The following is a 55,874-nucleotide window of genomic DNA, read 5'->3' on the forward strand; positions in this document are numbered from 1 at the left end:
ACCCCCAGCACCCCCCTCGAACGCCGCCCGATCCGCGAGCTTCCCGACGAACTGATCAGCCAGATCGCCGCCGGTGAAGTGGTCGAACGGCCCGCCTCGGTGGTGCGCGAACTGCTGGACAACGCGCTCGACGCGGGCGCGAGCCACATCACCGTTCGGCTGGCATCGGGCGGCGTGCGGCTGATCTCCGTCGAGGACGACGGCCTGGGCATTCCACGCGAAGAACTCACCGTGGCCTTGCGCCGCCATGCGACCAGCAAGATCGCGAGCCTGAACGACCTGGAAACGGTCGGCACCATGGGCTTTCGCGGCGAGGCGCTCGCGGCCATCAATGCGATTGCCGAGCTGAGCATTCTTTCGCGCTTCACCGGCGCCGACACCGCGTTTTCGCTCGACGGGCGCACGGGTGAGCTGCGGCCGGTGGCGCGTGCTGCCGGCACCACGGTCGAGGTGCGCGAGCTGTTCTTTGCCACACCCGCGCGCCGCAAGTTCCTGAAGACCGACGCCACCGAGCTGGCCCACTGCATCGAGGCCGTGCGCCGGCATGCGCTGGCGCGGCCCGACGTGGGCTTTTCGGTCTGGCACGACGGCAAGCTGGTCGAGCAGTGGCGCGCCGCCACCACGCGCGAGCAGCGCCTGGCAGACGCGCTGAGCGACGACTTCGTCACGCAGAGCGTGGCGGTCGATCGCACCGGCGGCCCGGTGCGCGTGGTCGGGCGCGCCGGCATTCCCGACGCGGCACGCTCGCGCGGCGACCAGCAGTTCTTCTATGTCAACGGGCGCTTCGTGCGCGACAAGGTGCTGTCGCACGCCGTGCGCAGCGCCTACGAAGACGTGCTGCACGGCCAGCGCCAGCCCATCTACGCGCTGTACCTGGAAATCGATCCGGCGCGGGTCGACGTGAACGTGCATCCGACCAAGATCGAAGTGCGCTTTCGCGACGGGCGCGAGGTGCACCAGGCGGTGCGCCACGCGATCGAGGACGCACTGGCGGCGCCGCGTGCCGGCGACGCGCTCGCGCCCCCGGCCGCGCAGCAGCCGTTTTTCAAGGAGAACCCGCTCCCCACGAGCGCCAGTTGGTCGCAACCCGCTATGAATTTCGTAGCACAGGAGCGCGGCGCGGGCGATTTCGAGGCGATGTGGCCCCAGCGCACGGGGCAGTCCGTGCCCGCGCAGGAATCCGGCGCACTGCCATGGTCCGCGCCCAGTGCATCGCGAATGGCGTTGCGCGCCCCCCTCGGGTTGCCATCGAGCCCCGGCGCCGGCCCCGCATCCATCACCACCAACGAGGAGGCCTGGCCGCTGGGCCGTGCGCTCGCGCAGCTGCAGGGCATCTACATCCTGGCCGAAAACAGCCAGGGCCTCGTGATCGTCGACATGCACGCGGCGCACGAGCGCATCGTCTACGAGCGGCTGAAGACGCAGCTCGACGGGGCCGCCATCGGCAGCCAGCCGCTGCTGATACCGGCCACTTTCGCGGCCACGCCGCAGGAAGTGGCCACCGCCGAGGCCTGCGCCGACGTATTGCCGACGCTGGGCCTGGACATCACGCCCTTCTCCGCGCGCACGCTCGCGGTGCGCGCCGTGCCCTCGACGCTGGCCGACGGCGATCCGGTGGAGCTGGCGCGCAGCGTGCTGGCCGAACTTGCCCAGCACGACGCCAGCACCGTGGTGCAGCGCGCGCAGAACGAATTGCTCTCCACCATGGCGTGCCACGGGGCCGTGCGGGCCAACCGCAAGCTCACCATCGACGAGATGAACGCACTGTTACGCCAAATGGAAGCAACAGAACGTTCGGACCAGTGCAACCACGGCCGGCCGACCTGGCGCCAGTTGTCAGTTCGGGAGCTCGACGCGCTGTTCCTGCGCGGCCGCTAGGGTTTTCGGCGCTTTTTTCAGGGTTTTCGAGGGTTTTGGACGGTCATCCGTACAGCGGGCACGCACGTTGCATAGGTTCACAAAGCGCCAATGAGCGTTGTTTGAGGGGGTTACCAATGTGCAATGTCGGCGCACGGCGGTAGGAGCAGATGAACTTTTACGCCGACTTCGCTGTCCCTCAACCCCATGATGAAACGCTGGCCCCTCCTCGCGTCTGTCTTCTCGCTGTGTGCCCTGCTCGCCGCCGGTTGCTCGACGCTCGACGCGCAGCAGCGTGAGTGGATCTTCCAGCCCAGCGACCGCAGCTGGGGCAACACCGCCACCATGACCCAGGGCATGGAGGACGTGTGGATCGACTTCCAGTCTTCCCTCACCGGCGAGCCGGCCCGCCTGCACGGCCTGTGGCTGGGCGGCGCGCCGGAGACCACCGACACCCCCGTGCTGCTGTACCTGCACGGCGCGCGCTACAACGTGGCCGGCTCCGCACCGCGCATCCAGCGCATGCACGAGCTGGGCTTCTCGGTGCTGGCCATCGACTACCGCGGTTTCGGGAAGAGCTCCAAGGGCCTGCCCTCCGAGGAATCGGCCCGCGAGGACGCCCGCGCCGCCTGGACCTGGCTGGCCGCGCGCCACCCCAAGCAGCACCGCTACATCTTCGGCCACTCGCTGGGCGGCGCCATCGGCATCGACCTGGCCGCGCACGTCAACGACGAGAGCGGCACCATCGTGGAGAGCACCTTCACCTCTATCGCCGACGTGGTCAGCAGCTTCAAGTGGGGCTGGCTGCCCTTCGGCCCCTTCATCACGCAGCGCTTCGACGCGATCGACAAGGTCAAGGACATCGGCGCGCCGCTGCTCGTGGTGCACGGCACGGCCGACAGCCTGATCAACCCGACGCTGGGACGCAAGCTCTACGACGCGGCCACGGTGCCCAAGCAGTTCGTGCTGGTGGAGGGCGGTTCGCACCACAACACCAACTCGATCGGCGAGACGCAATACCGCGCCGCGCTCACGCAGCTGTTCCGCATGAAGCCGGAGAACATGGTCGCCAGCAACGGCGGCGTGCCGCGCCCGATGCCCAAGCTTGCACCGCCGGCCGCCGGCGGGCTCACACCGCAGGACGTGAGCGGCAAGGTGCGGCCGCCGGTGCCCGCGGCCATCTGACGCACGAGAGACCGGCCGCCACCCGGCCGCCCTTGAAGCCCCGGTGCCCGGCCGGGCACGCGCCATTTGCTACCCTCGGCGCACCATGTCCCCCAGCTTCGTTCCGGCCGCCGAGGCCGCTCCCCCGGCAGCGCCAGGCGCTGCCCCTCCACAAGCCCCCCCGCGCTATGTCGCGCTCGCAGGCCCCACGGCCTGCGGCAAGACCGCCGCCGCACTCGCGCTGGCCCGCCTGCAGCCGGTCGAAATCATCTCGGTCGATTCGGCCCTGGTCTACCGTGGCATGGACATCGGCACCGCCAAGCCCACCGCCGCAGAGCAGGCCGCCGTGCCGCACCACCTGATCGACATCCTCGATGCGCGCGAGAGCTACAGCGCCGCCGCCTTCGTGGCCGACGCCACGCGGCTCATCGAGAAGATCCGCGCGCGCGGCGCGCTGCCGCTGCTGGTGGGCGGCACCATGCTCTACTTCAAGGCGCTGTTCGATGGCATCGACGCCATGCCGGCGGCCGACGCCGCGGTGCGAGCCCAGATCGACGCCGAGGCCGCCGCGCTCGGCTGGCCCGCCATGCACGCGCGGCTCGCGGTGGTCGACCCGGTGACGGCCGCGCGGCTGGCGCCGCAGGACAGCCAGCGCATCCAGCGTGCGCTCGAGGTGTGGGCCAGCAGCGGGCAGCCGCTGTCGAGCTTTCATGCGAGCGACAACAAGACGGCCCGGCCCGTGGAGGGCGGCGTGCTGTTCTCGCTGGAGCCGGCCGATCGCGCCTGGCTGCACGCACGCATCGCCGAGCGCTTCGACGCGATGCTGGCGGGCGGCTTTCTCGACGAAGTGCGTGCGCTGCGCGCGCGCGGTGACCTGACGACCGACCTGCCCTCGATGCGCTGCGTCGGCTACCGCCAGGCCTGGGAAACGCTGGCCGCCTGCGGCGATGCGGCGCCCGACGCCAAGGCCATGTTCGACCTGCGCGAGCGCGGCATCGCCGCCACGCGCCAGCTCGCCAAGCGGCAGGTCACCTGGCTGCGCAGCATGCCGCAGCGCACCGTGATTGCCTGCGACGCCCCCGACGCGGTGCAGACCGCCGTTCAACTGATCGCCAAGACCACCCAAGCCGGATGACGCTGCGCATTACCAACCTCGGCAAGCACTACGGTGAATCGCCTGTCTTCGAGAACGTGACGCTGGCCGTCGAGCCCGGCGAGTTCGTCGCCATCGTGGGGGAGTCGGGTGTCGGCAAGTCGACGCTGCTCAACTGCATGGCCGGGCTGGACAGCTGGGACCAGGGCACGGTGACGCACGACGGCACCGACATCGGCGCGCTCGACGGCGAACGCTGCGCGCTCTGGCGGCGCAGCCATGTGGGCTTCGTGTTCCAGGCTTTCCACGTGCTGCCGCACCTGGACGTGGCGCAGAACGTGTCGCTGCCGCTGATGCTGCTGGGCGAGAAAAACAAGGACGACCAACGCGTTGCACGAATGCTCGACGCCGTGGGCCTGCCCGGCATGGGCGCGCGGCTGCCGCAGACGCTGTCGGGCGGCCAGCTGCAGCGCGTGGCCATTGCGCGCGCGCTGGTGCACCGCCCCGCCCTGCTGCTGGCCGACGAGCCCACGGGCAACCTCGACCCCTCGACCGCCGCCAAGGTGATGGACCTGCTGATCGGCCAGACCCGCGAGCATGGTGCGTCGCTGGTGCTGGTGACCCACTCCGAGAGCGCGGCCGCCCGCGCGGACCGGCTGCTGCACCTGACGGCGACCGGCATCCGCGCCTGATTCGGGCGGTTACTGCGGCGGCGCAACCAGCGCGGCAAACCGCGACATGTCGACGTTGCCGCCGCTGATCACGATGCCCACGCGCTGGCCCGCAATCGCCTGGCCAGCCGCGAGGGCGCCCGCGAAGGCGAGGCAGCCGGTGGGCTCCACCACCATCTTCATGCGCTCGGCGAAGAAGCGCATGGCGTCGACCAACTGCTCGTCGGTCACGGTGAAGATGTCGTCCACGTCGCGGCGGATGATGCCGAAGGTGTACTCGCCCAGGTGCTGCGTCTGCGCACCGTCGGCGATGGTCTGCGGCGTAGGGATGTGCACGATCTTCCCGGTGCGAAACGACTGCTGGCCGTCGTTGCCCGCCTCGGGCTCGACGCCGTAGACCTTGCATGCGGGCGCAAGCGCACGCGCCGAGAGCGCCGAGCCCGACAGCAACCCGCCGCCGCCGAGGCACACGAACAGGTGGTCCAGCGGGCCGGTCTCTTCGATCAACTCCTTCACCGCCGTGCCCTGGCCCGTGAGCACATCGGGGTGGTCGTACGGCGGAATCATCGTCATGCCGCGCTCCTGCGCGAGCCGCTTCGTCAGCGCCTCGCGGTCTTCGGTGAAGCGGTCGTACATCACCACTTCGGCGCCGTAGCCCTTGGTGGCGGCCACCTTGGCGGCGGGCGCGTCCCTGGGCATGACGATCACGGCCGGCATCGACAGCAGGCGGGCCGACAGCGCGATGGCCTGCGCATGGTTGCCCGACGAGAAGGCGATCACGCCGCCCTTGCGCTGCGCGGCATCGAACTTCGACAGCGCATTGAAGGCGCCGCGGAACTTGAAAGCGCCCATGCGCTGGAAGTTCTCGCACTTGAAGAAGAACTGCGCGCCCCAGCGCTCGTTGGCGGTGGTCGATTGCAGCACCGGCGTGCGGTGGGCATGGCCTTCGAGCCGTGCGGCGGCGGCGATGACGTCGTCGTAGGTAGGTAGTTGCATGGGTCCGAGCTTAGCGGCGGCTTGCAATCTTTTGCAGCCCCGATGGGTAAAAACCCGGTAGGCGCGGCGGCCCCGAACTTCGTACTCTGTATACAGAGTTCAGAAAAAAGAGGTTCGCCATGCCCGCCCAGCTCGTCAGCATCGAGGTCGCCCCCGACCTCGTCGACCAGGTGTACCGCGCCCTGCTCGGTGCCATCAGCAGCGGCGCGCTCGCACCCGGCGAGCGCCTCACGCAGGAGGACATCGCGCAACGCCTGTCGGTCTCGCGCCAGCCGGTGCTGCAGGCGTTGCGGCTGCTGAAGAAAGACGGCTTCGTGCTGGACGCGCCCGGCCGCGGCGTGCTGGTGGCGCCGCTGGAGGCCGAGGCGATGCGCCGGGTCTACCAGGTGCGCGGTGCGCTCGATGTGCTGGCCGCGCGGCTCGCGGCGCAGCAGCGTTTTCGCATCGACCCGAAGCTCATCGAGCGTGGCCGGCGCGCGGCGCGCGGGCGCAACGTCGAAGCCATGATCGACGCCGACGTGGCCTTCCACCAGGCCATCTACGAAGCCTCGGGCAACCCGCTGATCGGCCAGAGCGCCAGCCCGCACTGGCGCCACCTGCGCCGCGCGATGGGCGCGGTGCTGCAGGCCGAGCCGCAGCGCGAGACGCTCTGGGACGAGCACGAGGCCATCGCCGCCGCCATCGCCGCGGGCAACGCGGACCGCGCGGCGCGCCTGAGCGAGGAACACGTCGCGCAGGCCAGCGAGGCACTGGCCCGGCGCCTCGCCGAGCAGCAGGCCCGCAACGCACCCACGCACACCCCCACCCACAAGGAGACAAGGCATGAAGCTGACCCCCGAGCAACGCGCGCAGTTCGAGCGCGACGGCTACCTGTTCTTCCCCGGCCATTTCTCGCCTGAAGAGACGAAGACCCTGACCGATGCGGTGCCCGATCTGTACAGCAAGCGCGAGGCCTTCAACGTGCGCGAGAAAGGCTCCGACGCGGTGCGCACGAACTTCGCGGCGCACCTCATCAGCGAGCCCTTCGCGCGCCTGGCGCGCCACCCGCGCATGGTCGGCCCGGTGATGGACCTCTTCGAGGAAGAGGTCTACATGCACCAATTCAAGATCAACGGCAAGATGGCCTTCGAAGGCCAGGTGTGGCAGTGGCACCAGGACTACGGCACCTGGCTCAACGATGACCTGATGCCTACGGAGCGCGCGATGAACGTGGCCATCTTCCTGGACGACGTGAACGAGCACAACGGCCCGCTGATGTTCATTCCGGGCAGCCACCGCAAGGGCGTGGTCGACGCGAAGCACGACCTCACCACCACCAGCTATCCGCTGTGGACGGTCGACAACGCGCTGATCGCCCAACTCGTCGAGCGGGCCGGCGGCAAGGACGGCGGCATCGTCTCGCCCAAGGGCCCGGCGGGTTCGATGATCCTGTTCCACAGCTGCCTGGTGCATGCCTCGGGCAGCAACCTGTCGCCGTTCAACCGCGTGGCGGTGTACCTGAGCCTGTGCGCCGTCAGCAACCACATCCGGCGCCACAAGCGGCCCGAGTACATCGCGCACCGCGACTTCACGCCCATCGAGATGCTGCCCGACGACTGCCTGCGCGAGCCCTACCCCGTCGACGTGCCGTGGAAGCACGGCCTGCCAGAGAGCGCGCTGCGCACCTCGCTCGATGTGATCGAACCCGTGGAGGCCTGAACGCCATGAGCCTGCACACCCGCCTGCTGCAGCGCGCCGCCGAAGGCCGCCCCATTCGCATCGGCCTGATCGGCGCCGGCAAGTTCGGCGCCATGTACCTCGCGCAGATTCCGCGCACGCCCGGCGTGCAGCTGGTGGCCATTGCCGACCTGTCGCCCGGCGCGGCGCGCGTCAATCTCGAGCGCGTGGGCTGGCAGGCCGAGCGCTGCGCCGCCGGCTCGGTGCAGGAGGCGCTGAAGCACGGCACCACCTGGATCACCGACGACTGGCGGGCAGTGACGCGCGCGCCGTCCATCGACATCGTGGTCGAGTGCACAGGCAACCCCATCGCCGCGGTCGAGCACTGCCTGGACGGCTTCGCGCACGGCAAGCACGTGGTCAACGTGACGGTGGAGGCGGACGCCTTCTGCGGCCCGATGCTCGCGCACCGTGCGCGGCAGGCCGGCGTGATCTATTCGCTGGCCTTCGGCGACCAGCCCGCGCTGATCTGCGACCTGGTCGACTGGGCGCGCACCTGCGGCTTTCCGGTGGTGGCGGCCGGGCGCGGGCACAAGTGGCTGCCGCACTTCACCGAGTCGACGCCCGAGACCGTGTGGGGCAACTACGGCCTCACGCCCGAGCAGGCGCTGCGCGGCGGGCTCAACCCGAAGATGTTCAACAGCTTCCTGGACGGCTCCAAGCCGTCCATCGAAAGCTCGGCCGTGGCCAACGCCACCGGACTCACCGTGCCGTCGGACGGCCTGCTCTACCCGCCCGCGAGCGTGGAAGACATTCCCTTCGTCACGCGACCGAAGAGCGAGGGCGGCGTGCTGGAGCGCAAGGGCATGGTCGAGGTGGTGTCCTCGCTGGAAGCCGACGGCCGCAAGATCCCCTACGACATCCGCATGGGCGTGTGGGTCACGGTGGAGGCCGAGACCGACTACATCAAGAACTGCTTCGAGGAATACAACGCCCACACCGACCCGAGCGGGCGCTACTTCACGCTCTACAAGCGCTGGCACCTCATTGGCCTGGAGGTCGGCATGTCGGTGGCCAGCGTGGCGCTGCGCGGCGAGCCCACCGGCGTGGCCACCTGCTGGAACGCCGACGTGGTGGCCACCGCCAAGCGCGACCTGGCCGCGGGCGAGATGCTCGACGGCGAAGGCGGCTACACGGTGTGGGGCAAGCTGCTGCCCGCCGAGCGCTCGTTGCGCCTGGGCGGCCTGCCGCTCGGGCTGGCGCACGACATCAAGCTGCTGCGGCCGGTGAAGAAGGGCCAGAGCCTGAGCTGGGCCGACGTGGCGGTCGACACCTCGACCGGCGCCTACCGGCTGCGCCAGGAGATGGAGGCCATGTTCACACCCGCGGTGCAGGCCAGGGCCGCCTGACAACGGGCTCGGTAAAGACGAAATCATCCATTGCGCCCTGGCGCCATAACGTAAAAAATATTCGGCTTCGCAGCTTCTTCAACGACAAGAGACCATGCTCCCCCAGGCGCCGGCCGCCGATCGTGCGGCACGCGAATCCTACGGACGCTTGCTCGCGATCCTGTCCACGCGCACGCACGACATCACTGCGTCGGAAGGTGCGCTGGGCTACGCCTTCGCGCGCGCACTCGAACGCTGGCCGGCCGACGGCATTCCGCCGCAGCCCGACGCCTGGATGCTGAGCGCGGCGCGGCACCGCAAGCTCGACGCCTGGCGCCACACCCGCGTGCAGGACAAGGCCACGCAAACGCTGATGCTGCTGGCCGGCGAATTCGACGAAGGCCGCACCGAAGGCTCAGCCCCGCCCGAGGAACGGCTGCGCGTGCTCTTCGTGTGCGCACACCCGGCCATCGAAGCGTCGGCACGCGCACCGCTGATGTTGCAGACCATGCTGGGCCTCGACGCGGCGTCCATGGCGCCCGCCTTCCTGACATCGCCCTCCGCGCTGGCCCAGCGGCTGGTGCGCGCCAAGGCGTGCATCCGCGCGGCCGGGGCTCCCTTCGAGTACCCGCAGGCGCGCGACCTGCCCCATCGGCTGCGGGAGGTGCTCGACGGCATTCACGCGGCCTACGGCAGCGGCTGGGACGACGTGGAAGGCGCCGACGCCCTGCCCCGAGGGCTGACGGCCGAAGCCATCGACCTGTGCCGCATCCTGTGCCGCCTGATGCCGGACGAACCCGAGCCGCTGGGGCTGCTGGCGCTGATGCTGTTCGGCGAAGCGCGCCTGGCGGCGCAGCGCAGCGACACCGGCGCCTATGTGCCGCTCGACCAGCAGGACATCACGCGCTGGAACCACGCGCTGCTGGCCGAGGCCGAGCACCACCTGCGCCAAGCCGCCACCCTCGGGTCGCTGGGCACGTACCAGCTGAAGGCCAGCATCCAGTCGGCGCACTGCGAGCGTCGCGCAGGCGCGCCCGTGCCTGCCGAAACCCTGGTGTCGCTGTACGAACGCCTGCTGGCCCTGCGCCCGAGCGTCGGCGCGCAAGTGAGCCTGGCCTGCGCGCTCGCCAAGGCCCGGGGGCCCGACATCGGCCTGCAGGCGCTCGACGGCATCGCGGCGGACGCAGTGGCGAACCACCAACCGTTCTGGGCCGCGCGCGCGAAACTGCTGGCAACCGGCGGCGCGCGCGCCGCAGCGCGAAAGGCCTACGACCGGGCCATCGGCCTGACCACCAGCGCAGTGGTGCGGGCCTACCTCAACGCCATGTCGCAGCGGCTGTGAACCCGCCGCGGGCGCCTATCTGGCGTTAAAAGTGCGCGGAAACAGCGCCGCCTGCGAGCGGTCGCGCAGCCGGTAGCTCATGGCCGGGCGGCCCAGGCTGCCGGTGACCATGCCGGCCTCTTCCATGAACTCGCCGTCGAGCATGCGCTTGCGAAAGGCGCTCTTGTCGATGTCGCGGCCCAGCACCACCTCGTAGGTGTGCTGCAGCGCCGGCAGCGTGAACGGCTCCTCCAGCAGAAAGGCCGGCAGCGAGGTGTATTCGACCTTGCTGCGCAGCCGGGCGACGGCCGCGTCCAGCAACTCGCCGTGGTCGAACGCCAGCCGCTTGCGCGCGGCCACGTCGACCGCGAACCATGCCACCTCGGCCGCGTTGGCGCCGCTGCGCAACTGCATCGCCTGCGCGGGAATCAGCGCATAGAAGCAATGCGTGGTCGACCAGCCGCGCGGGTCGCGCTGCGCGCCGCCCCAGCTGCCGAGTTGTTCGAGGTAGGGCGTGACCACGCCGGTCTTTTCGCGCAGCTTGCGCTGCGCGCAGTCGAGCAGCGTGGCGTCTTCGTCGATGTTCACGAAGCCGCCGGGCAAGGCCCACTTGCCGGGGAACGGCTCGGCGGTGTCGGCGGGGCGCTTCACCAGCAGCACCTGCAAGGCGTCGTCGAGCACGGTGAACATCACCACGTCGACCGTGACCAGCGGGCGCGGAAAGCTCAGGGGCGGAAAAATCGACGAGGGTGATTTCACGGGAAGGCTTGACTGCGGATTTGTTAGTTGTACTATACAACCCTCGATTAGTTGCACAGGACAACTTACAACGGAAAAAGGAACAAGGCTGTCACACGCTTTCGAGGGAGAGAAAAAATGACGATCCACACAACGACCACGCCGCGCAGCACCCGCGACCTGCCCGCCTACTTCGCGCAGGGCCATCGCCCCGAGTACCTTCTGTTCTGGGGCCACCAGGCGCCGAAGACGGGCGTGAACAAGAGCTGCTTCAGCCAGTGGTTCGAGGCCGAATTCAAGGTCGACGGGGTCAGGTACCGCACGGCCGAGCATTTCATGATGGCCGGCAAGGCGCGCCTGTTCGACGACACGCAAACCTGCGAGCGCATCCTCGCGGCCCGCACGCCCGGCGAAGCGAAGAAGCTCGGCCGCGAGATCCGCGGCTTCGACGAGGCGGCATGGGTCGAGGCGCGCCTGGACATCGTGACGCAGGGCAACTTCGAGAAGTTCGCGCAGAACGCGGCGCTCGGCGCCTTCCTGCTCGGCACGGGCCACCAGGTGCTGGTGGAGGCCAGCCCGGTCGATCCGGTCTGGGGCGTCGGCTTGGCGGCCACCGACCCCGCGGCGCAAGACCCGCGCGCGTGGCGCGGCCTCAACCTGCTGGGCTTCGCGCTGATGGCCGCACGCGACGCGCTGAGGGCCGCGCGATGACACGCATCGAACGCTACCGGGGCTGCCTGCTCGGCCTGGCCTGCGGCGACGCCGTGGGCACCACGGTCGAGTTCCGCTCGCGCGGCAGCTTCGAGCCGGTGACCGACATGGCCGGCGGCGGGCCCTTCGGCCTGGCGCCCGGCGAATGGACCGACGACACCTCGATGGCGCTGTGCCTCGCGGCGAGCCTCATCCACTGCGGGGGCTTCAACGCCGTCGACCAGATGAACCGCTACTGCAACTGGCGCAGCGTGGGCTACATGAGCAGCACGGGGAACTGCTTCGACATCGGCCTCACGGTGTCGGGTGCCCTCACCCGCTACCTCGCGTCGGGCGATCCGTTCGCTGGCGACCCCGATCCGCGCGCGGCGGGCAATGGCGCGCTGATGCGGCTGGCACCCGTGCCGATGTTCTGCGCGGCCAGCGCCGAAGCCACCTGGCAACAGGCCGGCGAGAGCACGCGCACCACGCACGGCGCGCTGGAGGCCATCGAGTGCTCGCGGCTGTTCGCCTTGCAGCTGCGGGCGGCCTTGCAGGGCGAAGGCAAGGCGGCCATTCTTGCCACCGCGCCGCCGGCCCCGCTGAGCGAGAGGGTCGCGGCACTCGCGCGCGGCGACTACGCCTCGAAGCCGCGCGAGCACATCAAGGGTTCGGGCTACTGCGTCGAGTCGCTGGAAGCGGCACTCTGGTGCTTTGCGCACACGCAGTCGTTCGAAGAAGCCGTGCTCGCCGCCGCCAACCTCGGTGACGATGCCGACACCACCGCCGCCATCTGCGGCCAGCTGGCGGGCGCGTTCTACGGCGTGGGCGGCATTCCCGCGCACTGGCTCGACAAGCTCGTCATGCGCGAAGAGATCGCGCAGATGGCCGACCGGTTGCTCGCGCTCGCGAACTGAACGCGCCGGCTACTCCTGCGGCGCCACGGCCGGCTCGCCGACCCGGCGCCCCTCCAGCTGGCTGCCGCCCTGCGCCAGCGTGACGCCGACCACCGCACGGCCGGCATCGCGCCGAAACATCAGTTGCGCGCCGATGCCCGTGACCGCGAAACGGTCGGTGCCGGTCGGCGTGAGCGCGCTGTAGCCGCGCCCCGTCTCGCGCACCAGCAGCTTGCCGTCGCGCACCGTGAAGCTCAGCGCCTGGCTCTTGCTCACGCGGAACTCGCCGCGGTAGTCGTCCAGACGCTTCGCATCGATCGGCACCTCGGCGGTCGACACCGGGTAACGGCTCTTGCCGATGGCCAGCATCACGGCCTGCAGCGGCGCACGTGCGTTGCTGCTGAGCACGATGATGGCCTCGCCGGTGTCGGGCGCCAGCAGCCAGAGCGTGCGGTAGCCCTCGGTAACGCCCGCATGGTAGTAAGTGCGGCGTCCGCCATCGGGGCCGCGCACCATCACCGCATAGCCGATCTCGGCGCCCTCGTAGCGCGCCAGCGGCGTGAGCATGCGCGCGGCGGCCGGGCCCAGCGGGCCGGCGGCGCCGGCCAGCACGGCGCGGCTGAAGGTCATCATGTCGGCGGCCGTGGAGCGCAGGGCGCTGGCCGGCGCGTAGGCCAGCATGTCGAACAGCGGCTGCCGGCGGTCGCCCGCAAACGCCGGAGCCATGCGCGAGGCCTTGTCGCCGAGCGGGATCACGGTGTCGTTCATGCCCAGCGGCTCGGTGATGCGCGCGCGCACCAGCTCGCCCCACGAGGTGCCGTAGCGCTCGGCCAGCAACTGGCCCAGCAGCGCCATGCCGAAGTTGCTGTATGCGGCCTCGCACGGCGGCGCGGCGGCCGTGAGCCTGATGCGCGCGAGCGCGGCCCAGAACATCGGTTTGTCGAAGGTGCGGAACTGTTCGGCCAGCGGCGCGCCGCCGGTCACGCCGTCGGCCATCACGGGCATGCAGCCGGTGTGCGTGACCAGCTGGCGCAGCGTGACCGAGGCCACGCCCGGCGACAGGCCCTCGACCTTGCCGGCCAGCAGCTTGCCCACGGTGTCGTCGAGCTTCAGGTCGCCGCGCTCGACCGCCTGCGCGAGCAGCAGGCCGGTGAAGACCTTGGTGACGGAGCCGATCTCGAACATCGGCTGCTCGGCGCTGCTGGCGGCGATGGCGCGCGGCGGCGACGGCGGCTCGGGGTTGTAGGCGGCGCCGTAGGCCGCCTGTCCGTTGCGCAGCGTGCCCACCACCAGCGTGCCGCGCTCTGCGCCCAGCGCCGCCTTGGCCAGCATCGCGGGGTCGCTCGCCAGCGTCAGGGGCGCCTGAGGTTGCGCGGCGGCATGGCCCACGAGCAGGGGTGCGAGGACGCACAGCGCAAGCCAGGGTCGGCACAGGGGACGGGGAGCACGGGGCAAGAGCCACATCGTCAGGTTCCTCAGGCGTCGTCGAAGAGGCGCCATGGTGCCACGCCTGTGTAACCTTTTGCGCGCCGCCACAATCGATGCATGCGCGCATTGCTCACCACCTTCTCCTGGCAGGAACTCCGCCACCACCCCTGGCGCAACGCGGCGGCCGTGATGGCCGTGATGCTGGGCGTGGCGCTGGCCTTCTCGGTGCAGCTGATCAACGCCTCCGCGCTCGACGAGTTCTCCAGCGCCGTGCGCTCGGTGAACGGACAGCCCGACCTGGAAGTGCGCGCCGTGCAGGGCGGCTTCGACGAGGCCGTGTTCGCCCAGCTGGCCCGGCATCCGCAGGTGACGCTCGCGAGCCCCGTGGTGGAGTTCCAGGGCCTGGCACTGGTGGCCGACAGCCAGGTGCCGATGCGCGTGATCGGCATCGACGCGCTGGTGCTGCCCACCATCGCGCCGGCGCTGATGCCGCAACCCGCGCCCGGCGCCGACCGCTTCGCGCTGTTCGCGCCGGGCCAGGTGTTCCTCAACGCCGCCGCGCGCAGCGCGTTGAAACTGCCCGCGCAAGCACCCGCAAGCACCCCAGAAACAGTGCAGCTGCGAAGCGGCGACGCCTGGCAGAAGCTGGCCGTGGCCGGCCATGTCGCCGCCGGCGGCACGGCGCTCGCGGTGATGGACATCGGCGCCGCGCAAGACCTGTTCGGCCAGGGCGGCCGGCTCAGCCGCATCGACCTGCGGCTGGCGCCCGGCACCGACCGCGCCACCTTCATGGCCGCGCTGCGGAGGTCGCCGGACTGGCCCGCGGGCGTGCAGTTCGCCGAGCCGGGCGATGCGGCGGAACGCGTGAGCAACCTGTCGCGCGCCTACCGCGTCAACCTCACGGTGCTGGCGCTGGTGGCGCTGTTCACCGGCGCGTTCCTGGTGTTCTCGGTGCTGGCGCTCAGCGTGGCCAAGCGCGCGCAGCAGTTCGCGCTGCTGGGCGTGCTGGGCCTCACCCCGCGCGAGCGGCTGCGGCTGGTGCTGGCCGAATCGCTGGTGCTGGGCCTGATCGGCAGCGCGGCCGGCCTGGCGCTGGGCACCGCGCTCGCGGCCTTTGCGCTGAAGGTGCTGGGCGGCGACCTGGGCGGCGGCTATTTCGAGGGCGTGGCGCCCACGCTGCACTGGAGCGCCGCTTCGGCCCTGCTGTACGGCGGCTTGGGCGTGGTGGCCGCGCTGGTCGGCGGCTGGTGGCCCGCGCGCGCGGCGCAGGCGTTGCCCGAGGCCCAGACGCTCAAGGGCCTGGGCGCCGCGCCCGTGCAGAGCAACGGCCACTGGCTGGCGCTGGGGCTGATTGCGCTGGGCGGGGTGCTGGCCAACGTGCCGGCCATTGGCGGCATTCCCGTGGCGGCGTACCTGTCGGTGGCCTGCCTGCTGGTGGGCGGCATCACCGCCCTGCCCTGGCTGATCGCCCTGCTGTACGACCGCATCGCGCCCCTGTTCGCGCAGCGCGTGCTGCCCATGCTGGCCGTGGAGCGCGCGCGGCGCATGCGCGGCACGGCGGCCGTGGCGGTAAGCGGCGTGGTCGCGAGCCTGAGCCTGGCGGTCGCGCTGACGGTAATGGTCGCGAGCTTTCGCGACTCGGTGACGCAGTGGCTGAACGTGGTGCTGCCCGCCGACCTGTACGTGCGCGCCACCTCGGGCGGTCGCGGCAGCAACAGCGGCGGCACCAGCAGCACCGACACCGCCACCTTCGCACCCGCTTTCGTGCAGGCGCTGGCGCAGTTGCCCGGCGTGGCGCGCACCGGCACGCTGCGCACGCAGACGCTGCAGCTCGACGCCACGCGCCCTGCCGTGGCGCTGATCGCGCGCAGCCTGGAAGGCGGCGCCACGCAGTCGTTGCCGCTGGTGGGCTCGGCCGTTGCCGTGCCCGAGGGGCAGATCGGCATCTACGTGAGCGAGCCGATGGTGGAGCTGTACGGCGCCAAGGCCGGCACCACCTTCGCGCCGCTGTCGGACGCCATGGGCATGTCGGCGTCGTCAAAAAAGACGCCGTCGTTCTTCGTGGCCGGTGTGTGGCGCGACTACGCCAGGCAGTTCGGCGCGATCACCATGGATGCGCGGGACTACGAGCGCATCACCGGCGAGCGCAACGTGAGCGACGTGGCGCTGTGGCTGGCGCCCGGCGCGTCCGAAGGCGAGGTGCAGACGGCGGTGCGCGCGCTCGCCGCTCGCCAGGGCGGCGGCTCCGCCGAGTCGGTGGAAATTGCGTCGGTCGGGCAGATCCGCGTGACCTCTCTGCGCATCTTCGACCGCAGCTTTGCCGTGACCTACTGGCTGCAGGCGGTGGCCATCGCCATCGGCCTGTTCGGCATTGCCGCGAGCTTCAGCGCGCAGGTGCTGGCGCGGCGCAAGGAATTCGGGCTGCTCGCGCATCTGGGCTTCACGCGGCGGCAGGTGCTGGCCGTGGTGGCGGGCGAAGGCGCGGCGTGGACGGCCATCGGCGCCGTGGCCGGGCTGGGGCTGGGCCTGGCGGTCTCGGTGGTGCTGGTGAAGGTGGTGAACCCCCAGAGCTTTCACTGGAGCATGGACCTGCTGGTGCCGTGGGAGCGGCTGCTGCTGTTGTGTGCCGCGGTGGTGGCCGCAGGCACGGTGACGGCGTGGATGGCTGGCCGCGCCGCAGCCGGCAAGGACGCAGTCCTGGCAGTCAAGGAAGATTGGTAAGAAAAAGAGCCAAAAAAAGAAGCAAGCCCAAGGCGCTGCAGAAGCGAAGCGCCGCAGCGCCTTGGTGGCCGAGCGAAGCAAAGGCCCGTGCGGTTCCCAAGCCCCTCTGGCTGCGCCGAGGAGCGCAGCGTTTCGCGGATCAGGGCTCGCCCTTGTTTGAGCGAAGCGAGTTTGGGCGAGACCCCGCGAAACGCGAGCACCGCAGGTTGCCCGGAGCGAAGCGCAGGGTCGCAGACAGTGGGGTCGCCTTTTCTTTGCTTACTTTCTTTTGGCGAAGCAAAAGAAAGTAAGTCGCCTGCCGGGGCGAGTCCCGGCCCCGAAACCCAGCTTCCAAAGCCGTCAACGCTCGTCCCGGTCTTGTGGTCGGACAGGCAGCGCAAAGCAACGCCCCATAGGGGTTGCAAGGCATGACTTGTAGACTGGCAAGCTATGCAGCAACCCCTCTCTTCCACCTCCTGCAGCGGCTGGCTCGGCGGCGCCATTCGCCGCATCGAGGCCGACTACCAGCGCAGCGCCGACACGCACCTCATTCCGCTGCCCCTGCCCTCGCTGGCCGCGCACGGCATCGACCTGTACCTGAAGGACGAATCCACGCACCCCACCGGCAGCCTGAAGCACCGGCTCGCGCGCTCGCTCTTCCTGTACGCGCTGTGCAACGGCTGGGTGCGCGAGGGCACGACCATCGTGGAAGCGTCGAGCGGCTCCACGGCGGTGAGCGAGGCCTACTTCGCGCGGCTGCTGGGCCTGCCCTTCATCGCGGTGATGCCGCGCACCACCTCGCCCGAGAAGGTCGCGCAGATCGCCTTCTACGGCGCGAGCTGCCACTTCGTGGACCATGCGGCGCAGGTGTACGAAGAGGCCCGCGCGCTGGCCGAGCGCACCGGCGGCCACTACATGGACCAGTTCACCTACGCAGAGCGCGCGACCGACTGGCGCGGCAACAACAACATCGCCGAGAGCATGTTCCAGCAGATGGCGCGCGAGCGGCATCCGGTGCCGAAGTGGATCGTGGTGGGCGCGGGCACGGGCGGCACCAGCGCGACCATCGGGCGCTATGTGCGCTTTCGCTGCCATGACACGCAGGTGTGCGTCCCCGACCCCGAAGGCTCGGTGTTCTCGGCCTACCACCGCACGGGCGACACCGCGCTCACCGCGGCGGGCTCGCGCATCGAGGGCATCGGCCGGCCGCGCGTGGAGCCGAGCTTCGTTCGCACGCTGGTCGACCGGATGATCGAGGTGCCCAACCTCGACTCGGTGGCGGCGATGCATGCGCTGTCGGCATTGCTGGGCCGCAAGGTCGGCCCGTCGACGGGCACGAACTTCGTCGGCATGCTGGCCGTGGCGCAGGAGATGCGCGCAGCCGGCCAGCAGGGGTCCATTCTTTCGTTGCTGTGCGATGCGGGCGAGCGCTACCTGCCGAGCTATCACGACGCCGCGTGGGTGCGCAACGCGTTCGGCGACATCGCGCCTGTGCAGCGGCGCATCGATGCGCTGGTGGCGGCGTGATGTCTCCGATGTCTCCCGTGCCTTCCATGTCTTTCGTTTCGCGGCGCAGCCTGCTGCTGGCAGCGCTGTCGGCGGGGCCGGTGGCGGCCTGGGCGCTGCCCGAGCGCAGGCTCGAATTTCCGCGCGACTTCGGCAGCCACCCCGACCTGCACACCGAGTGGTGGTACATCACCGGCCATGCGAAGACACCGGCCGGCCGCGAGTTCGGCTTTCAGGTGACCTTCTTCCGCTCGCGCGTGGAAGCGGCGCTGGGCATGCGCTCTGCATTCGCGGCGAAGAACCTGGTGTTCGCGCATGCGGCAGTCACCGACCTGGAGGGCCGCGTGCTGCTGCATGACCAGCGCATCGCGCGCGCGGGCTTCGGCGTGGCCGAGGCCAGCACCAGCGACACCGACGTGCGCATCCGCGACTGGTCGCTGGTGCGCGAGAACGGTCTCTATGTCGCGCGCATTCCGGCCGGCGAGTTCTCGCTCGACCTGCGCTTCACGCCGACGCAGCCGGTGCTGTTGCAGGGCAAGGCCGGCTTGTCGCGCAAGGGGCCGGACGAATCGCAGGCGAGCTATTACTACAGCGAACCGCAGCTCAAGGCGCAGGGCAAGCTGACGCTGAAGGGGCAGACCGTCGACGTCGGCGGCGCGGCCTGGCTCGACCACGAATGGAGCGAGGCGCTGATGCACCCGGACGCGGTGGGCTGGGACTGGATCGGCATGAACCTCGACGACGGCAGCGCCCTTACGGCCTTTCATCTGCGTCGCAGCGACGGCAGTGCGTTGTGGGGAGGCGGATCGTTTCGCGCGCGCGATGGGGTGGCGCGCATCTTCAAGAACGACGAAGTGCGGTTCGAGGCGATCAAGTCGTGGGAAAGCCCGCGCACGCAGGCGAAGTACCCGACGCAGTGGCGTGTGCAGACGCCGGCAGGCAACTTCGAGGTGCGGGCGCTGCTGGACGACCAGGAGCTGGACAGCCGCGGGTCGACCGGGGGCGTGTATTGGGAGGGGGTGAGCGACCTGCTCGATGCGCAGGGGCGCCGCGTGGGGCGCGGGTACCTCGAGATGACGGGGTATGCGGCGCCGCTGCGGCTTTAGTTCGTGTTCGGGGTGAGTGCCCAGGCCGTCGGCGTGAGCGCGCCCTGAATGAACCGCTCAGCCTAATGCGAGCTGCGCCCCGAAGACCCCTTGCGCCGCTCGATGAACGCAATGATCTCCCCCATGATCCCCTTGCGGAACGCCAGCACGCAGATCACGAAGATCAGCCCCGTGACCATGGTCACCGACTCGCCCAGCGTGTTGAACCAGTCGATCGTGGTGATGCGCGCCAGGAAGTTGCCTAGTTCGCCGATCTTGTTCTCCAGCAGCACCACCACCGCCGAACCCACCAGCGGACCGGAGATGGTGCCCAGCCCGCCCACCAACGTCATCAGGATGACCTGGCCCGACGCCGTCCAGTGCACGTCGGACAGCGTGGCAAAGCCCAGCACCAGCGTCTTGAGCGACCCGGCCAGGCCCGACAGCGCCGCCGAAATCACGAAGGCCAGCAGCTTGAAGCGGTTCACGTCGTAGCCCAGCGACAGCGCGCGCGGCTCGTTCTCCTTGATGCCCTTCAACACCTGGCCGAACGGCGAGTGGATGGTCCGCACGATCAGCAGGAACGCCAGCACCACCACGACCAGCGCCACGTAGTACATCGTGAGGTCGTTCGACAGGTCGATCAAGCCGAACAGCTTGCCGCGCGGCACGCCCTGCAGGCCGTCTTCGCCGCCCGTGAACTTGGCCTGCAGTGCGACGAAGAACATCATCTGCGCGAGCGCCAGCGTGATCATCGCGAAGTAGATGCCCTGGCGGCGGATGGCCACCACGCCGAAGATCCAGCCCAGGAAGCCGCCGGCGAGCGTGCCCGCGACCAGGCCCAGTTCGGGCGTAAGGCCCCAGACCTTCATCGCATGGCCCGCGACGTATGCGGAGCCGCCCAAGAAGGCCGCATGGCCGAACGACAGCAGGCCGGTGAAGCCCAGCAGCAGGTTGAAGGCCGCGGCGAAGAGTGCGAAGCACATGAGCTTCATCACGAACACCGGGTAGGCGCCGAAGAACGGCGCCAGGAGCAGCGCGACCAGCAGCAGGCCGTAGACGACGGTGGATATTTTTTTCATGTTCATGGTGCCGCTCGCCTCACTTCTCTTTGCCGAACAGGCCGGCGGGGCGAATCAACAGCACGATGACCATGATCACGAACACGACCGTGGACGAAGCCTCGGGATAGAAAACCTTGGTGAACCCCTCGATCACGCCGAGCCCCAGGCCGGTGAGGATGGCCCCCATGATCGAGCCCATGCCACCGATGACGACCACCGCGAACACCACGATGATGAGGTTCTGCCCCATCAGCGGCGACACCTGGATCACCGGCGCGGCGAGCACGCCCGCGAATGCGGCCAGCCCCGCGCCGAACGCGTAGGTCAGCGTGATCATCAGCGGCACATTGACGCCGAAGGCCTCCACCAGCCGCGGGTTCTCGGTGCCGGCGCGCAGGTAGGCGCCCAGCCGCGTCTTCTCGATGACGTACCAGGTGGCGAAGCACACGACCAGCGAGGCCACGACCACCCAGGCGCGGTAGTTGGGCAGCACCATGAAGCCCAGGTCGGTGGCGCTCGACAGCGCATCGGGCGCTTCGTAGGCCAGGCCCGACACGCCGTAGACCGAGCGGAACACGCCTTCGATCAGCAGCGTGAGGCCCAGCGTGAGCAGCAGGCCGTAGAGGTGGTCGAGCTTGTAGATCCAGCGCAGCAGCAGCCGCTCGATCAGCACGCCGAACACGCCGATGACGAGGGGCGCCGCGATCAGCATCACCCAGTAGTTGATGCCGAAATATTCCATCGCCATCCAGGTCAGGATGGCGCCCATCATGAACAGCGCGCCGTGCGCGAAGTTGATGACGTTGAGCAGGCCGAAGATCACCGCGAGCCCGAGGCTCAGGATGGCGTAGAACGAGCCGTTCACCAGCCCCAGGAGGAGCTGGCTCAGCAGGCCGGGCAGGGAAATGTTCATAAGCGTTTCAACGAACCCGGGCGCCGCGGCGCCCGCGAACAATCACTTCCAGAGGGCGCACCTGCTCTCGGCCTTGGTGGTGAAGACGTCTTCGCCCTTGAGCTTCTGGACCACCTTGTAGTAGTCCCACGGCTGCTTGGACTCGGCGGGCGACTTCACCTGCATGAGGTACATGTCGTGCACGAAGCGGCCGTCGTCGCGCACCACGCCCTTGGCGTAGAAGTCGTCGATCGGCGTCTTCTTGATCTGCGCCATGACGGTGTCGGCGTCGGTGCTCTTGGCAGCCTGCACGGCCTTCAGGTAGGTCATGGTGGCCGAGTAGTCGGCCGCCTGGATGTCGGTGGGCATGCGCTTGGTCTTGTCGAAGAACTTCTTGCCGAAGGCGCGCGTCTTGTCGTCCAGGTTCCAGTCCCAGCTGGTGGTGAGCAGCAGGCCTTCGGTGTTCTTCAGGCCCAGGCTGTGCACGTCGGTCACGAAGACCAGCAGGCCGACCATCTTCATGGTCTTGGAAATGCCGAATTCCTTGGCCGCCTTGATGGCGTTGATGGTGTCGCCGCCCGCATTGGCCAGCGCCAGCACCTGCGCCTTGGAGTTCTGCGCCTGCAGCAGGAACGAGGAGAAGTCGGAGGTGTTCAGCGGATGCTTCACGCTGCCCACCACGGTGCCGCCCTTCTCTTTCACGACCTTGGACGCATCGGCCTCCAGGGCCTGCCCGAAGGCGTAGTCGGCGGTCAGGAAGAACCAGCTCTTGTCGCCGCGCGCAATCACCGCGCTGCCGGTGCCCTTGGCCAGCGCCACGGTGTCGTAGGCGTAGTGCACGGTGTAGGGGCTGCACTGTTCGTTGGTGAGCGCCGAGCTGCCCGCGCCGTTCACGATGAACACGCGCTTCTTCTCCTGCGCCACCTTGGCCATGGCCAGGCCGGTGCCCGAGCTGGTGCCGCCGAACAGCATCGTCAGGCCCTGCGTGTCGATCCATTCACGCGCCTTGGAAGCGGCGATGTCGGCCTTGTTCTGGTGGTCGGCCTGCAGCAGCTCGATGGGCATGCCGTTGACCTTGCCGCCGAAGTCGTCGATGGCCATCTGGATCGCGAGGGCGCCGTTCTTGCCCTCCACGTCCGCGTAGAGGCTCGACATGTCGGTGATGAAACCGATCTTGACCTTCTCCTGCGCTTGTGCAGCGCCTGCGGCCGTCAGGCAGGTGGCGATGAGGCAGGCAGAGGCGATGAGCGTGCGTTTCATGGAATGGTTCTCCTCGTTGACTTCGGTGGGGGTGTCGGTGGCGGCTTCAGCCGCTTATTTCCAGGCCGCGCATTTCGTTTCCGCCTTGGTCGTGAAGACCTGGTCGCCCGGCAGCACCTTGAGCACCTTCAGGTAGTCCCACGGCTTCTTCGACTCGGCGGGCGACTTCGCTTCGACCAGGTACATGTCGTGGATGAAGCTGCCGTCGGCGCGGATCTGGCCCTTGCCGTAGAAGTCGTCGATCTTCATGCTCTTGAGCTGCGCCATCACCTTGTCGGAATCGGTGGTCTTGGCGGCGGCCACGGCCTTCAGGTAGGTGGTGGTGGCCGAGTAGTCGGCGGCCTGCACGTCCGTGGGCATGCGCTTGGTCTTCTCGAAGAAGCGGTTGGCGAACTTGCGCGTGTCGTCGTTCAGGTCCCAGTACCAGCTGGTGGTGTGCAGCAGGCCTTCGGTGTTCTTCAGGCCCAGGCTGTGGATGTCGCTCAGAAACACCAGCAGGCCCGCCGTCTTCATGGTCTTGTTGATGCCGAATTCCTTCGACGCCTTGATGGCGTTGATGGTGTCGCCGCCGGCGTTGGCCAGGCCCAGGATCTGCGCCTTGGAGTTCTGCGCCTGCAGCAGGAACGAGGAGAAGTCCGACGCGTTCAGCGGATGGCGCACCGCGCCCACCACCGTGCCGCCCTTTTCCTTCACGACCTTGGTGGTGTCGGCCTCGAGCGCGTGGCCGAAGGCGTAGTCGGCCGTCAGGAAGAACCAGCTCTTGCCGCCGCGGTCGACCACCGCTGCGCCCGTGCCCTTGGCCAGCGCCACGGTGTCGTAGGCGTAGTGCACGGTGTAGGGGCTGCACTGCTCGTTGGTCAGCACCGAGCTGCCGGCGCCGTTGTTGAAGTACACGCGCTTCTTTTCTTCGGCCACCTTGGCCGTGGCCAGCGCGGTGCCGGAATTGGTGCCGCCGAAGATCATGGTCACGCCGGCCGTGTCGACCCACTCGCGCGCCTTGGAGGCGGCGATGTCGGCCTTGTTCTGGTGGTCGGCCACCAGCAGCTCGATGGGCTGGCCCAGCACCTTGCCGCCGAAGTCGTCGATGGCCATCTGGATGGCAGTGGCACCGCCCTTGCCTTCGAGGTCGGCGTACAGGCTGGACAGGTCGGTGACGAAGCCGATCTTCACTTTTTCCTGCGCCTGGGCGGCACCTGCGCTCATGGCGAGGACGGCGACGGCGGAGGCGATGAGGCCGAGTTTCTTGTTCATGGGGTTGTCTCCTGGAGGAATCTTTGTGGGATGAGGGTGCGGTCTTGTGGACGTTTGTTTTTCTTCTCAGACGCCGAGCAGCTCGGTGAGCACCGGCATCTTGGCTTCGAGTTCTGCAGCGCCGAACTTTTCGACGATGCGGCCGTGCTCCATCACGTAGAAGCGGTCGGCCAGCGGTGCGGCGAAGCGGAAGTTCTGCTCCACCATCACGATGGTGTAGCCCTTGGCGCGCAGCATGGTGATCATGCGGGCCAGCGCCTGCACGATGACCGGTGCCAGGCCTTCTGAAATCTCGTCGAGCAGCAGCAGCTTGGCGCCCGTGCGCAGGATGCGCGCCACGGCCAGCATCTGTTGCTCGCCGCCCGAGAGCCGCGTGCCCTGGCTGTGGCGGCGCTCGGCCAGGTTGGGGAACATGGCGTAGATCTCTTCGACCGACATGCCGGGCCCCGCGCCCTTGAGCCCGGGCGGCAGCAGCAGGTTTTCTTCGCACGAGAGGCTCGCGAAGATGCCGCGCTCCTCGGGGCAGTAGCCGATGCCCAGGTGGGCGATGCGATGCGTCGGCATCGCGATCGTTTCCTTGCCGTGGACCTCGATGCTGCCCTTGCGCGCACCGGTCAGGCCCATGATGGCGCGCAGCGTGGTGGTGCGGCCCGCGCCGTTGCGGCCCAGCAGCGTGACGACTTCGCCGGGCTGCACGACCATGTCGACACCGTGCAGGACGTGCGATTCGCCGTACCAGGCCTGCAGGCCCTTGATTTCCAATGCGGCCGTCATGTCAGTGGGCACCTTGCAACTGGCCGTCCGTCGTGCCCATGTAGGCCTCCATGACCTGCGAGTTCTTCGAGACTTCGGCGTAGGGGCCTTCGGCCAGCACGGCGCCGCGTTGCAGCACGGTGATGGTGTCGGCAATGGTCGAGACCACGCTCATGTTGTGCTCGACCATGAGGATGGTGCGCCCGGCCGACACGCGCTTGATGAGTTCGGCCACGCGGTGCACGTCTTCATGGCCCATGCCCTGGGTCGGTTCGTCGAGCAGCATCAGTTCGGGCTCCATGGCCAGCGTGGTCGCAATCTCGAGCGCGCGCTTGCGGCCGTAGGGCAGGTTCACGGTCTGCTCGGCGGCAAGGTCTTCCAGGCCCACTTCGGCCAGCAGTTCGCGCGCACGCGCATCGAGCGGCTTGAGCGATTTCTCGCTTTTCCAGAAGTGGTACGAGGTGCCCAGCCGGCGCTGCAGGCCGAGGCGCACGTTTTCCAGCAGCGTGAGGTGCGGGAACACGGCCGAGATCTGGAACGAGCGGATGATGCCGCGCCGTGCGATCTGCGCCGGGCGCTCGCCCGTGATGTCCTGGCCGTTGAAGAGGATCGTGCCGGAGGTCGGCTCGAGAAACTTCGTCAGCAGGTTGAAGCAGGTCGTCTTGCCGGCGCCGTTGGGGCCGATGAGCGCGTGGATCGAACCGCGCACCACCGACAGGTCGACCTTGCTGACCGCGGTGAACCCTTTGAATTCCTTGGTGAGCTGGCGTGTTTCGAGGATGACGTCGCTCATCTCGCGAAGTCGCCCGGATGCGAAAAAAGAAAGTCGGTCATGCGGCCCATCTGAATGCGCCACTACCGGGCGCGGACTGATTGTTGGTGGGCGCCCTGCAATTTCATACTGGGGCAAATGCCTATGCTGCAGTGCAACCTGTACGGGGTGGTACGGCGCAAGAATGGGTGACTGTCGTTACGATGACAAAGAAGCCGTTGGTCGCTTCGACAGCGTCCGGATGGCTATCGCCACCACTTCCAGAACCGACCGCCCTGTCTTCGATGCCGAACTTCCGCTCGCCCGATTTCCTGACCGATCACATCCTGCACACGCTCGCGTTCTACGAGCCGCGTTGCCTGGATGCCTCGGGCGGGTTCTTTCATTTCTACAAGGACGACGGCACGGTGTACGACCGGCGCACGCGCCATCTGGTGAGCAGCACGCGCTTCGTCTTCAACCACGCCATGGCCTACCGGCGCTTCGGCAATCCGGCGCACCAGAAGGCGGCGCGCCACGGCCTGGCCTTTCTCCGGCAGGGCCACGCGAAACACGAAGGCGGATACGCCTGGCAGATCGACTGGCAACCGCACGGCGCCACCGTGCAGGACGCCACCAACCACTGCTACGGCCTGGCTTTCGTGCTGCTCGCGCATGCGCATGCGCTGATGGCCGGCGTGGAAGAAGCGCGCACCGGGCTGGCACACACCTGGGACCTGATGGAGCGGCATTTCTGGGAGCCGCAGCACCAGCTCTATGCCGACGAGGCCACCGTCGATTGGCGCGTGGGCGCCTACCGAGGCCAGAACGCCAACATGCATGCCTGCGAGGCGATGCTCGCCGCGTACGAGGCCACGCGCGAAGCGCGCTACCTGGCGCGGGCATCGGTGCTGGCGGAATCCATCACCGGCCGGCAGGCTGCCCTGGCCGATGGCCTGGTCTGGGAGCACTACCGCGAGGACTGGTCGGTCGACTGGGACTACAACCGCGGCGACAAGACCAACATCTTCCGCCCCTGGGGTTTCCAGACCGGCCACCTCACCGAATGGGCCAAGCTGCTGCTGCAGCTTGAACCGCACCTGGCCGCGGCGGGCCGCGAGGCAGAGTGGATCGTGCCGCGCGCCCGTCACTTCTTCGACACCGCCATGTTCCGCGGCTGGGACGCCGACAACGGCGGGCTGGCCTACGGCTTCGGGCCCGACGGCACGGTGTGCGACGGCGACAAATACTTCTGGGTGCAGGCCGAGAGCTTCGCCGCCGCCGCGCTGCTCGCGGTGCGCACCGGCGAGCCGGGCTACTGGGACTGGTACGACAGCATCTGGGCGTACAGCTGGGAGCACTTCGTCGATCACCGGCACGGTGCCTGGTACCGCATCCTCACGCCGCAGAACCGCAAGATCAGCGACGAGAAAAGCCCGGCCGGCAAGACCGACTACCACACCATGGGCGCGTGCCACGACGTGCTGCGCGCGCTCGGCACGTAAAAACCCCCGGGTCTTCTCGAAGAAGCCCGGGGGTCGAGTGGGTTGCCTGTCGGCTGCCGATCAGTGGGCGCCTGCCGCAGCGTCGCCACCGGCACCGCCCTTTTGCGGCTTTGCCAGCCACACCAGCGGAATCAGCAGCAGGAACAGGATCGCCGACGCATAGAAGATGTCGTTCGTGGCCAGCATGTAGGCCTGCTGGTCGACGATGCGGTTGATCTGCCCCAGCACCTGCTCGGTGCTGAAGCCGCTGCTCGCAAGACCCGACATTGCGCTGGTCGCCGCGTTGTTGCCCTGGTTGATCGTCTCCGAGAGCTGCGCGTGGTGCAGCGTCGCGCGGTTGTCCCACAGCGTGGTGGTGAGCGAGGTGCCCATGGCACCGGCCGTGATCCGCAGGAAGTTCGACAACCCCGACGCCGCCGGAATGCGGTCGGGCGTGAGGCCCGACAGCGTGATGGTCACCAGCGGGATGAAGAAGAACGCCATCGCGATGCCCTGGATCACCGTCGGGATGATGATGGTGACGAAGTCGGCCTGCGTGTTGAAGTTCGACCGCATCCACAGCACCAGCGCGAACACCAGGAACGAGAAGGTCGCGTAGCGCCGCGGATCGATCTTCGCCACCGTGAGCCCGACGATCGGCGAGAAGAAGATCGCCAGCAGCCCCACGGGAGCCATGATCATCCCCGCCTGCGTCGCGGTGTAGCCCATCCACTGCTGCAGCCACAGCGGCAGCAGCACCACGTTGCCGAAGAACAGGCCGTACGCCACGGCGGTTGCCACGGCACCCGACCAGAAGTTGCGGCGCTTGAACAGCGACAGGTCGACCACCGGGTGCTTGCCGGTCAGCTCCCAGATCAGGAAGAACGCGAAGCCGACCACGGCCACCACCGCCATCGTGACGATCTGCGGCGAGTGGAACCAGTCGAGCTCCTTGCCCTTGTCGAGCATGAGCTGCATCGAGCCGACCCACAGCACCAGCAGCGCCAGGCCGATGGCATCGATGGGCACCTTGTGCGTGGTGCTCTCGCGCTTGCGATACAGCGCCCAGGTGATGGAAGCCGCGACGATGCCCACCGGGATGTTGATATAGAAGATCCACGGCCACGAGATGTTGTCGGTGATCCAGCCGCCCAGGAGCGGCCCCATCACCGGCGCGACCAGCGTGGTCATCGACCACATGGCCATCGCCAGACCCGCCTTGGCGCGCGGGTAGCTCGACAGCAGCAGCGTCTGCGACAGCGGAATCATCGGGCCGGCGACAAAGCCCTGCAGCGCACGGAAGGCGATCAGCGTGGTCATGTTCGGCGCCAGGCCGCACAGCAGCGAGGCGACCATGAACAGGATCACGCTGGCCATGAACAGGCGGACCTGCCCGAAGCGCTGGGTCATGAAACCCGTGAGCGGCACCGCGATGGCGTTGGCCACCGCGAAGCTGGTGATGACCCAGGTGCCTTGCGTGGTGCTCACGCCCAGGTCACCCGAGATGGCGGGCAACGACACGTTGGCGATCGACGAGTCGAGCACGTTCATGAAGGTTGCCGCGGAAAGCGCGATGGTGCCCCACACGCGGGCCGAGCCCTCGAGTGGCGCGTGCGCTATGTAGGCAGGAGCAGCAGTGGCCATGTGCGGTCGCGCGGGCTCTGTTTACCTGAAGGAAGCGCGGGCGATCAGCCCGGCTGGCCTTGCACGGCCACGGAGGCCGCGCCCGGCGTGGCCGCAGGCGCGGCCGAACCCTTGGAAGGCACGCCGGCGGTGGCCGGTGCGCTGCGCCCGAGGTTGGCCGAGACGATGCGGTCCACTTCGGCGTCGGCGCCGTGGTCGAGCTGGCTGTACACCGCCGTCTGCGTCAGCGCGGTGGCGCGCGGCGCGTCGGCGAGCATCTTGCCGCTCTTGGACGAGATGTCGATCTCCGCGTCCATCGACAGGCCGATGCGCAGCGGGTTGGCCTTGAGCTGCTCGGGGTCGAGCGCAATGCGCACGGGCACGCGCTGCACCACCTTGATCCAGTTGCCGGTGGCGTTCTGCGCGGGCAGCAACGCAAAGGCGCTGCCGGTGCCCACGCCGAGGCCAGCGACCTTGCCGGTGTATTCGACCTTCTTGCCGTACACGTCGGCCGTGAGCTTCACGGGCTGGTCGATGCGGATGTTGCGCAGCTGCACTTCCTTGAAGTTGGCGTCGACCCACAGCTGGTTGAGCGGCACGATCGACATCATCGGCGTGCCAGCCGAGACGCGCTGGCCGAGTTGCACGGTGCGCTTGGCCACATAGCCGTCGACCGGCGCGGGCATGGCGACGCGCTGCGTGGCCAGGTAGGCCTCGCGCACCTTGGAGGCGGCGGCCAGCACGCTCGGGTGCTGGGCCACGCTGGTGCCTTCGGTCAGAGACTGGTTGCTGACCAGCGCTTCCTTCGCGGCGACGACGCCGGCCTGCGCGGCGGCGAGCTGGCTCTTGGCGGTGTCGAGCTGCGTCTCGGCGTGGTTGAGTTCTTCCTTCGACACGGCGCCGTTGCCCGACAGCGCGCGGCGGCGCTGCAGGTCGTCCTGCGCCTTGGCGATGTCGCTCTGCGCCTTGACGATGTCCGACTGGCGCAGCGTGACCTGCGCGGCCAGCGAGCCGTTGTTGGCGTACAGGGTGCGCACCTGGCGCACGGCCTGCGCGAGCGCGGCCTCGGCCTGCTCGAGCGCCACCTTGGCGTCGGCCGGGTCGAGCTGCACCAGCGGCTGGCCGGCCCTGACGAAGTCGGTGTCGTCGGCGCCGATGGCCATCACGGTGCCGCCGATCTGCGGCGTGATCTGGATGACGTTGCCCGACACGTAGGCGTTGTCGGTGTCCTCGTAGTGGCTGGCGACCAGCCATTCGTAGAGGCCCCAGCCGCCACCGGCGACGATCACCACCGCGGCGAGCGCGGTGAGTGCGCGACGGCGCTTGCCGTTGCTCGCCGGCGCCTCGGGCGCCGTGGGATTTGCGGAGGCTGCGGCAGCAGCGGGCGTCGGAGTGTTGTTATCGCTCATGGTGAAGTTCTTTCCGAAGACGAGGGAGTCGAGTCAGTTCAGTGGTTCAGTGCGGCCGTCGCGGTGGCCGGTGGCTGCCAGCCGCCGCCCAGTGCGCGCGCCAGCGCCACCTGCGTGTCGAGCGCGCGCGCGGCGAGATCGACCGCCAGGCGGCGTTGCGCCAGCACGGCGGTTTCTGCCGTCAGCACGTTGAGGTAATTGCCCAGGCCCGCGCGGTAGCGCTGCACGGCGATGTCGTAGGCGCCTTCGGCCGCGGTCTGCGCGGCGCGCTGCTCGGCCTGCTGGCGCGTGATCGACTGCGCGCTGGCCACCTGGTCGGCGGCGTCGCGCACGGCATCGATCACGGCGGCGTTGTAGCTTTCGATGGCCACGTCGAGGTCGGCCGACTTACCGCGCAGGTTGGCGCGCAGCTTGCCGCCTTCGAAGATCGGCAGGCTGATGGCCGGGCCCACGCCCCACTGCTCGCTGCCCGACTTGAGCAGCTTGCCAAAGCCCAGGCTCTGGAAGCCCGCGAAGGCCGTGAGGTTCACGTTGGGATAGAAGAGCGTCTTGGCGTTGGCCACGTCGCTGGTGGCAGCCTCGACGCGCCAGCGCGCGGCGGCGATGTCGGCGCGGCGGCCCAGCAGATCGGCGGGAATGTTGGCCTGCAGGGCCATGGTCTTCACGCTTTCGAGCACGGGCGGCTTGAGCGAGGCCGACACGTTGGGCTGGCCCACGAGCGCGTCGAGCGCATGCTGCTGCAGCGCGATCTGCTCGTTGAGCGCTTCGATCTGCTGGCGTGCCTCGGGCAGGCCGCCTTCGCTCTGGCGCAGTTCGAGGCGGGTGTCGAGTCCGGCGGACACGCGGTCGCGCACCAGCTTGAGCGTTTCGTCGCGCTGGGCCAGCGTGCGCCGGGCCACGGTAAGCTGGTCGTTCAGGCGCGCCCACTGGAAGTAGCTGCGCGCCACGTTGCTCGCGAGCAGCACGCGGGCGGCATCGGCATCGGCGGCCGCGGCGTTGGCCGCGCCGATGGCGGTGTCCAGCGCGCTGCGGTTCTTGCCGAAGAAGTCGAGCTCCCAGCTCGCGCTGAGCTGCAGCAGGCCGATGTTCTGCGTGGAGCCGCCCAGCGGCGCCGGGTAGATGTAGTTGCTGTTGAACTTCTGGCGGTTCAGGTCGAGGTCGCCCTTGACCTGCGGCTTGAGGGCCGCGCCGGCAATGTCGGCCGAGGCCTGCGCGCGCGCGAGCCGGGCCTGCGCGACCTGCAGGTTCGGGTTGCCGGCCACGGCCTGGTCGATCAACGAATTGAGCTGCGTGTCGCCGAACGCGAACCACCACTGGCCGTCGAGCCGGGACGCCGGCACCGCGGCGGTGTCGGGCGCGATGCCCAGCGACGAGGCGTCGCGCAGCTTGGCCTGCGAGCCGATGCCGGCCATGTCGGCACAGCCGGCCAGTGCGACCACCAGCAACGCGGCGGCCACGACAGAAGTGCGACGCGGTGCGCGCACGGCGAGGGAATCAGTCATTTTTATCTCCACGGACCGCGAGGGCCTGTGCGTTGTCGAGGATGCGGCGCAAGTAGCCCTTCAGCTGCTCCCATTCCTCATTGGAAAAACCTGCAAGGTGTTCGTTCTGGACCCGGCTCAGCACGTAAGGCACTTCCTTGGCGGCGGAACGGCCTTCGTCGGTGAGCTCGATGTTGACCACGCGGCGGTCTTCGAGCGAGCGCACGCGCCGGCACAGGCCCTTGGCCTCCAGGCGGTCGAGCAGGCGCGTCATGGCGCCGGTATCGAGCTCGCAGGCGCGGGCCAGTTCGGCCACCGTGGTGGCGGCGCCGACATGCAATTTGTAGAGAGGCACCCACTGCGGATAGGTCGGGCTGCCGGGCTCGCAGATGCGGCTTTCGATCGACTGGCCGACGGCCGTGACGATGCGGCGCATCAGGTAGCCGATGCTCTCCTCGGTCTGGTAGGTCTCCGGCCGATAGAAGGCGGCAGGCGCGCGACGCTCGGCGTCGGTGGAGGCCGACGAAGCTTGGTTGGAATTGGCATCGCTCATGGCCAAAATATTAGCTGCCATGACAGTTATTGTCAAGGCTGCCTTTGTGAGGGCAAGGGATCGTTAGAATCGGCGCATGGCTTCCAATGCACCGTCTTCCCAGGCCAAGGGCTCGCCCCGGTCGCTGTCGGGCCTGAGCCCATTCCTCCGCCCTTATCGCGTCCAGATCGTCCTAGCGGCGATCTTTTTGGTGATGGCAGCAGTCACCACGCTGGCTTTTCCTATCGCCTTACGCAGCCTGATTGACGGAGGCTTGATCAACCCCGACAAGGGCGCGCAGACCATGGCGCTGCGCGAGCACTTCGGCGCCCTCTTCGCGGTGGCCGTGGCGCTGGGGCTTTTCTCTGCGGCGCGCTTCTACACGGTGAGCTGGCTGGGCGAGCGGGTCACCGCCGACATCCGCAACGCGGTCTACGGCCACGTGCTGACGCAGAGCCCGGCGTTCTTCGAAACCACGCAGACCGGCGAAGTGCTGTCGCGCCTGACGGCCGATACCACGCTGGTCCAGACGGTGGTGGGCTCGTCGCTGAGCATGGGCCTGCGCAATGCCGTCATGGGCGTGGGCGCACTGGCCGTGCTGGTGTGGACCAACCCCTACGTGATGGTGCAGGTGCTGGGCATCCTGGTGCTGGTGGTGCTGCCGAGCATGTGGTTCGGCCGCCGCGTGCGCAAGCTGTCGCGCGCCAGCCAGGACCGCGTGGCCGATTCAAGCGCGATTGCCGCCGAAGTGCTCAACGCCATCCCCGTGGTGCAGAGCTACACGGCCGAGGGCCGCGAGGCGGCGCGCTTCAACGGCTCCACCGAAAACGCCTTCAGCACCGCGGTGCGGCGCACCAAGGCGCGCTCGGTGCTGGTCGCGTTCATCATCATCGCGACCTCGGCCGCGCTGCTGTGGGGCCTGTACCAGGGCACGCAGGCCGTGCTGCGGGGCGACATCACGGCCGGCCACCTGGGCCAGACCGTGGTCTACGTGGCCATCCTGGCGAGCGCCACCGCGGTGCTCGGCGAGGTGTACGGCGACCTGCTGCGCGCCGCCGGCGCCACCGAGCGCCTGATGGAACTGCTGCATGCGCCCGCGGCCATCGCTTCACCCTCGAACCCGGCGGTCGCGCCCGTCCCTGTTGCGGGCAGCGCCATCAAATTCGATGCGGTGACCTTTCACTACCCGTCGCGTCCCGGCACGCCGGCGCTGCGCGACTTCAGCCTCGACGTCGCACCCGGCGAAACCGTCGCGCTGGTGGGATCGAGCGGCGCGGGCAAGAGCACGGTGTTCCAGCTGCTGTTGCGCTACTACGACCCGCAGTCCGGCCGCCTGCTGCTCGACGGCACGCCGCTGGCCTCGCTCGCACTGCCCGACCTGCGCACCCGTATCGGCCTGGTGCCGCAGGACGCGGTGATCTTCTCGACCAGCGCCTTCGAGAACATCCGCTACGGCCGCCCGGAGGCCACCGCCGACGAAGTGCATGCCGCCGCGCGCGCCGCCTTCGCGCACGACTTCCTGCAGGCGCTGCCCGAGGGCTACGACACCTTCCTGGGCGAGCGCGGCGTGCGCCTGTCGGGCGGACAGCGCCAGCGCATCGCGATTGCGCGCGCCATCCTCAAGAACCCGCCGCTGCTGCTGCTCGACGAAGCCACGAGCGCGCTCGATGCGGAAAGCGAACGCATGGTGCAGGCGGCACTGGAATCGGCGATGGAAAACCGCACCACGGTCGTGATCGCCCACAGGCTGGCGACGGTGCAGAAGGCCGACCGCATCGTGGTGCTGGACCACGGCGGCATCGTCGAGCAGGGAACGCACGCGACGCTGGTCGCGCAAGGTGGCGTCTATGCGCGCCTGGCGGCACTGCAGTTCACGGCCTGAACGGACTGAAGGCCGCGAGCGCCGGGCCGACTACTGCAGGGTTTCCTTGAGCGACGCCGGTATCGGCAGCGCCATCACCGCAATGCCTTCGTCGAGCAGCGCCTCGGTCTGCTCGGGCGTGGCCTGGCCGCGGATGCCGCGTTCCTGGGCTTCGCCATAGTGCATCTTGCGAGCTTCGTCGGCAAAGCGCTCGCCGACGTCCTCGGTCTTCGCCATGACCTCGCGCACGGCGCGCATCCAGCGGGCTTCGGGTGAAAGCGCCGTGGAAACGCCCGAAGAGGCGGCCGGCGCGGTGGCTTCCTGCGGTGGCTTCGCGTTGCCGAGATTGAGGCGCGGCGCGCTCAGCAGCTTGACGATGGCGGTGTCGCCGCAGACCGGGCATTCGACCAGTCCGCTCGCCAGCTGGGTCTCGAAGGCCACTGTGGACGCGAACCAGCCCTCGAAGCCATGGCCGTGTGCGCAGCGGAGATCGAGAACCTTCATGCGCGGATTATCCCGCGCCGCCTTGTTCGGGCACGGCCTTCCAGTCCAGTGCCCATGCGCCGGACAGGACGTTCTGCAGCCAGAGCGTGCAGGTCAGCGTCTTCGCATCGGTCACGCTGCCGTCGCGGCACCAGCCGGCCAGCTCTTCGGGGGTGGCCGTGAACACGTCCAGAAACTCGCCATGGTCGAGCTGGCGCTCGCCGAGCGTGAGGCCGCGCGCAAAGTAGATGTGGATGATCTCGGTCGAGTACGCCACCGCCAGGTGCATCGCACCCGCGTGCGCCCATTCGCGCGCGGTGTAGCCTGTTTCCTCGAGCAGCTCGCGCCGGCCGCAGACGAAGGGGTCTTCCCCCGCGTCGAGCTTGCCGGCCGGGAACTCGATCATCACGTGGCCGACCGGGTAGCGAAACTGCCGCTCCAGCACCACGCGGCCGTCGTCCAGCAACGGAATCACCACCACGGCACCCGGGTGCACCACGTACTCGCGCGTGGCGCTGTGGCCGTCGGGCAGGCGGATGGTGTCACGCTTGGCCTGCAGGAAGTTGCCCTTGAAGAGCTCCTCGCTGCGGACCAGCTCTTCCTTCAGGTGCGAATCGGTGGTGGGTGAAGTCATGTCGTCAGTGCCTGTGTTTCATCAGGTAGCGCCAGGTGAACCCCGGAAAGGCCAGCACGATGAACAACGCGCCGGTTACCGCATAGAACTCCCAGCCCTGCGGAGCGATCTGCCCTGCCCTGCGCTCGAACAGCAGCCCGATGCCGCCGGCCAGAAAGTACAAGACCACCAGTTCGGCCAGGCGCACTGCGAGCGACTTGGGTCGCGTGGGCAGTGGCACGGCGCCGAACAGGCGGTCGTTGAAGAAAGGCAGGTTGGCGGCCACCAGGGCCACCAGCAGAACAACCCAGACCGACGCGGTTTGCGACACCGGGTGTTGCGCGTCAGTGGGCCAGCGTGGCCACGATCGCGTCGTAGCAAAGCGTCATGAGCCCGCCGGGCACGATGCCCAGGATGAGGATCAGCGCGCCGTTGATCGTGAGCACGACGCGCACGTCGCGCGGCGCCGACACGGTGGTCGCCGTGACCGGCGCATCGAAGTACATGACCTTGACCACGCGCAGGTAATAGAAGGCGCCGATCAGCGACATCATCACCGCGAACACGCCCAGGCCGATGTAGATGGCATGGCCCGACGCAATCAGCGCCTGCAGCACGGCCAGCTTCGCGTAGAAGCCCACCAGCGGCGGCAGGCCGGCCAGCGAGAACATGGCGATCGCCATCACGCCGGCGTACAGCGGGCTGCGCTGGTTCAGGCCTGCGAGGTCGGTGATCTCTTCGCTTTCGAAGCCTTCGCGCGCCAGCAGCAGGATGATGCCGAAGCTCGCCAGCGTGGTCAGCACGTAGGTCACGATGTAGAACATCGAGGCGCTGTAGGCGAACTGGGCGTTGTAGGTACCCTGCTGGTCCGAACCGGCCACCAGGCCGAGGAGCATGAAGCCCATCTGCGAAATGGTGGAGTACGCCAGCATGCGCTTCAGGTTGCTCTGCGCGATGGCGGCCAGGTTGCCGACCAGCAGCGAGGCGATGGCCAGCACCGCCAGCATCTGCTGCCAGTCGATGGCCAGCGGTTGCAACGCATCGACCAGCAGGCGAATGATGATCGCGAAGGCGGCCAGCTCGGGCGCGGCGCCGATCAGCAGCGTGATCGCCGTAGGCGCGCCCTGGTAGACGTCTGGCACCCACATGTGGAACGGCGCAGCGCCCACCTTGAATGCCAGGCCGGCCACGATGAACACCAGGCCGAACACCAGCACCTGGTGGTTCACCTTGCCGCTCGCGATGGCCTTGAACACCTCGTTCACGTCGAGCGAACCGGTGGCGCCGTACATCATCGACAGGCCGTACAGCAGGAAGCCGCTGGCCATGGCGCCGAGCACGAAGTACTTCATGGCCGCCTCGCTGGCCACCGCGTTGTCGCGGCGCAGCGCCACCAGCGCATAGCTCGACAGCGTGAGCAGTTCCAGGCCCAGGTAGATCAGCAGGAAGTTGCTGCCCGAGATCATCACGAACATGCCCAGCAGCGCGAACATGCTCATGGTGAACATCTCGCCGCCGCGCAGCATGTCGCGGTCGGCCGCATAGGGACGGCCGTAGACCAGCGTGACCATCAGGGCGATGGTGGCGAAGCACTTGAGCCAGTTGCCCATCGGGTCGCTCACGACCATGCCACCGAAGCCGTAGGCCGTCTTGCCGTTGAGGGCCGCAAGGCCCGACAGCACGCCGACCACGGCGAGCGTGAGCAGCGTCAGCACATAGGTGCGCGTGCGGCGATGGTCCGTGGTCGACAGGTCGACCAGCGCAATGATGCAGGTCATGACCAGCAACACGATTTCAGGGTAGATCGTGACCCAGCTGATTTTGTCAATCATCTCGTTCTCTTGTCTTCAGCGTGGAATCAGGAAGGCAGCTTCGAAATAGCCACATGGCGCAGGAGCTCGACCACCGAGGCGTCCATGGCGTCGGTGAAAGGCTTCGGATACAGGCCCATCCACAGTACGGCGATGGCCAGCAGCGACAGCATCACGAACTCGCGGGCGTTGATGTCCTTGAGCTCCTTGACGTGGTCGTTGCCGACCGGGCCCAGGTACACGCGCTTGTACATCCACAGCGTGTAGGCCGCGCCAAAGATCAGCGCGGTGGCCGCACCGAGGCCGATCCAGAAGTTGGCCTTCACGGCGCCCAGGATCACCATCCACTCGCCCACGAAACCGGCGGTGCCCGGCAGGCCGCAATTGGCCATGGCGAACAGCAGCGCGAAAGCCGCGAACTTGGGCATGGTGTTGACCACGCCGCCGTAGTCGGCAATCTGGCGCGAGTGCACGCGGTCGTACAGCACGCCGATGCCCAGGAACATCGCGCCCGAGACGAAGCCGTGCGCAATCATCTGCACGATGCCGCCGGACACGCCGAGCTCGTTGAAGATGAAGAAGCCCAGCGTCACGAAGCCCATGTGAGCGACCGACGAATACGCCACCAGCTTCTTCATGTCCTGCTGCACCAGCGCGACCAGGCCCACGTAGATCACCGCGATCAGCGACAGCGCGATCATGAGCCAGGCCCATTCGTGCGACGCATCGGGGGCGATGGGCATCGAGAAGCGCAGGAAGCCGTAGGCGCCCAGCTTCAGCATGATCGCGGCCAGCACGGCCGAACCGCCGGTGGGCGCCTCGACGTGCACGTCGGGCAGCCAGGTGTGCACCGGCCACATCGGCACCTTCACCGCGAAGGCCGCGAAGAAGGCGAAGAACAGGAAGGTCTGCGCGGTCGACCCCAGCGGCAGCTTGTGCCAGGCCAGGATGTCGAAGCTGCCGCCCGACTTGTTGTACAGGAAGATCAGCGCCACCAGCATCAGCAGCGAGCCGAGCAAGGTGTACAGGAAGAACTTGAACGCCGCGTAGATCTTGTTCGGGCCGCCCCAGATACCGATGATCAGGTACATCGGGATCAGCGTGGCTTCGAAGAACACGTAGAACAGGATGCCGTCGAGCGCGGAGAACACGCCGATCATGAAACCCGACAGGATCAGGAACGCGCCCATGTACTGGTTCACGCGCTCGGTGATCACTTCCCAGGCCGAGATCACGACGATGACCGTGATGAACGACGTCAGCAGCACCAGCCAGAGCGACATGCCGTCGATCCCGAGGTGGTAGTTGACGTTGAAGCGCGAGATCCAGCTCGTCTTCTCGACGAACTGCATGGCGGCGGTGCCGTTGCGGAAACCCGTGAACAGCGGCACCGTGACCAGGAAGCTCACGATGGCGCCGACGAGGGCGACCCAGCGGACGCCCTTGGCGTGCTCGTCACGGCCAAACGCCAGCAGCGCGACGCCGAATGCGATCGGCACCCAGATGGCAAGGCTCAACAAACCCATTTTTCTTTTTCTCCAGCGCTAGGCTCAGCGTTTGAACCAGACGAAATACGTCATCAGGATGAAGATGCCCAGCAGCATCGCGAAGGCGTAGTGATAGATGTAGCCCGACTGCATCCAGCGCACCACACCTGAAATACGGCCGACCAGCTTCCACGAACCATTGACCACGGCGCCGTCGATGAGGGCTTGGTCGCCCCCCTTCCACAGGCCGGTGCCGAGCGCACGCGTACCGCGGGCGATGATGTTCTCGTTGATCCAGTCGAGGTAGTACTTGTTTTCCAGCAGGCGGTAGATCGGGCCGCAGGCGCGCTTGATCGCGGCCGGCAGCGCCGGGTTGATCATGTACATGTACCAGGACAGGACCACGCCGGCCAGTGCCAGCCAGAAAGGTGCCGTCGTCAGGCCGTGGATGGCCATGGCCACCGGACCGTGGAAGGCTTCTTCCAGCTCCTTCATGGCGTGGTGCTTGGCACCGTCCACGAAGATCGCGTTCTTGAAGAACTCGCCGAACAGCATCGGCTCGATCGTCATGAAGCCGATCACCACCGAGGGAATGGCCAGCAGCACCAGCGGCAGCCAGACCACCATCGGCGACTCGTGCGGCTTGTGGGCCTCGTGACCGTGGCCATGATCGTCGTGGCCATGGCCGTGGTCGTCATGGTGCGCATCAGGGTTCTGGTCGTAGCGTTCCTTGCCGTGGAAGACCAGGAAGTACATGCGGAACGAATAGAACGCCGTAATGAACACGCCGGCCAGCACCGCGTAGTACGCGAAGTTCGCGCCCCACAGGTGGCTTTCGTGCACCGCTTCGATGATGCTGTCCTTCGAGTAGAAGCCGGCGAAGAACGGCGTGCCGATCAGCGCGAGCGAACCCAGCAGCGATGTGATCCAGGTGATCGGCATGTACTTGCGCACGCCGCCCATCCAGCGGATGTCCTGGTTGTGGTGCATGCCGATGATCACCGAGCCGGCACCGAGGAACAGCAGCGCCTTGAAGAACGCGTGCGTCATCAGGTGGAACACGGCCACCGAGTAGGCCGAGGCACCGAGCGCCACGGTCATGTAGCCGAGCTGCGAGAGCGTCGAGTACGCGACCACGCGCTTGATGTCGTTCTGGATGATGCCCAGGAAGCCCATGAACAGTGCGGTGATGGCGCCGATCACGAGGATGAAGCTCAGGGCCGTGTCGCTCAGCTCGAACAGCGGCGACATGCGCGCCACCATGAAGATGCCGGCGGTCACCATCGTGGCCGCGTGGATCAGCGCGGAGATGGGGGTCGGGCCTTCCATCGAGTCGGGCAGCCACACGTGCAGCGGGAACTGCGCGCTCTTGCCCATCGCACCGATGAACAGGCAGATGCAGATCACGGTGATCAGCATCCATTCGGTGCCCGGGAAGGTGATGCCGGCCAGCGTGTTCGCCTTGGCGAAGGCTTCGGTGTAGTTCAGCGTGCCGGCGTAGGCCGCAATGAGGCCGATGCCCAGGATGAAGCCGAAGTCGCCCACGCGGTTGACCAGGAAGGCCTTCATGTTCGCGAAGATGGCGGTCGGCTTGTTGAACCAGAAACCGATCAGCAGGTACGACACCAGGCCCACCGCTTCCCAGCCGAAGAACAGCTGGAGCATGTTGTTGCTCATGACGAGCATCAGCATCGAGAAGGTGAACAGCGAGATGTACGCGAAGAAACGGTTGTAGCCGTCGTCTTCTTCCATGTAGCCGATGGTGTAGATGTGGACCATCAGCGACACGAAGGTCACGACGCACATCATCATGGCGGTGAGGCCGTCGACCATGAAGCCGACTTCCATCTTCAGGCCGCCCACCACCATCCACTCGTAGAGGGTGGCGTTGAAGCGTGCACCGTCGGCCACCACGCTCTTGAGCGTCATGGCCGAGATGATGAAGGCGACCAGCACGCCCAGGATGGTCAGCGAATGCGTGACCTTGCGGCCGATGTGATTGCCGCCGAACTTCGTGCCGAACAGGCCGGCGACAGCGGCGCCGACCAGGGGTGCCAGCGGCACGGCCAGCAAGGTGGATGCGGAAAGGGTTGCGCTCATGTTGCTTTCAACCCTTGAGCGAGTTGAGTTCGTCCACGTTGATGTTCGACTTGTTGCGGAACAGCAGAACCAGCAGCGCCAGCCCGATGGCCGACTCGGCCGCAGCCACCGTCAGGATGAAGAACACGAAGATCTGGCCGTGCATGTCGCCCAGGAAGTGCGAGAACGCCACGAAGTTCATGTTGACCGCGAGCAGCATCAGTTCGATGGCCATCAGCAGCACGATCAGGTTCTTGCGGTTCAGGAAGATGCCGATCACAGACAGCGCGAAGAGCATCGCGCCGAGCGAAAGAAAGTGTCCTAGCGTGAGCGTCATGCCTTGTTTTCCTTTGCAGCATCCGCAGCTGCAGCTTCAGCCACAGGTTCGGCCGCACGCGTCACCGGCATCTGCACGATGCGCACGCGGTCACGCGCCTTCACGCGCACCTGGTCGGCCGGATTCACGTACTTGCTGTCCTTGCGGGTGCGCAACGTCAACGCGATGGCGGCCACGATGGCCACGAGCAGGATGACCGCGGCAATTTCCAGCGGGTAGAGGTATTCGGTGTACAGCAACTTGCCCAGTTCGAGCGTGTTGGAGGCGTCGGCCGCCATCGGGCCAGAGGCCGCGCGAGGTGCCTCGCCCAGGCGGAAGCCGCCCATCAGCACGGCCGCCATTTCGAGCGCAATGAGCGCACCCACGCCAGCGGCCAGCGGGAAGTGCTTCCAGAAGCCCTCTCGCAGGCCGTCGACGTTGATGTCCAGCATCATCACGACGAACAGGAACAGCACCATCACGGCGCCGACATACACCAGCACCAGCGAGATCGCGAGGAACTCGGCGCGCAGCAGCAACCAGATGGCCGAAGCCTGGAAGAAGGCCAGCACCAAGTACAGCGCGGCGTACACGGGGTTGCGGGCGGTGATGACGCGGAAGGCTGCAAACAGCAGCACCGCGGCAAACAGATAGAACAGACCGGTCTTGACGTCCATGGAATTCGAATGGGTACGGGGTTCGGGCTGGTCGGATCAGCGGTACTTGGCGTCAGCCGCCTTGTTCGCTGCAATTTCTTTTTCGTAGCGGTCGCCCACGGCCAGGAGCATGTCCTTCGTGAAGTACAGGTCGCCGCGCTTCTCGCCGTGGTATTCGAAGATGTGCGTCTCCACGATCGAGTCCACCGGACAGCTTTCTTCGCAGAAGCCGCAGAAGATGCACTTGGTCAGGTCGATGTCGTAGCGCGTCGTGCGGCGCGAGCCGTCGTCGCGCACATCCGATTCGATGGTGATGGCCAGTGCCGGGCAAACGGCTTCGCAGAGCTTGCAGGCGATGCAGCGTTCTTCGCCGTTTTCGTAGCGGCGCAGCGCGTGCAGGCCACGGAAGCGCGGCGACAGCGGCGTCTTCTCTTCGGGGAACTGGACAGTGATCTTGCGGGCGAAGGCGTACTTGCCGGTGACGGCCAAGCCCTTGAACAGCTCGAACAGCATGAAGCTGCTCAGGAAGTCCTTGAGCGAGAACGGCGCGGACGCAAGTTTGGAAGGGCGCGCGGACGCGCCGGCGGTGTGCGCAGCAGACATGGTATTGGCGCTTCCTGTTATTTCCAGATGTTGAACGGCGTCTGCATCCAGCCACCGACCACGACCAGCCACACGAGGGTGACGGGAATGAAGATCTTCCAGCCCAACCGCATGATCTGGTCATAGCGGAAGCGCGGGAATGTCGAGCGGACCCACAGGAACATGGTGACCACGCAGAAGGTCTTGGCACCCAGCCAGATCCAGCCCGGGATGAAGCTCAGGAAGTCGAACGGCGGCAGCCATCCGCCCAGGAAGAGCACCACGGTGAGGATCGAGACGAGCCACATGTTGGCGTACTCGGCCAGGAAGAACATCGCGAAGCTCATGCCCGAATACTCGATCATGTGGCCGGCCACGATTTCGGATTCGCCTTCCACCACGTCGAACGGGTGACGGTTGGTTTCGGCGAGGCCCGAGATGAAGTAGACGACGAAGATCGGCAGCAGCGGCAGCCAGTTCCACGACAGGAAGCCCACGCCCAGGTTGGCGAACATGCCCTTGCCTTGAACATTCACGATCTCGCTCATGTTCAGGCTGCCGGTGACCATCAGCACCACGACGAAGCAGAAGCCCATCGCGATTTCGTAGCTCACCATCTGTGCCGAGGCGCGCAGCGCGCCCAGGAAGGCGTACTTCGAGTTCGAGGCCCAGCCCGCGATGATCACGCCATACACCTCGAGCGAGGTGATGGCCATCACGAACAGCAGGCCGGCATTGATGTTGGCCAGCGCCACATCGGGGCCGAAGGGAATCACCGCCCATGCGGCGAGCGCCGGCATGATGGTCATCACCGGGCCCAGCAGGAACAGGCCCTTGTTGGCGACCGTCGGAAGAATGATTTCCTTGGTCATCAGCTTGAGCGCGTCGGCGATCGGCTGCAGCAGGCCGAGCGGACCGGTGCGGTTCGGGCCGATGCGGATCTGCGTGAAACCGATGGCCTTGCGTTCCCACAGCGTGAGGTAGGCCACGGCCAGCATCAGCGGGATCACGACCACGATGATCTTGATCAGCGTCCAGATCACGGGCCAGACCACCACGGTCCACCAGCCTGCAGCGACCAGGCCCTGGCCGAAGCCATGAATAGCGTCGATCATGCCAATGCCTCCTCGGCACGGGCCGACACGTTCGATCCGGCCGATGCATTGCGTGCGTCGGCGGTCAGTTGCAGCGACGGTGCGCGGCGCACGATCGAGTCGAGCTGGTAGATGCTCGCGACCACGGGCGCAGCAGCTGCGCCGTTGGAAGCGACCGCATCGGCGGATGTGGCGTTGCTCAGGGCATTCGCCGGCAGCACGCCGTTGTCACCGATGGTGGCGAGCACGTCGGCAGTCGATTCGAACGCGAAGCCAGGCAGGCCGAGCAAGTTGGCCAGCACGCGAAGCACCTTCCACGCCGGACGCGTTTCGCCTTGCGGCTTCACGACGGCATGGAAACCTTGCAGGCGGCCTTCGGCGTTGACGAAGGTGCCGGGGGTTTCGCTGAACGGGGCGATCGGGAGCAGCACGTCACTGAATGCGAGGTTGGCCTTGAACGGGCTGAGCGTGACGACCATTTGCGCATTGCCGATGACATCGGCTGCCGCGGCGCCCGCGGCCGAGTCGAACACTGGCTCGGTGTTCAGCAGCATCACGGCCTTCAGGCCGGAGCCCGCGGCGAGCATGCGGCCGGCATCGAGGCCGCCGTTCTTCGGGAACGCGCCGACAAGCTGCGCGCCCACGGTGTTGGCCGCTTCGGTCAGGTAGCCGACGGTGGCGCCGGTTTGCGCGCCGATCCAGTTCGCCAGGGCCAGCAGGCTGCTGGCCTGGGCATGGTGCGCGGCGGCGTTGCCGAGCAGCACGGCCTTGCGTTCGCCGCTCAGCAGCGACGCTGCGATGGCCTTGGCGGCATCGTCGGGTGCGTTGTTCGGCGCCAGCGGCGAGGCTGCGCCATTGGTTTCGCCGATGGCGGCGGCCACGGCGGCCAGCGCTTCGACCCACTGGTCGGCGTCGACGATCGACGACTGCGCCACGTCGATGGCCCAGGCGTCGCGGTCGGCCATCAGGCTGGCCGAGGTGATCACCGACAGCGCGGCGCCCTTGCGCACGGCCTGGCGGATGCGCTGAGCGAACAGCGGGTGTTCCTTGCGCAGGTTGGAGCCTACGACCAGCGCGCGCTGCACTTGCGTGAGCGAGGCGATCGAGGTGCCGAGCCAGCGCACGCCTTCGAAGGCCGCGAATTCGGCGTTGCGCAGGCGGTAGTCGATGTTGTCGCTGCCGAGTTCACGCGTGAGCATGGCGGCGAGATGCAGCTCTTCGAGCGTGCTGTGCGGGCTGACGAGCGTGCCGATGCTTTGCGCGCCGTGGTCGGCCTTGATCTGGCGCAGGCCATTGGCGACGTACTCGAGCGCCGTCTGCCAGTCGACCTGCTGCCATTGGCCACCCTGCTTCAGCATGGGCTGCGTCAGGCGTTCCGGGCCGTTGAGCGCTTCGTACGAGAAGCGGTCGCGGTCGGCGATCCAGCATTCGTTTACGTCTTCGTTCTCGAGCGGCACCACGCGCATCACGCGGTTGTTCTTGACCTGGACGATCAGGTTGGCGCCGGTGGAATCATGCGGGCTCACCGACTTGCGGCGCGACAGTTCCCAGGTGCGGGCGCTGTAGCGGAACGGCTTGCTCGTGAGCGCGCCGACCGGGCAGATGTCGATCATGTTGCCCGAGAGTTCGGAGTCGACCGAGTCGCCCACGAAGGTCTCGATTTCGGAGTGCTCGCCGCGCTGGGTCATGCCGAGCTCCATCACGCCGGCCACTTCCTGGCCAAAGCGGACGCAGCGCGTGCAATGGATGCAGCGGCTCATTTCTTCCATGCTGATCAGCGGGCCCACGTCCTTGTGGAACACGACGCGCTTTTCTTCTTCGTAGCGCGAAGAAGAACCGCCGTAGCCCACGGCCAGGTCCTGCAGCTGGCATTCGCCGCCCTGGTCGCAGATCGGGCAATCCAGCGGGTGGTTGATCAGGAGGAACTCCATGACCGACTGCTGCGCCTTGATGGCCTTTTCGCTCTTGGTGCGAACGATCATGCCCTGCGTGACGGGCGTGGCGCAGGCCGGCATCGGCTTGGGCGCTTTTTCCACGTCCACGAGGCACATGCGGCAATTCGCCGCGATGCTCAGTTTCTTGTGATAGCAGAAGTGCGGGATGTACGTGCCTGCCTTGTCGGCCGCATGCATGATCATGCTGCCTTCGGTCACGTCGACCTTCTTGCCGTCGAGTTCGATTTCAACCATATGTGTGCTTCTCGCGCTCAGGCCTGGACCGGCGCTTTGGGAACGTAGCCCGGGATCAGGGCTTCGAACTCATGACGGAAATGCTTGATCATGGCGCGCACCGGCATGGCCGCCGCGTCGCCGAGCGCGCAGATCGTGCGGCCCTGGATGTTGTCTGCCACCGAATTGAGCAGGTCCATGTCGGTCGCCCTGCCCTGCCCGTTGTGGATGCGGTCCACCACGCGGTAGAGCCAGCCCGTGCCTTCGCGGCACGGCGTGCACTGGCCGCAGGACTCGTGCATGTAGAAATACGACAGGCGCTTGAGCGACTCGACCATCGAGCGGCTGTCGTCCATGACGATCACCGCGCCCGAGCCCAGCATGGAGCCGGCCTTGGCGATGGAGTCGTAGTCCATGGTGCAGGCCATCATGAGGTCGGCCGGCAGCACCGGCGACGACGATCCACCGGGGATCACGGCCTTCAGCGTGCGGCCCTTGCGAACGCCGCCGCACAGCTCGAGCAGCTTGGAGAACGGCGTGCCCATGGGTACTTCGTAGTTGCCGGGCAACTCGACGTCGCCGCTCACCGAGTAGATCTTGGTGCCGCCATTGTTCGGCTTGCCGCACTCGAGGTAGGCCGGACCGCCGTTGCGGATGATCCAGGGCACCGCCGCGAAGGTCTCGGTGTTGTTGATGGTCGTCGGCTTGCCGTACAGGCCGAAGCTGGCGGGGAACGGCGGCTTGAAGCGCGGCTGGCCCTTCTTGCCCTCGAGCGACTCGAGCAGCGCGGTTTCCTCGCCACAGATGTAGGCGCCGAAGCCGTGGGCGGCGTGCAACTGGAAGTTGTACGTGCTGCCCATGATCTTGTCGCCGAGGTAGCCGGCGGCGCGCGCTTCTTCGAGGGCTTCCTCGAAACGGTCGTAGCTCTGGAAGATCTCGCCGTGGATGTAGTTGTATCCGACGCTGATGCCCATCGCATACGCGGCGATGGCCATGCCTTCGATCACGATGTGCGGGTTGAACTGCAGGATGTCGCGGTCCTTGCACGTGCCCGGCTCGCCTTCGTCGGAGTTGCAGACGAGGTACTTCTGGCCCGGGAACTGGCGGGGCATGAAGCTCCACTTCAGGCCGGTCGGGAAGCCGGCGCCGCCGCGTCCGCGCAGGCCCGAGGCCTTCACTTCGGCGATCACCTGGTCGGGCGTGAGGCCCTCGGTCAGGATCTTGCGCAGCGCCTGGTAGCCGCCGCGCGCCTCGTAGTCGGCCAGGCGCCAGTTGGTGCCGTCGAGGCCCGCGTAGATCTGCGGCTCGATGTGGCGGTCATGGAAACAGGTCTGGACGCCCGTTGCCTGGAACTGCTGGAGTACTTGTTCGGGCGACATCAGGAAGCCTCCCCTTTAGTGGCGGGCGCGGCACCGCGCAGGCCTTCGATGAGCTGGTCGAGTTTTTCGTTGCTCATGAAGCTGCACATGGTGCGATCGTTGACCAGCATCACGGGCGAATCGGCGCACGCGCCCAGGCACTCGCTCTGCTGCAGCGTGAACAGGCCGTCGGCGGTGGTTTCGCCCATCTTGATGCCGAGCTTCTTCTCGAGGTGCACGAGGGCGGTGACGCCGTCGCGCAGCTGGCAAGGCAGGTTCGTGCACACGTTGAGCTTGAACTTGCCCACCGGGTGCTGGTTGTACATGTTGTAGAAGGTCGTCACTTCATGCACGGCGATGGGCGCCATGCCGAGGTAATCGGCAATCTCGCGCTCGCGCTGCAGGCTGACATAGCCTTCGTCCTGCTGGACGATGGCAAGGCAGGCCATCACGGCGGATTGCTTGCCTGCTTCGGGGTACTTGGCCACCTCGCGCGCAAAGCGCTCGAGGATTGCAGGCTGCAGAGGGGAAGAAGGCGCCAAGGGCGCCGTGTCATGGTGGGTCGAGGAAGTCGTCATGCGCTCTTTCTCACCTGTCGATCTCGCCGAACACGATGTCCATCGTGCCGATCACCGCGACAGCGTCGGCGATCATGTGACCGCGCGACATTTCGTCGAGGGCGGCGAGGTGCGGGAAGCCAGGGGCGCGGATCTTAAGGCGGTACGGCTTGTTGGCGCCGTCGCTCACCAGGTAGATGCCGAACTCGCCCTTCGGATGCTCGACGGCGGCATACGCCTCGCCTTCGGGCACGTGAAAGCCTTCGGTGAAGAGCTTGAAATGGTGGATCAGCTCCTCCATGTTCGCCTTCATCGATTCGCGCGCAGGCGCGGCGACCTTGTGGTTGTCGGTAATCACCGGGCCGGGATTCACGCGCAGCCATGCCGAGCACTGCTGGATGATCTTGTTGGCCTGGCGCATCTCTTCGACGCGAACCAGGTAGCGGTCGTAACAGTCGCCGGTCTTGCCGACGGGCACGTCGAACTGCATCTGGTCGTAGACGTCGTAGGGCTGCTTCTTGCGCAGGTCCCATTCGATGCCCGAACCACGCAGCATGGGGCCGGTGAAGCCGAGATTCAGCGCGCGCTCCGGCGTGACCACGCCGATGCCCACGGTGCGCTGCTTCCAGATGCGGTTGTCGGTGAGCAGCGTCTCGTACTCGTCGACCATCTTCGGGAAGCGCTTGCTGAAGTCGTCGATGAAGTCCAGCAACGAACCCTGGCGGTTTTCGTTGAGACGCTCGATCGCCTTCGCGTTCTTGATCTTGCTGACCTTGTACTGCGGCATGGCATCCGGCAGGTCGCGGTAGACGCCGCCCGGACGGAAGTACGCCGCATGCATGCGCGCACCGGACACGGCCTCGTACATGTCGAACAGGTCTTCACGCTCGCGGAAGCAGTAGATGAGCATGTTCATCGCACCGCAGTCCAGGCCGTGCGCGCCGAGCCACAGCAGATGGTTCAGCAGGCGGGTGATCTCGGCGAACATCACACGGATGTACTGCGCACGGATCGGCACCTCGAGGCCCATCATCTTCTCGATGGCAAGGCAGTACGCGTGCTCGTTGGACATCATCGACACATAGTCGAGACGGTCCATGTACGGCAGCGACTGGATGAAGGTGCGCGACTCGGCAAGCTTCTCGGTCGCGCGGTGCAACAGGCCGATGTGGGGATCGGCGCGCTGGATCACTTCGCCGTCCAGCTCCAGCACCAGGCGCAACACGCCGTGGGCCGCCGGATGCTGCGGACCGAAGTTGAGTGTGTAGTTCTTGATTTCGGCCATATCAGTGCAAACCGCCGCCGTAGTTGTCTTCGCGGATCACGCGCGGGGTGATTTCGCGCGGCTCGATCGATACCGGCTGGTAGACCACGCGCTTTTGTTCTTCGTCGTAACGCATCTCGACGTGACCCGACACCGGGAAGTCCTTGCGGAACGGGTGGCCGATGAAGCCGTAGTCCGTGAGGATGCGGCGCAGGTCGTCGTGGCCGTCGAACACGATGCCGTAGAGGTCGAAGGCTTCGCGCTCGAACCAGGTGCACGCGCTCCACACCGGCTGCAGCGAATCGACCATGGGAAGGTCTTCGCTGGGCGCGAACACCTTCAAGCGCACGCGCTGGTTGAGGCTCACGGACAGCAGGTGCGAAACCACGCAGAAGCGCTCGCCCTGCCACTCGCCTTCACGGTAGTCGGAATAGTCCATGCCGCAGAGGTCGACCAGCTGCTCGAATCGGCAGCCGGGCGCATCGCGCAGCAGCGTGGCGGCTTCGAGGTAGTCAGCCGCACTCACCACCACAGTCACCTCGCCGAGTGCGAGCGTCACGCTCCTGGCCTTGGCGCCAAGCGTTTCGGCGATGGTGGCGCGCAGCACCTCTGGCGAAATTGCAAAATCAGTCATCGTCGGCAATCTCTCAGGCGCGGGCAATGGTGTTGGTGCGGCGAATCTTCTGCTGCAACTGGATCACGCCGTAAAGCAAGGCTTCGGCGGTGGGCGGGCAACCCGGCACGTAGACGTCGACGGGCACGATGCGGTCGCAGCCGCGCACGACCGAATAGCTGTAGTGGTAGTAGCCACCGCCGTTCGCGCACGAACCCATCGACAGCACCCAGCGCGGCTCGGGCATCTGGTCGTAGACCTTGCGCAGCGCCGGCGCCATCTTGTTGCACAGCGTGCCGGCCACGATCATCAGATCGGACTGGCGCGGGCTGGGACGGAACAACATGCCGAAACGGTCGATGTCGTAACGGGCTGCGCCCGCGTGCATCATTTCCACCGCACAGCATGCAAGGCCGAATGTCATCGGCCAGAGAGATCCGGTCTTCGCCCAGTTCACGACCGAGTCGTAGGTCGTGGTGACGAAGCCTTCTTTGAGAACGCCTTCAATGGCCATGGTGTAGCTTCCTTATTCCCAGTCGAGCGCGCCTTTTTTCCACTCGTAGGCGAAGCCCACGACGAGGATGGCGAGAAAGATCATCATGGCCCAGAAGCCGACGGCACCGATCTCCTTGAGCGCAATGGCCCACGGAAAGAGAAAGGCAATTTCGAGATCGAACAGGATGAAGAGAATCGCGACGAGGTAGTAACGCACGTCGAACTTCATGCGCGCGTCCTCGAAGGCTTCAAAGCCGCACTCGTAGGGAGCGTTCTTCGCGGCGTCGGGCCGGTTGGGCCCGAGGATGTATCCGATGACCTGGGGTGCGACGCCTACGCCGACTCCGACCAGAATGAACAAAAGGACGGGGAGGTAGGAGTCGAGATTCATCGAGGTTTTTCACCGCTTGCCACCGGCAAGAAGAACCCCTGGATGAGGTTTTCTGCCGATGAGATTTGGTGCGGTCGGCGAGACTCGAACTCGCACAGCTTTCGCCACTACCCCCTCAAGATAGCGTGTCTACCAATTTCACCACGACCGCGGTTTTTACTGTTCGGATGGCATGAGGTACCTGAAACAGGCATTTGGCTTTCCGAACAGATTTAGAGTTTACCCTGAAAAGAAGCCTTTTCTCACAGGTGACTCATGAAAACGACTTGATTACTTGCCTGGGATCTGGCCCGCGCCCGAAACCGGGGCAGCAGGTGCCGAAGCAGGCGCGCTGGGAGCCCCTGCACCAGGGATTTCGTTCGCCGCACCGGAGGCCGGCGCAGCAGGTGCGCCGATGGCCGCGCGCTCGAGCAGACTGCCGCCGCTCGCAGGCCGCGCGTGGCTGAAGTAGGCCAGCAACAGCGTGCATGCAAAGAAGACAGCAGCGAGCACTGCGGTGGTGCGCGACAGGAAGTTCGCACTGCCGCTGGCACCGAAGAGGCTGCCGGCGCTGCCGCTGCCGAAGGCAGCACCCATGTCGGCACCCTTGCCGTGCTGGATCAGGATCAGGCCGATCATCACGAGGGCGGACAGCATCTGCACGCCGACGAGAAGGTTGAGGACCACGTTCATTCGTTCTTACTCCTAAGTGATACAGCCGTTGCGCTTCAGCGCGCAGCGGCGGAAATGATCTGCAGAAAGTCGGGGGCCTTGAGCGACGCGCCGCCGATGAGGCCGCCGTCGATGTCGGCCTGCGCCAGCAACTCCGCGGCGTTGGCCGCGTTCATGCTGCCGCCATAAAGAATCTGGATGCCCGCCGCATGCTCGCTGGCTGCGTGATGCAACTGCGCACGCAGCACTGCATGCACCGCCTGCGCCTGCGCCGGCGAGGCCGTCTTGCCCGTGCCGATGGCCCAGACGGGCTCGTACGCCACGACGATCTCGCTGATGCAATGGCCGTTCACATGGATCACCGCGGCCAGCTGGCGCTTGACGACCTCTTCGGTCTGCCCTGCTTCGCGCTGCGCCAGCGTCTCACCCACGCAGACGATCGGCGTGATGCCGTTCGCCAGCGCAGCAGCGGCCTTGGCCGCCACCGCGTCGTCGGTTTCGCCATGGTACTGACGACGCTCGGAGTGACCGACGATCGCATAGCGCACGCCGAAATCCTTCAGCATCGCAGCCGACTGCTCGCCCGTGAACGCACCTTGCGGATGCGCCGAGATGTCCTGCGCACCCAGCGCCAGCGCCGGCGAACCCGCCAGCAGCGATTGCAGCTGCGCGAAGTACGGCGCGGGCGCGCACAGCGCGACATCGCAGGCCGCAGGGCTTTGGGCCAGGCCCTGCTGCAAGGCCTTCACCAGCGCCTCGTTGGCGGCCAGGCCGCCATTCATCTTCCAGTTGCCGGCGATCAGCTTCTTCTTGGTCGTCATCGCGTTTTCTTCTTCACCATGTCAGCACGATCTTGCCGATGTGCTGGTTCGACTCCATCAGCGTGTGAGCCCGGGCTGCGCCGCTGGGCTCGCCCGCTGCCGCAAAGGTGCTGTGGATCACGGGTTTGATCGCACCGCTTTCGAGCAGCGGCCACACCTTCTCGCGCAGCGCCTTGGCAATGGCACCCTTGAACGCCACGGGCCGCGGGCGCAGCGTCGAGCCGGTGATCGTGAGACGCCTGCGCAGCACGAGGCCGGCATTGATCTCGCTCTTCACGCCGCCCTGCACCGCGATGATCACGAGCCGGCCGTCTTCGGCCAGGCACTCGATCTCGCGCGCCACGTAGTCGCCAGCGACCATGTCGAGCACCACGTCCACGCCCTTGCCGCCCGTGAGCTTCTTCGCCTCGTCGACGAAATCGCTCGTGCGGTAATTGATGGCGTGGTCGGCGCCCAGCTTCTTGCAGGCTTCGCACTTGTCGTCGCTGCCGGCCGTGACGATCACGGTGGCACCGAGCGCCTTGGCCACCTGGATTGCCGTGACGCCGATGCCGCTGGAGCCGCCCTGGATCAGCAGCGTCTCGCCCTTTTGCAGGCGGCCGCGCTCGAACACATTGCTCCAGACGGTGAAGAAGGTCTCGGGCAGCGAAGCCGCATCGGCATCGCTCCAGCCCTTGGGCACCGGCAGGCATTGCGCCACAGGCGCCACGCACAGCTCGGCATAGCCGCCGCCCGCGACGAGCGCGCAGACGTGATCGCCGATCTTGAAGCCCGCCTCGGCCAGCGCCGCAGCGTCGCCCGACACGATCTCGCCGGCCACTTCGAGGCCCGGCAGGTCGGACGCACCGGGCGGCACGGGGTAGTGCCCCATGCGCTGCAGCACGTCCGGACGATTGACGCCACTTGCCGCAACGCGGATCAGCAGCTCGCCCGCGCCGGCCACCGGGTCGGGACGCTCCGCGACGCGCAGCACCTCAGGGGCGCCGTACGAAGTGATTTCAATGGCTTTCATGGTCTTTCGGCCTCCAACGCCCGCAGATGGGGCGAAGCTTGCTGTTCAAAAGATAGCAGCGGCGGCCTGGCGCCGCCGCTGCGCCCTTCTTACTCCTGAGGCTCGCGCGGGGCCTGTTGCTGCTCGCCGGCCGGGGCCTGCGGCTGCTCGTTGCGCGGCTGCTGTTGCTGGTCGTTGAAGCGCGGTGCGCGCTCGCCACGATCACCACCACGGTCGCCGCCGCGATCGCCACGGTCCGAACGCTCGCGGCGCTCGCCGCCACGGTCGCCGCGATCACCGCGATCACCGCCACGGTCTTCGCGCGGCGGGCGCTCGCTGTACTCCATGCCGGCCGGACGCTCGGTCAGCGCCTTCATGGACAGCTTGACGCGGCCCTTTTCGTCCGTTTCGAGAACCTTGACCTTGACGATCTGGCCTTCGCTCAGATAGTCGGTCACCTTCTCGACGCGTTCGTGCGCGATCTGGCTGATGTGCAGCAGGCCGTCCTTGCCGGGCAGCAGGTTGATGAGGGCGCCGAAGTCCAGGATCTTGGTGACCGGGCCTTCGTAGACCTTGCCGATTTCGACTTCGGCCGTGATCTGCTCGATGCGCTTCCTGGCCAGCTCGGCCTTTTCGGGATCGGTCGACGCAATGGTGATGAGGCCCGGATCTTCGTCGGAAATGTTGATCGTCGTGCCGGTCTCTTCCTGCAGACCGCGGATGACCGCGCCGCCCTTGCCGATCACGTCGCGGATCTTCTCGGGGTTGATGCGCATCGTGGTCAGGCGCGGTGCGAAGCTGGAGACTTCGGCCTTGGCCTCGCCCATGGCTTCCTGCATCTTGCCCAGGATGTGCATGCGCGCTTCCTTGGCTTGCGCCAACGCGACCTGCATGATTTCCTTGGTGATGCCCTGGATCTTGATGTCCATCTGCAGCGCGGTGATGCCGTTCGTGGTGCCCGCAACCTTGAAGTCCATGTCGCCCAGGTGATCTTCATCGCCCAGGATGTCGGTCAGCACGGCAAAGCGGTTGTCTTCCTTGATCAGGCCCATGGCGATGCCCGCCACGTGCGCCTTCATGGGCACGCCGGCGTCCATCATCGAGAGGCAGCCGCCGCAGACCGAAGCCATCGACGAGGAGCCGTTCGACTCGGTGATTTCCGAGACCACGCGCACGGTGTACGGGAACTCTTCCTTGGTCGGCAGCACGGCGACGAGCGCGCGCTTGGCCAGGCGGCCGTGGCCGATTTCGCGGCGCTTGGTCGAGCCCATGCGGCCCACCTCGCCGGTGGCGAAGGGAGGCATGTTGTAGTGGAACAGGAAGCGGTCTTCGTACTCGCCGGCCAGCGCGTCGATGCGCTGTGCGTCGCGCTCGGTGCCCAGCGTGGTGATGACCAGCGCTTGCGTTTCACCGCGCGTGAACAGGGCCGAACCGTGGGTACGGGGCAGCACGGAGTTGCGGATCTCGATGGGGCGCACGGTGCGCGTGTCGCGCCCGTCGATGCGGGGTTCGCCCGACAGGATCTGGCTGCGCACGATCTTCGATTCGATGGAGAACAGCAGGTCGTTGACCTTGCCCGAATCGAAGGGCTCGCCGCTTTCCTTCAGCGCGCTCATGACGCTGGCGTTGGCTTCGCGCAGGGCTTGCGTGCGAGCTTGCTTGCTGCGGATCTGGTACACGGCGCGCAGCTTTTCTTCGGCCAGGCCCTTGACCTTGGCGACGAAGGCTTCGTCTTCGGCAGGCGCCTGCCAGTCCCACACCGGCTTGCCGGCGTCGCGCACGAGGTCATGGATCGCGTTGATGGCGATGCCGGCCTGTTCGTGGCCGAACACCACGCCGCCGAGCATGATTTCTTCGCTCAGCTGCTGGGCTTCGGACTCGACCATCAGCACGGCGGCTTGCGTGCCGGCGACGACGAGGTCCATCTGCGAATCCTTGCGGGCCGTCTGACCCGGATTCAGCACGTACTGGCCGTTGATGTAGCCCACGCGGGCCGCACCGATCGGGCCGCTGAACGGAATGCCGGAAATCGACAGCGCGGCGCTCACCCCGATCATGGCGGCGATGTCAGCGTCGACTTCGGGGTTGAGCGACACGGTGTGGATGACCACGTGCACTTCGTTCAGGAAGCCTTCGGGGAACAGCGGGCGGATCGGACGGTCGATCAGGCGGCTGGTCAGCGTTTCGTGTTCGCTGGGCTTGGCTTCGCGCTTGAAGAAGCTGCCGGGAATCTTGCCCGCGGCGTAGGTCTTCTCGATGTAGTCGACGGTCAGCGGGAAGAAGTCCTGACCCGGTTTGGCCGACTTGGAGGCGACCACGGTCGCCAGGATCACGGTGCCGTCGATGTCGACGAGCACGGCGCCATTGGCCTGACGGGCGACTTCGCCCGTTTCCATGACGACGGTCTTGTCGCCCCATTGGAACGACTTGGTGACTTTGTTGAAGAGGCTCATGTTTGCTCCTGTTTTGATAGCAGACCACGCAGGATCTGCAAGGGCCGGAGGCTTCTCAGAACACGATGCCATTCCAGTGAAGATCGATTGAACTTCATTGGAATGACACAGCTTCGCTCTGTTTGGGCGCTCCGAAAAGTGGATCGCGAAGTAAAAAACGCCTGAGCTAGCGGACTAACCCAGGCGTTTTTTCATGCGATTCGGTTTACTTGCGCAGACCCAGCTTGGCGATCAGCGCGGTGTAACGTTCAGCGTTCTTCGACTTGAGGTAGTCGAGGAGCTTGCGGCGGCGGCTCACCATGCGCAGCAGACCGCGACGGCCGTGGTGGTCCTTGGCGTGGGTCTTGAAGTGGGGGGTGAGCTCGTTGATGCGGGCGGTCAGCAGTGCGACTTGCACTTCTGGGCTGCCCGTGTCGTTGGCGGCGCGGGCGTTGTCTTTGACGACTTCGGCCTTGATGGAGGCTGCGATCATGATGATTTCCTTGTTCCGGGATGTTTGACTTGCGGTGAGCGCTGGAACTGCCCTCACCGTGCGCCTTGCGGCATGCAAAGCCTCGGGATTATAGCCCGGGCCCGATTGCCCCCGGGCCGCAGGCCATTCGCGGGCTCAGCCCTGGCGCTGCAGCTGCTGTGCCAGCCAGTTGCGCAGGCGCTCCACCCCCGCCACCAGCCGCTGAGGGTCTTTCGACGCGAAGCACCAGCGCAGCCAGCCCTGCGCCTCGGGTGCAAACGCGTTGCCCGGCGCAAGCCCCAGGCCGGCTTCGGCCACCAGCCGCTTTGCCACCTCGAGCGAGTCGCCGAAGCCTTCGAGCCTGAAGAAGGCGTACATGCCGCCCTTGGCCGACGCCACTTGCACACCCGGCACGGCCGCCAGCAGCGGCACCAGCGTGTCGCGGCACAGCTTCAGGTGCGCCACCACGCGCGGCGTGATCTCGCCCGTGTGCTCGATGGCAGTGACGGCGGCACGCTGCGTGAACACACTGGCGCACGAGGTGTTGAACTCGATCAGCTTGCCGATGCCGTCCACCATCGCGGGCGGAAGCACCAGCCAGCCCAGGCGCCAGCCGGTCATCAGGAAGCTCTTCGAGAAGCTGTGCGTCACGACGAGCCGATCGTCCGCTTTCGAGATGTCGAGGAAGCTCGGCGCGCAGCCATTGGCCGTCGGCTCGTAGTAGAGCCGCTCGTACACCTCGTCGGCCAGGATCCAGGTGCCGGTCCGGCGGCAGTGGTCGAGCACGGCCTGCTGCTCGTCGCGCGTCATGGTCCAGCCCGTGGGATTGTTGGGCGCGTTGAGGATCAGCAGCTTCGTCTTCGGCGTGACCGCTGCGCGCAGCGCCGGCAGGTCGAGCGTCCACTGCCCGTTCACCGGTACCAGCGGCAGCGTGCGGACCTGCGCGCCCATGATCGCGGGCTGCGCCGTGAGGTTGGGCCACACCGGCGT

Annotated in this window: 51 protein-coding genes and 1 tRNA gene (1 of these 52 running past the window's edge); 15 read left to right on the plus strand and 37 right to left on the minus strand. The window is 67.0% G+C overall.

From position 1 onward, the window contains the following. From mutL to AC0IYU_RS21160, 4 genes are all read left to right on the plus strand, one after another. Positions 1-1,878, plus strand: a 1,878-nt coding sequence (gene mutL / locus AC0IYU_RS21145) for a DNA mismatch repair endonuclease MutL (RefSeq protein WP_472120738.1), incomplete at its 5' end; no start/stop codon positions are given. Positions 1,879-2,067: 189 nt separating this feature from the next. Then, positions 2,068-3,042 (plus strand): alpha/beta hydrolase, encoded by a 975-nt coding sequence (locus tag AC0IYU_RS21150; protein WP_472120740.1) that lies wholly within the window; start codon positions 2,068-2,070, stop codon positions 3,040-3,042. Between the two features lie 85 nt (positions 3,043-3,127). Beyond that, entirely contained in the window at positions 3,128-4,156 is a 1,029-nt protein-coding gene (gene miaA / locus AC0IYU_RS21155; RefSeq protein WP_472120742.1) for a tRNA (adenosine(37)-N6)-dimethylallyltransferase MiaA, read from the plus strand. Continuing rightward, on the plus strand, positions 4,153-4,806 hold the full coding sequence (locus AC0IYU_RS21160) for an ABC transporter ATP-binding protein (protein ID WP_472120744.1): 654 nt from the start codon (positions 4,153-4,155) through the stop codon (positions 4,804-4,806). The genes miaA and AC0IYU_RS21160 overlap by 4 nt, the downstream gene beginning before the upstream one ends. Before the next feature lie 9 nt (positions 4,807-4,815). On the opposite strand, the gene AC0IYU_RS21165 is transcribed toward AC0IYU_RS21160, so the two are convergent. Beyond that, positions 4,816-5,781 carry a threo-3-hydroxy-L-aspartate ammonia-lyase gene (locus tag AC0IYU_RS21165; RefSeq protein WP_472120746.1) on the minus strand — a complete coding sequence of 322 codons (966 nt, stop codon included), beginning with the start codon at positions 5,779-5,781 and terminating at the stop codon, positions 4,816-4,818. Positions 5,782-5,900: 119 nt separating this feature from the next. Here AC0IYU_RS21165 and AC0IYU_RS21170 point away from each other — a divergent pair, with 119 nt between their 5' ends. The 4 genes from AC0IYU_RS21170 to AC0IYU_RS21185 all read left to right on the plus strand — a co-directional run bounded on the left by AC0IYU_RS21170 (position 5,901) and on the right by AC0IYU_RS21185 (position 10,167). Continuing rightward, positions 5,901-6,680, plus strand: a complete 780-nt coding sequence (locus AC0IYU_RS21170) for a GntR family transcriptional regulator (RefSeq protein WP_472120748.1) — start codon at positions 5,901-5,903, stop codon at positions 6,678-6,680. Beyond that, positions 6,604-7,479 carry a phytanoyl-CoA dioxygenase family protein gene (locus AC0IYU_RS21175; RefSeq protein WP_472120750.1) on the plus strand — a complete coding sequence of 292 codons (876 nt, stop codon included), beginning with the start codon at positions 6,604-6,606 and terminating at the stop codon, positions 7,477-7,479. The genes AC0IYU_RS21170 and AC0IYU_RS21175 overlap by 77 nt, the downstream gene beginning before the upstream one ends. Before the next feature lie 5 nt (positions 7,480-7,484). Further along, entirely contained in the window at positions 7,485-8,846 is a 1,362-nt protein-coding gene (locus AC0IYU_RS21180; protein WP_472120752.1) for an NAD(P)H-dependent oxidoreductase, read from the plus strand. Positions 8,847-8,940: 94 nt separating this feature from the next. Beyond that, the gene (locus AC0IYU_RS21185) at positions 8,941-10,167 is read left to right on the plus strand and encodes an RNA polymerase sigma factor (RefSeq protein ID WP_472120753.1); all 1,227 of its coding nucleotides are present in this window, start codon (positions 8,941-8,943) and stop codon (positions 10,165-10,167) included. Positions 10,168-10,182: 15 nt separating this feature from the next. On the opposite strand, the gene AC0IYU_RS21190 is transcribed toward AC0IYU_RS21185, so the two are convergent. Next, on the minus strand, positions 10,183-10,836 hold the full coding sequence (locus AC0IYU_RS21190; protein WP_472121033.1) for an NUDIX hydrolase: 654 nt from the start codon (positions 10,834-10,836) through the stop codon (positions 10,183-10,185). Positions 10,837-11,022: 186 nt separating this feature from the next. On the opposite strand from AC0IYU_RS21190, the gene AC0IYU_RS21195 reads away from it, so the two are divergent. Together AC0IYU_RS21195 and AC0IYU_RS21200 are read left to right on the plus strand one after the other, a co-directional pair. Beyond that, a complete protein-coding gene (locus AC0IYU_RS21195; RefSeq protein WP_472120755.1) occupies positions 11,023-11,595 on the plus strand; it encodes an NADAR family protein in 573 nt (190 codons plus the stop codon). Beyond that, positions 11,592-12,491 carry an ADP-ribosylglycohydrolase family protein gene (locus tag AC0IYU_RS21200; protein WP_472120757.1) on the plus strand — a complete coding sequence of 300 codons (900 nt, stop codon included), beginning with the start codon at positions 11,592-11,594 and terminating at the stop codon, positions 12,489-12,491. The genes AC0IYU_RS21195 and AC0IYU_RS21200 overlap by 4 nt, the downstream gene beginning before the upstream one ends. Positions 12,492-12,500: 9 nt before the next feature. Here AC0IYU_RS21200 and AC0IYU_RS21205 read toward each other — a convergent pair whose 3' ends face one another. After that, positions 12,501-13,934, minus strand: a complete 1,434-nt coding sequence (locus AC0IYU_RS21205) for a serine hydrolase domain-containing protein (RefSeq protein WP_472120759.1) — start codon at positions 13,932-13,934, stop codon at positions 12,501-12,503. 81 nt (positions 13,935-14,015) lie between these two features. Here AC0IYU_RS21205 and AC0IYU_RS21210 point away from each other — a divergent pair, with 81 nt between their 5' ends. The 3 genes from AC0IYU_RS21210 (at position 14,016) to AC0IYU_RS21220 (ending at position 19,210) form a co-directional block, all read left to right on the plus strand. After that, positions 14,016-16,619, plus strand: a complete 2,604-nt coding sequence (locus tag AC0IYU_RS21210) for an FtsX-like permease family protein (protein ID WP_472120761.1) — start codon at positions 14,016-14,018, stop codon at positions 16,617-16,619. A gap of 429 nt (positions 16,620-17,048) precedes the next feature. Further along, complete coding sequence (locus tag AC0IYU_RS21215) at positions 17,049-18,125, plus strand: PLP-dependent cysteine synthase family protein (protein WP_472120763.1); 1,077 nt, start codon at positions 17,049-17,051, stop codon at positions 18,123-18,125. Positions 18,126-18,151: 26 nt separating this feature from the next. Next, complete coding sequence (locus AC0IYU_RS21220; protein WP_472120765.1) at positions 18,152-19,210, plus strand: lipocalin-like domain-containing protein; 1,059 nt, start codon at positions 18,152-18,154, stop codon at positions 19,208-19,210. Positions 19,211-19,272: 62 nt separating this feature from the next. On the opposite strand, the gene AC0IYU_RS21225 is transcribed toward AC0IYU_RS21220, so the two are convergent. The 6 genes from AC0IYU_RS21225 to AC0IYU_RS21250 all read right to left on the minus strand — a co-directional run bounded on the left by AC0IYU_RS21225 (position 19,273) and on the right by AC0IYU_RS21250 (position 25,202). Next, the gene (locus tag AC0IYU_RS21225) at positions 19,273-20,277 is read right to left on the minus strand and encodes a branched-chain amino acid ABC transporter permease (protein WP_472120767.1); all 1,005 of its coding nucleotides are present in this window, start codon (positions 20,275-20,277) and stop codon (positions 19,273-19,275) included. Positions 20,278-20,290: 13 nt separating this feature from the next. Next, positions 20,291-21,166 carry a branched-chain amino acid ABC transporter permease gene (locus AC0IYU_RS21230; protein ID WP_472120769.1) on the minus strand — a complete coding sequence of 292 codons (876 nt, stop codon included), beginning with the start codon at positions 21,164-21,166 and terminating at the stop codon, positions 20,291-20,293. A gap of 42 nt (positions 21,167-21,208) precedes the next feature. Beyond that, positions 21,209-22,405: an ABC transporter substrate-binding protein gene (locus AC0IYU_RS21235; protein ID WP_472120771.1), complete on the minus strand. Its 1,197-nt coding sequence runs from the start codon at positions 22,403-22,405 to the stop codon at positions 21,209-21,211. Between the two features lie 54 nt (positions 22,406-22,459). Beyond that, the gene (locus tag AC0IYU_RS21240) at positions 22,460-23,608 is read right to left on the minus strand and encodes an ABC transporter substrate-binding protein (protein WP_472121035.1); all 1,149 of its coding nucleotides are present in this window, start codon (positions 23,606-23,608) and stop codon (positions 22,460-22,462) included. A 114-nt stretch (positions 23,609-23,722) separates the two neighbouring features. Continuing rightward, a complete protein-coding gene (locus AC0IYU_RS21245; protein ID WP_472120772.1) occupies positions 23,723-24,430 on the minus strand; it encodes an ABC transporter ATP-binding protein in 708 nt (235 codons plus the stop codon). Position 24,431: 1 nt separating this feature from the next. Beyond that, positions 24,432-25,202, minus strand: coding sequence for an ABC transporter ATP-binding protein (locus AC0IYU_RS21250; protein ID WP_472120774.1), 771 nt, complete (start codon positions 25,200-25,202; stop codon positions 24,432-24,434). A 182-nt stretch (positions 25,203-25,384) separates the two neighbouring features. Here AC0IYU_RS21250 and AC0IYU_RS21255 point away from each other — a divergent pair, with 182 nt between their 5' ends. Next, complete coding sequence (locus tag AC0IYU_RS21255; RefSeq protein WP_472120776.1) at positions 25,385-26,665, plus strand: AGE family epimerase/isomerase; 1,281 nt, start codon at positions 25,385-25,387, stop codon at positions 26,663-26,665. A 60-nt stretch (positions 26,666-26,725) separates the two neighbouring features. Here the strand turns inward: AC0IYU_RS21255 and AC0IYU_RS21260 are convergent, their stop codons facing one another. From AC0IYU_RS21260 to AC0IYU_RS21275, 4 genes are read right to left on the minus strand one after another with little or no spacing between them, the layout of a single operon-like run. Next, on the minus strand, positions 26,726-28,288 hold the full coding sequence (locus AC0IYU_RS21260) for a DHA2 family efflux MFS transporter permease subunit (protein ID WP_472120777.1): 1,563 nt from the start codon (positions 28,286-28,288) through the stop codon (positions 26,726-26,728). Between the two features lie 44 nt (positions 28,289-28,332). Beyond that, entirely contained in the window at positions 28,333-29,676 is a 1,344-nt protein-coding gene (locus AC0IYU_RS21265) for an EmrA/EmrK family multidrug efflux transporter periplasmic adaptor subunit (protein ID WP_472120779.1), read from the minus strand. 38 nt (positions 29,677-29,714) lie between these two features. Further along, positions 29,715-31,178 carry an efflux transporter outer membrane subunit gene (locus AC0IYU_RS21270; RefSeq protein ID WP_472120781.1) on the minus strand — a complete coding sequence of 488 codons (1,464 nt, stop codon included), beginning with the start codon at positions 31,176-31,178 and terminating at the stop codon, positions 29,715-29,717. Beyond that, entirely contained in the window at positions 31,171-31,710 is a 540-nt protein-coding gene (locus AC0IYU_RS21275; protein WP_472120783.1) for a MarR family winged helix-turn-helix transcriptional regulator, read from the minus strand. Before AC0IYU_RS21275 ends, AC0IYU_RS21270 begins: the two co-directional genes overlap by 8 nt. A 76-nt stretch (positions 31,711-31,786) precedes the next feature. Between AC0IYU_RS21275 and AC0IYU_RS21280 the strand changes: the two genes are divergently transcribed. Next, positions 31,787-33,571: an ABC transporter transmembrane domain-containing protein gene (locus tag AC0IYU_RS21280; RefSeq protein WP_435484249.1), complete on the plus strand. Its 1,785-nt coding sequence runs from the start codon at positions 31,787-31,789 to the stop codon at positions 33,569-33,571. A gap of 30 nt (positions 33,572-33,601) precedes the next feature. On the opposite strand, the gene AC0IYU_RS21285 is transcribed toward AC0IYU_RS21280, so the two are convergent. From AC0IYU_RS21285 to AC0IYU_RS21400, 24 genes are all read right to left on the minus strand, one after another. Then, positions 33,602-34,054, minus strand: a complete 453-nt coding sequence (locus tag AC0IYU_RS21285) for a DUF1178 family protein (protein WP_472120785.1) — start codon at positions 34,052-34,054, stop codon at positions 33,602-33,604. 7 nt (positions 34,055-34,061) lie between these two features. Further along, positions 34,062-34,667: an NUDIX domain-containing protein gene (locus tag AC0IYU_RS21290; protein ID WP_435436619.1), complete on the minus strand. Its 606-nt coding sequence runs from the start codon at positions 34,665-34,667 to the stop codon at positions 34,062-34,064. 4 nt (positions 34,668-34,671) lie between these two features. After that, positions 34,672-34,977 (minus strand): DUF2818 family protein, encoded by a 306-nt coding sequence (locus AC0IYU_RS21295; RefSeq protein WP_435484252.1) that lies wholly within the window; start codon positions 34,975-34,977, stop codon positions 34,672-34,674. A 13-nt stretch (positions 34,978-34,990) separates the two neighbouring features. Further along, positions 34,991-36,478 carry an NADH-quinone oxidoreductase subunit NuoN gene (nuoN, locus tag AC0IYU_RS21300; protein ID WP_472120786.1) on the minus strand — a complete coding sequence of 496 codons (1,488 nt, stop codon included), beginning with the start codon at positions 36,476-36,478 and terminating at the stop codon, positions 34,991-34,993. A gap of 26 nt (positions 36,479-36,504) precedes the next feature. After that, positions 36,505-37,983, minus strand: a complete 1,479-nt coding sequence (locus AC0IYU_RS21305) for an NADH-quinone oxidoreductase subunit M (RefSeq protein ID WP_435436616.1) — start codon at positions 37,981-37,983, stop codon at positions 36,505-36,507. A 24-nt stretch (positions 37,984-38,007) separates the two neighbouring features. After that, positions 38,008-40,044, minus strand: a complete 2,037-nt coding sequence (gene nuoL, locus AC0IYU_RS21310; RefSeq protein WP_435436615.1) for an NADH-quinone oxidoreductase subunit L — start codon at positions 40,042-40,044, stop codon at positions 38,008-38,010. Positions 40,045-40,051: 7 nt separating this feature from the next. Next, positions 40,052-40,360, minus strand: coding sequence for an NADH-quinone oxidoreductase subunit NuoK (gene nuoK / locus AC0IYU_RS21315; protein WP_019653383.1), 309 nt, complete (start codon positions 40,358-40,360; stop codon positions 40,052-40,054). Beyond that, the gene (locus tag AC0IYU_RS21320; RefSeq protein WP_435436614.1) at positions 40,357-41,016 is read right to left on the minus strand and encodes an NADH-quinone oxidoreductase subunit J; all 660 of its coding nucleotides are present in this window, start codon (positions 41,014-41,016) and stop codon (positions 40,357-40,359) included. The genes nuoK and AC0IYU_RS21320 overlap by 4 nt, the downstream gene beginning before the upstream one ends. A gap of 36 nt (positions 41,017-41,052) precedes the next feature. Beyond that, entirely contained in the window at positions 41,053-41,598 is a 546-nt protein-coding gene (nuoI, locus tag AC0IYU_RS21325; protein ID WP_435436613.1) for an NADH-quinone oxidoreductase subunit NuoI, read from the minus strand. Positions 41,599-41,615: 17 nt separating this feature from the next. After that, positions 41,616-42,692: an NADH-quinone oxidoreductase subunit NuoH gene (gene nuoH / locus AC0IYU_RS21330; RefSeq protein WP_435484254.1), complete on the minus strand. Its 1,077-nt coding sequence runs from the start codon at positions 42,690-42,692 to the stop codon at positions 41,616-41,618. Continuing rightward, positions 42,689-44,860, minus strand: coding sequence for an NADH-quinone oxidoreductase subunit NuoG (nuoG, locus tag AC0IYU_RS21335; RefSeq protein ID WP_472120788.1), 2,172 nt, complete (start codon positions 44,858-44,860; stop codon positions 42,689-42,691). The genes nuoH and nuoG overlap by 4 nt, the downstream gene beginning before the upstream one ends. 17 nt (positions 44,861-44,877) lie before the next feature. Beyond that, complete coding sequence (gene nuoF, locus AC0IYU_RS21340) at positions 44,878-46,218, minus strand: NADH-quinone oxidoreductase subunit NuoF (protein WP_435436610.1); 1,341 nt, start codon at positions 46,216-46,218, stop codon at positions 44,878-44,880. Continuing rightward, entirely contained in the window at positions 46,218-46,775 is a 558-nt protein-coding gene (locus tag AC0IYU_RS21345) for an NADH-quinone oxidoreductase subunit NuoE family protein (RefSeq protein ID WP_472120790.1), read from the minus strand. Before AC0IYU_RS21345 ends, nuoF begins: the two co-directional genes overlap by 1 nt. A gap of 10 nt (positions 46,776-46,785) precedes the next feature. After that, complete coding sequence (locus tag AC0IYU_RS21350) at positions 46,786-48,039, minus strand: NADH-quinone oxidoreductase subunit D (RefSeq protein WP_435484256.1); 1,254 nt, start codon at positions 48,037-48,039, stop codon at positions 46,786-46,788. A 1-nt stretch (position 48,040) separates the two neighbouring features. After that, positions 48,041-48,652, minus strand: a complete 612-nt coding sequence (locus AC0IYU_RS21355) for an NADH-quinone oxidoreductase subunit C (RefSeq protein ID WP_435484257.1) — start codon at positions 48,650-48,652, stop codon at positions 48,041-48,043. A gap of 13 nt (positions 48,653-48,665) precedes the next feature. Continuing rightward, entirely contained in the window at positions 48,666-49,145 is a 480-nt protein-coding gene (locus tag AC0IYU_RS21360) for a NuoB/complex I 20 kDa subunit family protein (RefSeq protein WP_007837763.1), read from the minus strand. Between the two features lie 12 nt (positions 49,146-49,157). Continuing rightward, positions 49,158-49,517, minus strand: a complete 360-nt coding sequence (locus AC0IYU_RS21365) for an NADH-quinone oxidoreductase subunit A (RefSeq protein WP_012748607.1) — start codon at positions 49,515-49,517, stop codon at positions 49,158-49,160. A 66-nt stretch (positions 49,518-49,583) separates the two neighbouring features. Beyond that, positions 49,584-49,668: transfer RNA gene (locus AC0IYU_RS21370), tRNA-Leu, on the minus strand. 119 nt (positions 49,669-49,787) lie between these two features. Continuing rightward, positions 49,788-50,189: a preprotein translocase subunit SecG gene (gene secG / locus AC0IYU_RS21375; protein WP_435484258.1), complete on the minus strand. Its 402-nt coding sequence runs from the start codon at positions 50,187-50,189 to the stop codon at positions 49,788-49,790. A gap of 35 nt (positions 50,190-50,224) precedes the next feature. Continuing rightward, positions 50,225-50,989, minus strand: a complete 765-nt coding sequence (gene tpiA / locus AC0IYU_RS21380; RefSeq protein ID WP_435436605.1) for a triose-phosphate isomerase — start codon at positions 50,987-50,989, stop codon at positions 50,225-50,227. Between the two features lie 13 nt (positions 50,990-51,002). Beyond that, positions 51,003-52,001, minus strand: coding sequence for an NAD(P)H-quinone oxidoreductase (locus tag AC0IYU_RS21385; RefSeq protein ID WP_472120792.1), 999 nt, complete (start codon positions 51,999-52,001; stop codon positions 51,003-51,005). A gap of 89 nt (positions 52,002-52,090) precedes the next feature. Beyond that, positions 52,091-54,433: a polyribonucleotide nucleotidyltransferase gene (pnp, locus tag AC0IYU_RS21390; protein ID WP_472120794.1), complete on the minus strand. Its 2,343-nt coding sequence runs from the start codon at positions 54,431-54,433 to the stop codon at positions 52,091-52,093. Between the two features lie 205 nt (positions 54,434-54,638). Further along, complete coding sequence (gene rpsO, locus AC0IYU_RS21395; protein WP_093128570.1) at positions 54,639-54,905, minus strand: 30S ribosomal protein S15; 267 nt, start codon at positions 54,903-54,905, stop codon at positions 54,639-54,641. Between the two features lie 135 nt (positions 54,906-55,040). After that, positions 55,041-55,874 carry the 3' portion of a pyridoxal phosphate-dependent aminotransferase gene (locus AC0IYU_RS21400; protein WP_472120796.1) on the minus strand. Its footprint extends 339 nt past the window's final position, so only the last 834 of its 1,173 coding nucleotides appear in the window; its start codon lies off the right edge, out of view; the stop codon is at positions 55,041-55,043.

It is taken from the genome of Variovorax sp. AC103, assembly GCF_979254005.1.

Excerpts from the sequence above, each read along its gene's own strand:
- AC0IYU_RS21150 (WP_472120740.1), top strand. The coding sequence starts at position 2,068 with ATGAAACGCTGGCCCCTCCTCGCGTCTGTCTTCTCGCTGTGTGCCCTG.
- miaA (WP_472120742.1), top strand. The coding sequence starts at position 3,128 with ATGTCCCCCAGCTTCGTTCCGGCCGCCGAGGCCGCTCCCCCGGCAGCG.
- AC0IYU_RS21160 (WP_472120744.1), top strand. The coding sequence starts at position 4,153 with ATGACGCTGCGCATTACCAACCTCGGCAAGCACTACGGTGAATCGCCT.
- AC0IYU_RS21165 (WP_472120746.1), bottom strand. The coding sequence starts at position 5,781 with ATGCAACTACCTACCTACGACGACGTCATCGCCGCCGCCGCACGGCTC.
- AC0IYU_RS21170 (WP_472120748.1), top strand. The coding sequence starts at position 5,901 with ATGCCCGCCCAGCTCGTCAGCATCGAGGTCGCCCCCGACCTCGTCGAC.
- AC0IYU_RS21175 (WP_472120750.1), top strand. The coding sequence starts at position 6,604 with ATGAAGCTGACCCCCGAGCAACGCGCGCAGTTCGAGCGCGACGGCTAC.
- AC0IYU_RS21180 (WP_472120752.1), top strand. The coding sequence starts at position 7,485 with ATGAGCCTGCACACCCGCCTGCTGCAGCGCGCCGCCGAAGGCCGCCCC.
- AC0IYU_RS21185 (WP_472120753.1), top strand. The coding sequence starts at position 8,941 with ATGCTCCCCCAGGCGCCGGCCGCCGATCGTGCGGCACGCGAATCCTAC.
- AC0IYU_RS21190 (WP_472121033.1), bottom strand. The coding sequence starts at position 10,836 with ATGTTCACCGTGCTCGACGACGCCTTGCAGGTGCTGCTGGTGAAGCGC.
- AC0IYU_RS21195 (WP_472120755.1), top strand. The coding sequence starts at position 11,023 with ATGACGATCCACACAACGACCACGCCGCGCAGCACCCGCGACCTGCCC.
- AC0IYU_RS21200 (WP_472120757.1), top strand. The coding sequence starts at position 11,592 with ATGACACGCATCGAACGCTACCGGGGCTGCCTGCTCGGCCTGGCCTGC.
- AC0IYU_RS21205 (WP_472120759.1), bottom strand. The coding sequence starts at position 13,934 with ATGTGGCTCTTGCCCCGTGCTCCCCGTCCCCTGTGCCGACCCTGGCTT.
- AC0IYU_RS21210 (WP_472120761.1), top strand. The coding sequence starts at position 14,016 with ATGCGCGCATTGCTCACCACCTTCTCCTGGCAGGAACTCCGCCACCAC.
- AC0IYU_RS21215 (WP_472120763.1), top strand. The coding sequence starts at position 17,049 with ATGCAGCAACCCCTCTCTTCCACCTCCTGCAGCGGCTGGCTCGGCGGC.
- AC0IYU_RS21220 (WP_472120765.1), top strand. The coding sequence starts at position 18,152 with ATGTCTTTCGTTTCGCGGCGCAGCCTGCTGCTGGCAGCGCTGTCGGCG.
- AC0IYU_RS21225 (WP_472120767.1), bottom strand. The coding sequence starts at position 20,277 with ATGAACATGAAAAAAATATCCACCGTCGTCTACGGCCTGCTGCTGGTC.
- AC0IYU_RS21230 (WP_472120769.1), bottom strand. The coding sequence starts at position 21,166 with ATGAACATTTCCCTGCCCGGCCTGCTGAGCCAGCTCCTCCTGGGGCTG.
- AC0IYU_RS21235 (WP_472120771.1), bottom strand. The coding sequence starts at position 22,405 with ATGAAACGCACGCTCATCGCCTCTGCCTGCCTCATCGCCACCTGCCTG.
- AC0IYU_RS21240 (WP_472121035.1), bottom strand. The coding sequence starts at position 23,608 with ATGAGCGCAGGTGCCGCCCAGGCGCAGGAAAAAGTGAAGATCGGCTTC.
- AC0IYU_RS21245 (WP_472120772.1), bottom strand. The coding sequence starts at position 24,430 with ATGACGGCCGCATTGGAAATCAAGGGCCTGCAGGCCTGGTACGGCGAA.
- AC0IYU_RS21250 (WP_472120774.1), bottom strand. The coding sequence starts at position 25,202 with ATGAGCGACGTCATCCTCGAAACACGCCAGCTCACCAAGGAATTCAAA.
- AC0IYU_RS21255 (WP_472120776.1), top strand. The coding sequence starts at position 25,385 with ATGACAAAGAAGCCGTTGGTCGCTTCGACAGCGTCCGGATGGCTATCG.
- AC0IYU_RS21260 (WP_472120777.1), bottom strand. The coding sequence starts at position 28,288 with ATGGCCACTGCTGCTCCTGCCTACATAGCGCACGCGCCACTCGAGGGC.
- AC0IYU_RS21265 (WP_472120779.1), bottom strand. The coding sequence starts at position 29,676 with ATGAGCGATAACAACACTCCGACGCCCGCTGCTGCCGCAGCCTCCGCA.
- AC0IYU_RS21270 (WP_472120781.1), bottom strand. The coding sequence starts at position 31,178 with ATGACTGATTCCCTCGCCGTGCGCGCACCGCGTCGCACTTCTGTCGTG.
- AC0IYU_RS21275 (WP_472120783.1), bottom strand. The coding sequence starts at position 31,710 with ATGAGCGATGCCAATTCCAACCAAGCTTCGTCGGCCTCCACCGACGCC.
- AC0IYU_RS21280 (WP_435484249.1), top strand. The coding sequence starts at position 31,787 with ATGGCTTCCAATGCACCGTCTTCCCAGGCCAAGGGCTCGCCCCGGTCG.
- AC0IYU_RS21285 (WP_472120785.1), bottom strand. The coding sequence starts at position 34,054 with ATGAAGGTTCTCGATCTCCGCTGCGCACACGGCCATGGCTTCGAGGGC.
- AC0IYU_RS21290 (WP_435436619.1), bottom strand. The coding sequence starts at position 34,667 with ATGACTTCACCCACCACCGATTCGCACCTGAAGGAAGAGCTGGTCCGC.
- nuoN (WP_472120786.1), bottom strand. The coding sequence starts at position 36,478 with ATGATTGACAAAATCAGCTGGGTCACGATCTACCCTGAAATCGTGTTG.
- AC0IYU_RS21305 (WP_435436616.1), bottom strand. The coding sequence starts at position 37,983 with ATGGGTTTGTTGAGCCTTGCCATCTGGGTGCCGATCGCATTCGGCGTC.
- nuoL (WP_435436615.1), bottom strand. The coding sequence starts at position 40,044 with ATGAGCGCAACCCTTTCCGCATCCACCTTGCTGGCCGTGCCGCTGGCA.
- nuoK (WP_019653383.1), bottom strand. The coding sequence starts at position 40,360 with ATGACGCTCACGCTAGGACACTTTCTTTCGCTCGGCGCGATGCTCTTC.
- AC0IYU_RS21320 (WP_435436614.1), bottom strand. The coding sequence starts at position 41,016 with ATGGACGTCAAGACCGGTCTGTTCTATCTGTTTGCCGCGGTGCTGCTG.
- nuoI (WP_435436613.1), bottom strand. The coding sequence starts at position 41,598 with ATGTCTGCTGCGCACACCGCCGGCGCGTCCGCGCGCCCTTCCAAACTT.
- nuoH (WP_435484254.1), bottom strand. The coding sequence starts at position 42,692 with ATGATCGACGCTATTCATGGCTTCGGCCAGGGCCTGGTCGCTGCAGGC.
- nuoG (WP_472120788.1), bottom strand. The coding sequence starts at position 44,860 with ATGGTTGAAATCGAACTCGACGGCAAGAAGGTCGACGTGACCGAAGGC.
- nuoF (WP_435436610.1), bottom strand. The coding sequence starts at position 46,218 with ATGTCGCCCGAACAAGTACTCCAGCAGTTCCAGGCAACGGGCGTCCAG.
- AC0IYU_RS21345 (WP_472120790.1), bottom strand. The coding sequence starts at position 46,775 with ATGACGACTTCCTCGACCCACCATGACACGGCGCCCTTGGCGCCTTCT.
- AC0IYU_RS21350 (WP_435484256.1), bottom strand. The coding sequence starts at position 48,039 with ATGGCCGAAATCAAGAACTACACACTCAACTTCGGTCCGCAGCATCCG.
- AC0IYU_RS21355 (WP_435484257.1), bottom strand. The coding sequence starts at position 48,652 with ATGACTGATTTTGCAATTTCGCCAGAGGTGCTGCGCGCCACCATCGCC.
- AC0IYU_RS21360 (WP_007837763.1), bottom strand. The coding sequence starts at position 49,145 with ATGGCCATTGAAGGCGTTCTCAAAGAAGGCTTCGTCACCACGACCTAC.
- AC0IYU_RS21365 (WP_012748607.1), bottom strand. The coding sequence starts at position 49,517 with ATGAATCTCGACTCCTACCTCCCCGTCCTTTTGTTCATTCTGGTCGGA.
- secG (WP_435484258.1), bottom strand. The coding sequence starts at position 50,189 with ATGAACGTGGTCCTCAACCTTCTCGTCGGCGTGCAGATGCTGTCCGCC.
- tpiA (WP_435436605.1), bottom strand. The coding sequence starts at position 50,989 with ATGACGACCAAGAAGAAGCTGATCGCCGGCAACTGGAAGATGAATGGC.
- AC0IYU_RS21385 (WP_472120792.1), bottom strand. The coding sequence starts at position 52,001 with ATGAAAGCCATTGAAATCACTTCGTACGGCGCCCCTGAGGTGCTGCGC.
- pnp (WP_472120794.1), bottom strand. The coding sequence starts at position 54,433 with ATGAGCCTCTTCAACAAAGTCACCAAGTCGTTCCAATGGGGCGACAAG.
- rpsO (WP_093128570.1), bottom strand. The coding sequence starts at position 54,905 with ATGATCGCAGCCTCCATCAAGGCCGAAGTCGTCAAAGACAACGCCCGC.